55 protein-coding genes are annotated in these 49,507 nt (G+C 33.1%); all 55 read right to left on the reverse strand.

Annotated features, from left to right (window positions below; genetic code table 11):
- Positions 1-143: 143 nt before the first annotated feature.
- Positions 144-2,231 carry a PBP1A family penicillin-binding protein gene (locus KJ849_06550; protein ID MBU2600216.1) on the reverse strand — a complete coding sequence of 696 codons (2,088 nt, stop codon included), beginning with the start codon at positions 2,229-2,231 and terminating at the stop codon, positions 144-146.
- A 202-nt stretch (positions 2,232-2,433) separates the two neighbouring features.
- The gene (locus tag KJ849_06555; protein ID MBU2600217.1) at positions 2,434-3,873 is read right to left on the reverse strand and encodes a polysaccharide biosynthesis protein; all 1,440 of its coding nucleotides are present in this window, start codon (positions 3,871-3,873) and stop codon (positions 2,434-2,436) included.
- A gap of 38 nt (positions 3,874-3,911) precedes the next feature.
- A complete protein-coding gene (locus KJ849_06560; GenBank protein ID MBU2600218.1) occupies positions 3,912-4,502 on the reverse strand; it encodes an N-acetyltransferase in 591 nt (196 codons plus the stop codon).
- A gap of 84 nt (positions 4,503-4,586) precedes the next feature.
- Positions 4,587-6,413 carry a glutamine--fructose-6-phosphate transaminase (isomerizing) gene (glmS, locus tag KJ849_06565; GenBank protein ID MBU2600219.1) on the reverse strand — a complete coding sequence of 609 codons (1,827 nt, stop codon included), beginning with the start codon at positions 6,411-6,413 and terminating at the stop codon, positions 4,587-4,589.
- A 2-nt stretch (positions 6,414-6,415) separates the two neighbouring features.
- A complete protein-coding gene (locus tag KJ849_06570; GenBank protein ID MBU2600220.1) occupies positions 6,416-7,135 on the reverse strand; it encodes a pyridoxine 5'-phosphate synthase in 720 nt (239 codons plus the stop codon).
- On the reverse strand, positions 7,132-8,178 hold the full coding sequence (locus tag KJ849_06575; GenBank protein ID MBU2600221.1) for a hypothetical protein: 1,047 nt from the start codon (positions 8,176-8,178) through the stop codon (positions 7,132-7,134). Before KJ849_06575 ends, KJ849_06570 begins: the two co-directional genes overlap by 4 nt.
- A 54-nt stretch (positions 8,179-8,232) precedes the next feature.
- Positions 8,233-9,228: a glycosyltransferase gene (locus KJ849_06580; GenBank protein MBU2600222.1), complete on the reverse strand. Its 996-nt coding sequence runs from the start codon at positions 9,226-9,228 to the stop codon at positions 8,233-8,235.
- Positions 9,229-9,234: 6 nt separating this feature from the next.
- Complete coding sequence (gene glmM / locus KJ849_06585; GenBank protein MBU2600223.1) at positions 9,235-10,590, reverse strand: phosphoglucosamine mutase; 1,356 nt, start codon at positions 10,588-10,590, stop codon at positions 9,235-9,237.
- The gene (locus KJ849_06590; GenBank protein MBU2600224.1) at positions 10,590-11,012 is read right to left on the reverse strand and encodes a hypothetical protein; all 423 of its coding nucleotides are present in this window, start codon (positions 11,010-11,012) and stop codon (positions 10,590-10,592) included. Before KJ849_06590 ends, glmM begins: the two co-directional genes overlap by 1 nt.
- Before the next feature lie 103 nt (positions 11,013-11,115).
- On the reverse strand, positions 11,116-11,898 hold the full coding sequence (gene cdaA / locus KJ849_06595) for a diadenylate cyclase CdaA (protein MBU2600225.1): 783 nt from the start codon (positions 11,896-11,898) through the stop codon (positions 11,116-11,118).
- A gap of 2 nt (positions 11,899-11,900) precedes the next feature.
- Positions 11,901-13,073 carry a dihydropteroate synthase gene (folP, locus tag KJ849_06600; GenBank protein ID MBU2600226.1) on the reverse strand — a complete coding sequence of 391 codons (1,173 nt, stop codon included), beginning with the start codon at positions 13,071-13,073 and terminating at the stop codon, positions 11,901-11,903.
- A 57-nt stretch (positions 13,074-13,130) separates the two neighbouring features.
- Complete coding sequence (gene folE, locus KJ849_06605; protein MBU2600227.1) at positions 13,131-13,712, reverse strand: GTP cyclohydrolase I FolE; 582 nt, start codon at positions 13,710-13,712, stop codon at positions 13,131-13,133.
- 4 nt (positions 13,713-13,716) lie between these two features.
- A complete protein-coding gene (locus KJ849_06610; protein MBU2600228.1) occupies positions 13,717-15,135 on the reverse strand; it encodes a phosphoglucomutase/phosphomannomutase family protein in 1,419 nt (472 codons plus the stop codon).
- Between the two features lie 415 nt (positions 15,136-15,550).
- Positions 15,551-18,022 (reverse strand): mannose-1-phosphate guanyltransferase, encoded by a 2,472-nt coding sequence (locus tag KJ849_06615; protein MBU2600229.1) that lies wholly within the window; start codon positions 18,020-18,022, stop codon positions 15,551-15,553.
- Positions 18,023-18,142: 120 nt separating this feature from the next.
- Positions 18,143-19,006: a ribosomal RNA small subunit methyltransferase A gene (gene rsmA, locus KJ849_06620; protein MBU2600230.1), complete on the reverse strand. Its 864-nt coding sequence runs from the start codon at positions 19,004-19,006 to the stop codon at positions 18,143-18,145.
- Positions 19,007-19,085: 79 nt separating this feature from the next.
- Entirely contained in the window at positions 19,086-20,060 is a 975-nt protein-coding gene (pdxA, locus tag KJ849_06625) for a 4-hydroxythreonine-4-phosphate dehydrogenase PdxA (protein MBU2600231.1), read from the reverse strand.
- A 1-nt stretch (position 20,061) separates the two neighbouring features.
- Positions 20,062-20,946, reverse strand: coding sequence for a peptidylprolyl isomerase (locus KJ849_06630; protein ID MBU2600232.1), 885 nt, complete (start codon positions 20,944-20,946; stop codon positions 20,062-20,064).
- A gap of 49 nt (positions 20,947-20,995) precedes the next feature.
- Positions 20,996-23,263, reverse strand: coding sequence for an outer membrane protein assembly factor BamA (gene bamA, locus KJ849_06635; protein ID MBU2600233.1), 2,268 nt, complete (start codon positions 23,261-23,263; stop codon positions 20,996-20,998).
- 37 nt (positions 23,264-23,300) lie between these two features.
- Positions 23,301-28,286 carry a translocation/assembly module TamB domain-containing protein gene (locus KJ849_06640; GenBank protein ID MBU2600234.1) on the reverse strand — a complete coding sequence of 1,662 codons (4,986 nt, stop codon included), beginning with the start codon at positions 28,284-28,286 and terminating at the stop codon, positions 23,301-23,303.
- A gap of 406 nt (positions 28,287-28,692) precedes the next feature.
- Positions 28,693-29,001 (reverse strand): PGPGW domain-containing protein, encoded by a 309-nt coding sequence (locus KJ849_06645; GenBank protein MBU2600235.1) that lies wholly within the window; start codon positions 28,999-29,001, stop codon positions 28,693-28,695.
- A gap of 292 nt (positions 29,002-29,293) precedes the next feature.
- The gene (locus KJ849_06650; protein ID MBU2600236.1) at positions 29,294-31,816 is read right to left on the reverse strand and encodes a T9SS type A sorting domain-containing protein; all 2,523 of its coding nucleotides are present in this window, start codon (positions 31,814-31,816) and stop codon (positions 29,294-29,296) included.
- Positions 31,817-32,106: 290 nt separating this feature from the next.
- Complete coding sequence (locus tag KJ849_06655; protein MBU2600237.1) at positions 32,107-32,484, reverse strand: phosphomannose isomerase type II C-terminal cupin domain; 378 nt, start codon at positions 32,482-32,484, stop codon at positions 32,107-32,109.
- 126 nt (positions 32,485-32,610) lie between these two features.
- A complete protein-coding gene (gene truA / locus KJ849_06660) occupies positions 32,611-33,360 on the reverse strand; it encodes a tRNA pseudouridine(38-40) synthase TruA (protein MBU2600238.1) in 750 nt (249 codons plus the stop codon).
- Between the two features lie 152 nt (positions 33,361-33,512).
- Complete coding sequence (gene rplQ, locus KJ849_06665) at positions 33,513-33,869, reverse strand: 50S ribosomal protein L17 (GenBank protein ID MBU2600239.1); 357 nt, start codon at positions 33,867-33,869, stop codon at positions 33,513-33,515.
- Positions 33,870-33,907: 38 nt separating this feature from the next.
- Entirely contained in the window at positions 33,908-34,882 is a 975-nt protein-coding gene (locus tag KJ849_06670; protein MBU2600240.1) for a DNA-directed RNA polymerase subunit alpha, read from the reverse strand.
- A gap of 22 nt (positions 34,883-34,904) precedes the next feature.
- Positions 34,905-35,534 carry a 30S ribosomal protein S4 gene (rpsD, locus tag KJ849_06675; protein MBU2600241.1) on the reverse strand — a complete coding sequence of 210 codons (630 nt, stop codon included), beginning with the start codon at positions 35,532-35,534 and terminating at the stop codon, positions 34,905-34,907.
- 11 nt (positions 35,535-35,545) lie between these two features.
- The gene (rpsK, locus tag KJ849_06680) at positions 35,546-35,935 is read right to left on the reverse strand and encodes a 30S ribosomal protein S11 (GenBank protein MBU2600242.1); all 390 of its coding nucleotides are present in this window, start codon (positions 35,933-35,935) and stop codon (positions 35,546-35,548) included.
- A gap of 11 nt (positions 35,936-35,946) precedes the next feature.
- Positions 35,947-36,324, reverse strand: coding sequence for a 30S ribosomal protein S13 (gene rpsM / locus KJ849_06685; protein ID MBU2600243.1), 378 nt, complete (start codon positions 36,322-36,324; stop codon positions 35,947-35,949).
- A 9-nt stretch (positions 36,325-36,333) separates the two neighbouring features.
- Entirely contained in the window at positions 36,334-36,447 is a 114-nt protein-coding gene (gene rpmJ, locus KJ849_06690; protein ID MBU2600244.1) for a 50S ribosomal protein L36, read from the reverse strand.
- 67 nt (positions 36,448-36,514) lie between these two features.
- Positions 36,515-36,730: a translation initiation factor IF-1 gene (gene infA / locus KJ849_06695; GenBank protein ID MBU2600245.1), complete on the reverse strand. Its 216-nt coding sequence runs from the start codon at positions 36,728-36,730 to the stop codon at positions 36,515-36,517.
- Between the two features lie 65 nt (positions 36,731-36,795).
- A complete protein-coding gene (gene map, locus KJ849_06700; GenBank protein ID MBU2600246.1) occupies positions 36,796-37,536 on the reverse strand; it encodes a type I methionyl aminopeptidase in 741 nt (246 codons plus the stop codon).
- A 15-nt stretch (positions 37,537-37,551) separates the two neighbouring features.
- The gene (locus KJ849_06705; protein MBU2600247.1) at positions 37,552-38,202 is read right to left on the reverse strand and encodes an adenylate kinase; all 651 of its coding nucleotides are present in this window, start codon (positions 38,200-38,202) and stop codon (positions 37,552-37,554) included.
- Entirely contained in the window at positions 38,202-39,515 is a 1,314-nt protein-coding gene (gene secY, locus KJ849_06710; GenBank protein MBU2600248.1) for a preprotein translocase subunit SecY, read from the reverse strand. The genes KJ849_06705 and secY overlap by 1 nt, the downstream gene beginning before the upstream one ends.
- Entirely contained in the window at positions 39,508-39,957 is a 450-nt protein-coding gene (gene rplO, locus KJ849_06715) for a 50S ribosomal protein L15 (GenBank protein ID MBU2600249.1), read from the reverse strand. Before rplO ends, secY begins: the two co-directional genes overlap by 8 nt.
- Positions 39,954-40,139 (reverse strand): 50S ribosomal protein L30, encoded by a 186-nt coding sequence (gene rpmD / locus KJ849_06720; protein ID MBU2600250.1) that lies wholly within the window; start codon positions 40,137-40,139, stop codon positions 39,954-39,956. Before rpmD ends, rplO begins: the two co-directional genes overlap by 4 nt.
- A complete protein-coding gene (rpsE, locus tag KJ849_06725; protein ID MBU2600251.1) occupies positions 40,139-40,624 on the reverse strand; it encodes a 30S ribosomal protein S5 in 486 nt (161 codons plus the stop codon). The genes rpmD and rpsE overlap by 1 nt, the downstream gene beginning before the upstream one ends.
- Positions 40,625-40,649: 25 nt before the next feature.
- On the reverse strand, positions 40,650-41,003 hold the full coding sequence (gene rplR / locus KJ849_06730; protein MBU2600252.1) for a 50S ribosomal protein L18: 354 nt from the start codon (positions 41,001-41,003) through the stop codon (positions 40,650-40,652).
- A gap of 2 nt (positions 41,004-41,005) precedes the next feature.
- Positions 41,006-41,548, reverse strand: a complete 543-nt coding sequence (rplF, locus tag KJ849_06735; protein ID MBU2600253.1) for a 50S ribosomal protein L6 — start codon at positions 41,546-41,548, stop codon at positions 41,006-41,008.
- 194 nt (positions 41,549-41,742) lie between these two features.
- Entirely contained in the window at positions 41,743-42,141 is a 399-nt protein-coding gene (gene rpsH / locus KJ849_06740) for a 30S ribosomal protein S8 (GenBank protein ID MBU2600254.1), read from the reverse strand.
- Positions 42,142-42,187: 46 nt separating this feature from the next.
- The gene (locus KJ849_06745) at positions 42,188-42,373 is read right to left on the reverse strand and encodes a type Z 30S ribosomal protein S14 (GenBank protein MBU2600255.1); all 186 of its coding nucleotides are present in this window, start codon (positions 42,371-42,373) and stop codon (positions 42,188-42,190) included.
- Positions 42,374-42,410: 37 nt separating this feature from the next.
- Positions 42,411-42,950: a 50S ribosomal protein L5 gene (gene rplE, locus KJ849_06750; protein MBU2600256.1), complete on the reverse strand. Its 540-nt coding sequence runs from the start codon at positions 42,948-42,950 to the stop codon at positions 42,411-42,413.
- Positions 42,951-42,959: 9 nt separating this feature from the next.
- On the reverse strand, positions 42,960-43,289 hold the full coding sequence (gene rplX / locus KJ849_06755) for a 50S ribosomal protein L24 (GenBank protein ID MBU2600257.1): 330 nt from the start codon (positions 43,287-43,289) through the stop codon (positions 42,960-42,962).
- 195 nt (positions 43,290-43,484) lie between these two features.
- Entirely contained in the window at positions 43,485-43,853 is a 369-nt protein-coding gene (gene rplN, locus KJ849_06760) for a 50S ribosomal protein L14 (GenBank protein ID MBU2600258.1), read from the reverse strand.
- 36 nt (positions 43,854-43,889) lie between these two features.
- Positions 43,890-44,138, reverse strand: coding sequence for a 30S ribosomal protein S17 (gene rpsQ / locus KJ849_06765; GenBank protein MBU2600259.1), 249 nt, complete (start codon positions 44,136-44,138; stop codon positions 43,890-43,892).
- Positions 44,139-44,149: 11 nt separating this feature from the next.
- Entirely contained in the window at positions 44,150-44,341 is a 192-nt protein-coding gene (gene rpmC / locus KJ849_06770) for a 50S ribosomal protein L29 (protein ID MBU2600260.1), read from the reverse strand.
- Positions 44,338-44,757, reverse strand: a complete 420-nt coding sequence (gene rplP, locus KJ849_06775) for a 50S ribosomal protein L16 (protein MBU2600261.1) — start codon at positions 44,755-44,757, stop codon at positions 44,338-44,340. The genes rpmC and rplP overlap by 4 nt, the downstream gene beginning before the upstream one ends.
- Positions 44,757-45,575 (reverse strand): 30S ribosomal protein S3, encoded by an 819-nt coding sequence (gene rpsC / locus KJ849_06780; GenBank protein MBU2600262.1) that lies wholly within the window; start codon positions 45,573-45,575, stop codon positions 44,757-44,759. Before rpsC ends, rplP begins: the two co-directional genes overlap by 1 nt.
- Before the next feature lie 181 nt (positions 45,576-45,756).
- Complete coding sequence (rplV, locus tag KJ849_06785; protein MBU2600263.1) at positions 45,757-46,089, reverse strand: 50S ribosomal protein L22; 333 nt, start codon at positions 46,087-46,089, stop codon at positions 45,757-45,759.
- A gap of 15 nt (positions 46,090-46,104) precedes the next feature.
- Entirely contained in the window at positions 46,105-46,386 is a 282-nt protein-coding gene (gene rpsS, locus KJ849_06790) for a 30S ribosomal protein S19 (GenBank protein MBU2600264.1), read from the reverse strand.
- A 10-nt stretch (positions 46,387-46,396) separates the two neighbouring features.
- On the reverse strand, positions 46,397-47,221 hold the full coding sequence (rplB, locus tag KJ849_06795) for a 50S ribosomal protein L2 (GenBank protein MBU2600265.1): 825 nt from the start codon (positions 47,219-47,221) through the stop codon (positions 46,397-46,399).
- A 206-nt stretch (positions 47,222-47,427) separates the two neighbouring features.
- Complete coding sequence (gene rplW / locus KJ849_06800; GenBank protein ID MBU2600266.1) at positions 47,428-47,691, reverse strand: 50S ribosomal protein L23; 264 nt, start codon at positions 47,689-47,691, stop codon at positions 47,428-47,430.
- A 17-nt stretch (positions 47,692-47,708) separates the two neighbouring features.
- The gene (gene rplD, locus KJ849_06805; protein ID MBU2600267.1) at positions 47,709-48,386 is read right to left on the reverse strand and encodes a 50S ribosomal protein L4; all 678 of its coding nucleotides are present in this window, start codon (positions 48,384-48,386) and stop codon (positions 47,709-47,711) included.
- A gap of 38 nt (positions 48,387-48,424) precedes the next feature.
- Positions 48,425-49,054, reverse strand: a complete 630-nt coding sequence (gene rplC / locus KJ849_06810; protein MBU2600268.1) for a 50S ribosomal protein L3 — start codon at positions 49,052-49,054, stop codon at positions 48,425-48,427.
- Positions 49,055-49,074: 20 nt separating this feature from the next.
- Entirely contained in the window at positions 49,075-49,380 is a 306-nt protein-coding gene (gene rpsJ / locus KJ849_06815; GenBank protein ID MBU2600269.1) for a 30S ribosomal protein S10, read from the reverse strand.
- 12 nt (positions 49,381-49,392) lie between these two features.
- Positions 49,393-49,507, reverse strand: a 115-nt coding sequence (locus tag KJ849_06820; protein ID MBU2600270.1) for a hypothetical protein, incomplete at its 5' end; no start/stop codon positions are given.

The following is a 49,507-nucleotide window of genomic DNA, read 5'->3' on the forward strand; positions in this document are numbered from 1 at the left end:
CTAATATCCTTCAATTTTATTCTTAATCATCTCATTAATTTTATCTTTAATCATTGCTTAATATTTCCTGAAGTCCAGTCATCGGTAGGATTGAAGTCTAATATCCTTCAATTTTATTCTTAATCATCTCATTAATTTTATTTTTAATCATTGCTTAATATTTCCTGAAGTCCTTCTTCTTTTTCTTTAAGAACTTCTTCTTTTTCTTGATGTTCTTTATCGCAATATTCTGTGGGAACTGTTCCTATGGCAAAAGCTTCTTTAATTTTACGAGGACAAGTTTCCTTGGTCAATTTTCCAGTAGTAGCATCGATGGTAGCAAAACAGATATTATTAGGCACTGAAAAATCTTTCACTGGAGTATCTTTCAAGGCTTTATTTATAAAATCAGCAAATATAGGGCCGGCTATGGCTCCTCCACTCCGCCCACTTCCTAAAGAAATCCTTCCTTTGTCGTAACCTACCCACACTCCAGCTACTAAATCTGGAGTAAATCCAATAAACCAAGCATCAGCATAATCATTAGTTGTTCCTGTCTTCCCAGCTACTGGCCTATTAACACTGTTTCCTACTGAGTAAGCAGCAGTTCCGCTCCTGACCACCTCTTTTAGCATATTGGTCATTATATAAGCAGTCTCTTCTGAAATTACTCTAATCTGAGAAGAAATGTTCTCCTCTAATAAATTACCCTCCTGATCCTCAATATAACGGATAGAAAAAGGTTCTACCTTAATTCCTTGATTAGCAAAAACTCCAAAAGCTACCACCATCTCTATAGGAGTAACCTCAGAGGTTCCTAAAGCTAAAGACATATTGGCTGTAAGATGACTTTTTACGCCCACCCTTTTAGCATAAGCAATTACTTTGGAAACACCAACCTTTTCTAATAATTTCACTGAAGCTACATTAATAGAATGAGCTAAGGCAGTTCTAAGGGTAACTTGTCCATAATACACCCCTTTATAATTTTTCGGAGCCCATTCTTTGTCCCCATATTTATAAACCACCGGAGCATCGTAGATCGTATCTGAAGCTCTAAAATCTGTATCAATAGCCGCTGTATAGACAATAGGTTTAAAGACAGAACCAGCTTGTCTTTTCGCTTGAATAGTTCTATTTAGTTGATTATCTTTAGTAAATCCACTTCCACCTACCATAGCTAAAATATACCCATTTTTTGGATTTGTGGCCAAGAAACATCCTTCGATCCTTTGTCCTCTTACTTGAGCCTTCCATTCTTCATCACTAATTTCAGTAGTAATTTCTGCTCCACTTTCTTGGTTGATTTCCACTTCAGGTTTAAGCTTAGTCCGAGAAAGACCATTAATCCAGGCTAATTTACTAATTAAAGCTTCCGCAGCTGCCCTTTGTATATTTAAATCTAAAGTTGTATAAATTTTAAGACCTTCTTTGTAGATAATATGTCTTTCGTACTTCTTTTCTAACTGTTGGCGGATATATTCGGTAAAATAAGGAGCTTTATTAATAATGGCCTTACTTCTAATCACATCTTCTTTAGATTCTCTTTCCCGTAGCTCTATATTTAAAGTCTTTATAGCTTCTTTAGCTTCATCTTCAGTAATGAACTCTAACTCCAACATTCGGGAAAGAACAAAAGCTTGACGTTTCTTTCCAAGCGAGGGGTTTTTAATAGGAGAATAAGTATTTGGAGCTTTAGGAAGACCAGCTAACAGCGCACTTTCAGCTAAATTTAAATCTTTAGCCTGCTTTCCAAAATACCATAGAGCAGCTGACTCTATTCCATAAGCTCCATGACCAAAGTAAATCTTATTAAGATACCGCTCTAAAATTTCATTCTTGGTATATCTTCTCTCGATATGGAAAGCTAAAAAGATTTCTTGAATCTTCCGAGAAAAAGTACGTTCTGGTGTTAAGAATAAAGCTTTAGCTAATTGTTGGGTAATAGAACTTCCACCTTCTTTAATATGTCCAGCCATTAAATTTTTGTAAAAAGCTCTCATCAATCCCTTTAAATTTACACCCTTATGTTTATAAAAGTCTGCATCTTCAGTGGCAATAACAGCATTGATTAAATGATTAGGAAGAGCCGATAAACTTATAATCTCTCTTCTTTCCTCGCAAAATTCAGCAATAATTTCATTATTAAGGTCATAGACTTTAGTTGGCAACTCCCAATGCTTTGATCCTTTATATTTCTCTAATGGCTCAAGAGTGGGTAAGCTTCGAGAAAGACTAATAATTGTTCCCACACCAATGCTTACCCCTAATAAGAAGAAGAAAGAAGCTGCTATTAAGTTAATCTTCCAGAAATTACTATAATTCCAAGTTATATTTCTTTTTGTATTTTTTTTAATCTTTTTAAACCTTTTTTTAAAAGTATCTTCAATGTAATTCTTGATTTTATCGCACCTATTAATGAAAATTTGACCTAGAGTAAATTAAGTTCCATCATTAGAATTGCTGATTATTTGAAGGGCTATAATTAGGCAGAATCTCTTTGAAGATCTTGATAATATCTTCCTTCTGAGAAGTTTTTTCTAAGGCAGCTAAACTTTGCTTTAATTCTTCTATCTTTATCTTATCTGGAGAAGCTATCATGATCTTTTCATACTTTGTCACCTTGAGATTTTCCTTCTCAGTTAACAATTCTTCAAAAAGCTTTTCTCCTGGACGAAGGCCAATAAACTTAATTTCGATATCTTCTTGAGGAATTAAACCAGAAAGAGTAATTAATTCCTTAGCTAGATCCGTAATCTTTATCTGTTCCCCCATATCTAAAGCAAAGACTTCTCCTCCCTTTCCAAGAAAAGTAGCTTGAATAATTAAAGAAACAGCTTCTGGGATGGTCATGAAATAACGTTTTACTTCAGGGTGAGTAATGGTTACCGGACCTCCCTGTAAAATTTGCTTTTTAAAAAGAGGAACCACGCTTCCATCGCTACCAAGAACATTTCCAAATCTTACCACGATAAATTTTGTCTCACTCTTTACAAAGAGCTGCCTTAATAGTTCAGCTACTCTTTTAGTGGCTCCCATAATACTGGTAGGATTAACGGCTTTATCTGTCGAGATTAAAATAAATTTCTCGGCTTTATATTTATGAGCAACTTCCATTAAATTCTTAGTAACCAAGATGTTATTCTTTACGGCTTCTTCTGGATATCTTTCCATTAGTGGTACATGCTTATAAGCTGCAGCATGGAATATAAGATGAGGAAGAAATTTTTGAAAGATTTTTTCTATTTTTTGATATTCTCTAATATTAACAATTATGGTTTCTAAATTTAAATGAGGATTATCTTTTAAAAGGTCTATCTCTTTAAAGTAGAGATTATTTTCATTGTTATCTAAAATAATGAGTCTTTCTATATTAAATCTGGCTATCTGCTTACATAGTTCACCTCCAATAGAACCAGCTCCTCCGGTAACTAAAATTCTCTTATTTTCTAAAAAAGGCAATATTTCATTAAAATTAATCTTAACTGTTTCACGACCTAACAAATCCGCCGGTAAAACTTCTCGAATTTGATTAATATAAACATCACCGGTAATAATCTCGTAGATTCCAGGAACAATCTTAAAATCAACTTTAGTCTTTTTACATTTTTCAATAATCTTTCTAATGGTCTTTCCCTTAGCGGAAGGAATAGCCATTAAGATTTCTTCAACCTTTTCTTCTAAGCAGATCTTATGAATATCATCACTTGTGCCTAAAACTACTTTACCATAAACTATCTTACCTAACTTTTTAAGATCATCATCAACCAAGCCTACTATTTCTTGGTTTATTTCAGGATGGTTAAGTATTTCAGCTACGACCATCTCTCCCGCTACACCAGCACCTACCACTAAGACTCTCTTTTTCCTTTTTTCTCCCTGCTTATTCGTCAATAAACTAACACCTTTCTTGCTTTATCTTTTTGTCTTTTTTACATCTCATTAAGATATGGTGGCCATGAATAAGGTCTTTCCTGATATCCCGAGATACATTTAAGCTTTCTGACATCATTAATTACTTTAGCTGGATTGCCTACCACCACCGCATAATCAGGAACATCTTTCGTTACTACCGAGCCTGCACCCACTAATGAATTTCTGCCAATAACTACTCCCGGCAAAATAGTAGAATTAGCTCCAATCCGAGCCAAGTCTAAGACCTTAGCTCCTCCTTTGCACTTTAAATAAGTAGGACAAAACATTGGATGGAGATCGTCAGTAAAGACTACATTAGGCCCTACAAAGACATAATCACCAATCTCTACATCTTCCATGAAGCACCCACTATGAATGCGAACATTATTTCCTATCTTATTCTTAAACTCTAAAACGGCATTAGTCCCAATACTTACATTATTTCCAATAATATTATCCTCTCTGATCATGGCCCCATGGCCAGTTTGAAGACCCTCGCCCATAGTACTACCTGCATAGATAGTAGTAAAAGCCCTAATGATAGAATTTGCCCTAATAATTGTCTCTAACTCCCCATCCTTTCTTCCTCGGGGGGGAACTCCAATCATAGAAGGATTTTGAATAATTACCTGATCACCTAAGGTTACATTTTTAAATATCTTGGTCTCCAAAATAATTTCCTCCTTTTTATTTTATTCTACAGTAACACTTTTAGCTAAATTTCGAGGTTGATCTACATCACAACCTCTTTTATCAGCAATATAATAAGCTAATGCCTGTAAAGGAATAATATTTAAGACTGGAATAAGTAATTCACTAGTTTTAGGAATATGCGTCACATGATTAGCTAAGTTTGCAATCTTTTGATCATCACTATTAGCTAAGGCAATCACAATGCCATCCCTGGCCCTTACTTCTTCAATATTACTTATGGTCTTATGATAGACTTTACTTTGAGTAGCTATTACCACAACTGGCATATTTTCGTCAATTAAAGCAATAGGTCCATGCTTCATCTCTCCCGCTGGATAACCTTCCGCATGAATATAAGATATCTCTTTAAGTTTTAAGGCTCCTTCAAGAGCAATAGGATAATTTATCCCCCGTCCCAAAAAGAGAAAATCACTACACTTAAAATATAGTTTTGTATAATTCTTGATCTCTTCCATACTCTTTAAAACATCAACTACATGTTGAGGAAGTCTTCTTAATTCTAAGATTAGCTCCTTAATTTCTTGAGAAGATAACATCTTTCTTCTTCTTCCTAAATAAATAGCTAACATATACAAAACTACTATTTGGGTAGTAAAAGCCTTGGTTGAAGCTACTCCAATCTCTGGACCAGCGTGAGTATAAATCACTCCGTCTGATTCTCGGGTAATAGTACTCCCTAAGACATTACAGATAGAAATAACCTTAGCTTTCTTTTTTTTAGCTTCTCGTAAAGCCGCAATAGAATCTGCTGTCTCCCCTGATTGACTAATGGTAATAAATAAAACTTTATCATTAATGATTGGATTCCGATATCTAAATTCTGAACCAATATCCACTTCTGTAGGAATATTAGCTAATTCCTCTATCATGAATTTTCCTATTAAAGCAGCGTGGTATGAAGTGCCACAAGCTACGATAAAGATCCTGTCTATCTTATTGATATCTTCTTCACTTAAATTTATCTCTTCTAAAAAGACATCATCTTCTTTTAACTTCCCTCTCATGGTATCTTCAATAGCCATGGGTTGTTCGTGGATTTCTTTTAACATAAAATGCTTATAACCACCCTTTTCAGCTAAAACAGGATTCCATTCCACCCGGTGAGAAGTCTTTAGTTTTACCTTTCCCTCTAAATCCATTACCTTAACTTCTTTAGCTTTGATAATGGCTACTTCTTCTTCGTCCAAGAAAATAACCTCTCGGGTATGATTTAAGATAGCTGGAATGTCTGAGGCAATAAAATGTTCCTCTTGGCCTAAGCCAATAATAAGCGGACTTCCTAAACGAGCGGCAATAATGGTATCAGGGCATTGATTATAAATTACTCCTACCGCATAAGCACCTTTTAAAGCTTTTAGGCTTAATAAGACAGCTTTCTCAAAACAACTTATCTTGAGGTATTCTTCAATTAAATGAGCAATAATCTCTGTATCTGTTTCTGAAGTTAAGATATGACCTTTATTCTTTAATTCTTCTCTTAATTCTATATAATTTTCTATAATTCCATTATGAGCAACCACCACTTGATTATAACAGTCAGAATGAGGATGTGCATTTTCATTGCTTGGCCGACCATGGGTAGCCCATCTCGTATGGCCAATACCTATATTACCAGATAGAAGTGATTCTTTAAGAGCTTCCTCCAATCGAAATAACTTTCCTACTGTTTTTACAGTCTTTATCTCTCCTTGATTGAGAACAGATATACCAGCCGAATCATAACCTCGATATTCTAAACGTCTTAAGCCTTCAATCAAGACTTCTTTTGCTTCTCTTTTACCTACATAACCAATAATACCACACATAGCTATATCTTCCTTTGAGTTAAAAAAACCATCTCTTTCACAGCTTGAACCATTCCCACTAATGAAGCTCTGCTTATAATACTATGGCCAATGTTTAACTCTTTAATAAATGGTATTTGGGCAATAGGTCTAACATTTTGATAATTTAAACCATGGCCAGCATTAATCTTTAACTTTAATTTATTAGCTAATTGAACCACCGTTTCAACTCGCTTTAACTCTCTTTCTAGATCTTCTTCCAAGATAGCCTGACTATAAACACCAGTATGAATCTCTATCCCCGCAGCCCCAGTCTTCTTGGCCTTTTTAACCTGCTCTTCTTCTGGATCAATAAAGAGATAAACGATAATCTTCTTTTCTTGAAGGGTTGAAACCACATGGCTTATCTGATCAAAATTCTCTATCACATCTAAACCTCCTTCAGTCGTTAACTCTTCCCTCTTCTCTGGCACTAAAGTAACTTGATCGGGCTTAATAGAAAGAGCCACCTTTGTTATTTCATCAGTCGCAGCCATTTCTAAATTTAGTTTAGTCTTGATTATCTCTCTTAAAAGCCTGACATCTCGATCCTTAATATGGCGCCGATCTTCTCTTAAGTGCACGGTAATCCCAAAACACCCTCCTATTTCAGCTAATACGGCTGCATAAATAGGATCAGGTTCTTTTCCTCCTCTGGCTTCTCTAATAGTCGCAATATGGTCAATATTTACTCCTAATCTCATCTAATCTTCCTTTCTTTGATCATCTTAGAAACTTCTTTAGTTAACCAAAGTACTTTCTCAGCTAAGTCTTCTTCTAAACTCCCTACCCCGCAACTTGGGGTAACTATAAAGTGATCCTTAGTTTCATTATTTAAGATCCCCATTTGAAATAACTTAGCGATACTCTTCTCTAATTTAGTAGTTAAACTTTCTGGATCTTCTTTAATTGCCTCTGAAGAAGAAGGAATAATTCCATAAGCTAAGTAACCTCCTTGATCTAAAAAACTAACTAAATCTTCTTTAAATAAACTAAAGTTCTCTAAGTAGTTATAAGCATCAAAGCTGATGAGATCTACTTTTGACTTACAGAGAATAGACCAATCAGTGTTACCGCAACAATGTACTCCTACTATCCCATCTACTTCTTTAATTAAGTCAATAATTTCATTTAAATTCTTTATCACCTCTTCTTTATTAATACTGGTATAAGCTGAACCTATGGCCGTAAAATAAGGCTCATCAATAAAGATAAGAGGAATGTAACCTTCTTCTTTAATCTTTTTTGCTTGCCAGTATCCTTTCATCCCCAATCCTTTGACAATAGCTGCAAAGATCTCTTGATGGTAATAAATTGCTTTTTTATTTTGATCAGTAACAGTTAAACCAAAACTTACCGGACCTGTAATTTGAGTCTTGACATATCTACTTAAACTTTTACTATTTCTTAACTTATCTAAGACGGTATGAAATCCTATAGAGTATTTTGAAGTAAGAGCAAAATAATCTGCATCTTTCTCTAAAAAAGCTTGGTAAAATCTTTCTAACTCTTGATAATAATCTTTACTTAGATCAAAATAAATTCTTTCTTTATCCAGATCCAAGACCAAACAAGGTAATTTTTCGCTGTACTGAACATACATATTTTCATAAAAACTAAACTTAGGTAGTTGATAACACACTGGGATCTCTTTAAAATTTTCTAAAATAACTTTGCTGGCTTTTCCTATATCTTGATAAGGTAAACTCCCAATAGCTGTAGGTAACATCCTTAAATCATCTTTCACTCTTTTTTTCCTTCTTTAATTACTTTCTTTAATAACTTCTTTAATTAATAAATCTTAATGTCCCGTATACTTATTTATCTTTTTAGATTTATTAAAACCTCTCACCCTTTCAGATTGACCTTCGATATAACCTAACATCTTACCTAAATCACCAGTAACTAAGATTAAAGGTATAGCTAAATATGCTTTTAGTTTAGATAAGAGACATCTTTCTTTTAGATAACCTAAGAAATGTATTCTTCGATAAGGTCGAGCTAAATATAAAAAAGCAAAAAAGCTTAACAATCCCCAAAGATAAGGATGCTTAAATCCTAAGAAGAGAAGTAAAATTCCACTTAGATAAGTAGAATATCTAATCAGATAACGTAGAGGCCATAAATTAGCTTGACCATCACCATAACCATAAAGTCGATACTTCCTAAAAAATTTATATAAAGTTGGTTCCATTTGGTAAGAAACCAGAGCTTCTTTAGCAAAATAAAATTTATATCCTCGGTACTTTAGCTTTAAATCAAAGATTAAGTCTTCTCCTGCGTAATATAGTTCCGGGTATCCTCCTACTAATTCCCAAACCTTTTTTTTAAAAGCTATTGACCGACTAGAAGGATTAAATTTCGCCGGATCTATTTCATAAATAGGATGGTAGATAACCGCCGCCAAGCATTCTTCAAAAAAGCTTTTGATCTCTGGAATATAATATCCACCAGATACATCCCACCTTTCATAATCTTTGATAAAAGGCTCGACTAACTTTCGAAGCCAATCTTTATTTATAAAGTTACAGACATCAACCACAGCAATAATATCTCCCCTGGCCTCCTTAATGGCTATATTTCTTCCCTTAGAAATACCAGTATTTTCTTCTGCGATTAATTTTATCTTTGGATCTTTTTCCATAAATTCTTTAATAATTGAAATAGTGCCATCAGAAGAACCTCCATCTACTAGGACAATCTCTTGGGGTTGAAGACTCTGATTAAGTAAATTTTCTAAGAAAGACCTGATGGAATCTTTTTCATTCTTTAAAGTAGAAATTACCGAAATATTCATAACTTCTTACACTCCAATATATTTCTCAATAACTGCTGAGATGTTTTTAGCTATTTCGGTAATCTCTTCTTGGCTGTCTCCTTCTACCATTACCCTAGCTAAAGGTTCTGTTCCAGAATATCTTACTAAGATCCTCCCTTTATCAGCTATCCTTTTCTCACTCTCCTTGATTATTCTTTCCACCTCGGCTATTTTACTAAATTCAATCCTTTCTCTTACTTTAACATTCACTAATATTTGAGGAAATCGAGTCATAAGAGTAGTAAGTTGTGAAAGTGGTTTACTCTTTTCTAACATTATCTCTATTAATTTTAAAGCTGAAATAATTCCATCTCCCGCAGAGCTAATATCTCGAAAGATAATGTGCCCTGACTGTTCCCCACCAATAAGAGCTTCTTTCTCTATCATCTCTTTTAAGACATAACGATCTCCTACTTTTGTTCTAATAAAATCAATATTTAATTCTTTTAAAGCTTTTTCTAAGCCAAAATTACTCATCTGGGTAATAATTAATAGATTATTTCTAAGCTTATCCTTTTCTTTTAAATAAGCAGCTACCATTAACATCATAAAGTCACCATCCACCACCTTTCCTTTTTCATCAACCGCAATTAAGCGATCACCATCACCATCAAAAGAAAGACCAATATCAGCTTTATGTTTTAAAACTTCTTTACTTACTATTTCAGGATATTGTGAACCACAATTTAAATTAATGTTAGTCCCATTTGGTGAATTATTAATAGGAAAGACTTCACCGCCTAATTCTTTAAAGAGTAAAGGAGCAACTTCACTTGTCGCTCCATGAGCACAATCAATTACTATCTTTAGCTTATTTAAATCTTTTAATTTAGTAATAGATTTTAAGAACTTAAGATAAAGACCAGCAGCATCTTTCATCTCTCCAGCATAACCAATTTCTTTTCCGGTAACTTCTTTTTTCACCTTATCGCTTCTTATTTTATTTTCTATCTCTTCTTCTATCTCTTCTTCTAATTCATCTAAAAGTTTAAGACCATCCTGGCCAATAATTTTAATACCATTATCAGCCATAGGATTATGAGAAGCAGAAATTACCATTCCAGCTCGATAACCTAAACTCTTGGTAAGATAAGCAATCGCTGGAGTAGGCAAAACTCCAACTTTTATACAATTAATACCCCTTGAAGTAAGTCCAGCTACTAAAGCACTTTCTATCATCTGTCCTGAAATTCTAGTATCTCTACCAATAAGTACTCTTGATCTTTCCTTATCTTTAAAGACAATAGCACAAGCTTGGGCTATCTTCAAGACTGTCTCTGGATCCATAGGATAAACATTAGCTACTCCTCTTATGCCATCTGTTCCAAATAACTTATTCATCAGCTTTTATTTCCTTCTTCTCTTTCTTTAATAACTTTTTCTTTTAAAGTAACCTTAATATATTCTGGATAAATCTTCTTGATAAAAATATCTGGGGGTCTTACTATCTCATAAGGAAATAACCGGTAAGTATAGCTACCCGAAGTCTTCTTAGAAAGACTTAAGGATATCCTAAAGTCTGAAGCCTGACAAGACAGGATATTTTCTCTCTCCCCTTGGACAGTAATCAATATTTTATCTTCAGAAGTATGACTAATGGACAAATTATTAGAGATGCCCACATAATTTATAGGAATTTTAAAATTTCTAACTACTCCTTCCTCAGTGCTTACATATATCCAGAGCAATATACCCACGATTATAGAAAAACATTTTAAACCAATATTCTTAAAAAATAACTCTTTTATTTTAAAAACCTTCATTGATCTTACTCATTTAAAATCCCTGATTTGAACTCTTCTTCTTGAAAAGGAGAAGTATATATAAAAACATCTCTAATAAAGTTTCTTCTTTAATATTTTTCATTTAAGACCCTGATTTGAACTCTTCTTCTTGAAAAGGAGAAGTATACAAAGAAAGCATCTCTAATAAAGTTTCTTCTTTAATATTTTTCATTAATTTACCCCCCATCGTTAAAGAGATATAGCCTGTTTCTTCAGAAACAATAATAATTAAAGCATCACTCTCTTCGCTTAATCCTATAGCGGCTCGATGTCTAGTCCCTAAAGTACTAGGTAGATCTGGATTCTGACTTAAGGGAAGTAAGCAACAAGCCGAAGCAATCTGTCCCCCTCTGATAATAATAGCTCCATCATGAAGGGCAGTTCCTGGATGAAAGATAGTCAAGATAAGCTCTACCGAAACTCGACTATCTAATCTTACGCCAGATTCAATATAATTTTTTAAACCCATATTTTTCTCAAAGACAATTAAAGCTCCTATTTTCTCCTTAGCTAAAATTGTAACTGCTCTTACTACTTCTTGAATAAACTCTTCTTCACTCTTAAAGAAGCTTTTTATCCACAATTTCCTTTGTCCCATCTGGGCCAAAGCTTTCCTAACCTCTGGTTGAAAAATAATTACAAAACTTACTAAGCTTATGGTCCAAAAATTTCTCATGATCCAGTAAATAGTATTAATATGGTATTGAGAAGAAATATAAAACAAGACAATTAGGACTAAGAATCCTTTCAAGGTTTGCATGGCCCTTGTTCCTTTAACTAAAACAAATAGCCGATAAACCACAAAGCTAACTATAGAAATATCAACAATATCTATAATACTAATAGAACTTATTAGTTTATACATAATTAAGGTCTAAACTCTAATCCTAATTTTATGGCCTCTACTACTTTTATTACTCTTTTTGTTTCTTTGACATCATGCACCCGAAATAGAGAAGCTCCCTGATAAGTAGAAACAGCTACGGAAGCCATCGTCCCTTCTCTTCTTTCTTCTATCTTTTCTCCTGTTGGAAGACCTAAGACATTAGCCAGAAATGATTTACGAGAAGTTCCTATTGAAATTGGTCTTCCTAAAATCTTAAATTCTTTTAATCTTTTAATAATCTCTAAATTATGAGCTACTGTCTTACCAAATCCAATACCAGGATCTATAATAATCTTGTCTTCTGGAACTCCAAACTTGACCGCTTTATTGATACTTTCTCTTAAATAAGTAATGATCTCTAAGATTAGGTCTTCATATTGAGGATTATATTGCATATTTTCTGGAGTCCCTTTAATATGCATTACAATCACCGGTACCTGGTTTTTAGCCACCACTTCTCCCATCTGGGGATCAAAGTTAAGACCACTAATATCATTGACCATACTTGCTCCTGCAGCAATAGCCTCTTCAGCTACCTTGGCTCTATAAGTATCTATAGAGATAGGAACTTTTATTCGAGAAGAAAGCTCCTCAATGACAGGAATCACCCGACTTAATTCCTCTTGGAAATTTATTTCCTTAGAGCCAGGGCGAGTCGATCTTCCTCCAATATCAATAATATCAACTCCTTCTTCTACCATTTTTAAAGCATGATCGACTGCTTTTTCTTTTTTTAAGAATTTACCTCCATCTGAAAAAGAATCTGGAGTAACATTTAAGATACCCATCAGATAAGTTCTTTTATTTAAAAAGAGGGTATAATCTCTCCAACTTAAGGTAAAATTTTCTTTTTGATAATTATTAATTGTTTTCTTTAATGTTTGAGCTATTTGAGGAAGTTTAAAATATTGGCCTTCTAATTTAGAAACAAGCTTTTGGTATATCTTTAAGTTTCCTAAAAGCAAAATTTGGTAGTCCTGAGGAAAAAAGTTAAAAATCTTTCTCGGTAAGGCAACGTCTCCTCCCAAGGAAAGCATCTCTTGCTTTAAAATTAAAGCCTCTCTAAGTCCTACTTGAGGTAATTTAAGAACCAGGGATAAAGACTTAGGAGCCATAAGAGAAATTCCTTGATTATCTACCCCTATCTTCTCCATCTCTCTTTGAATATCAAGAATATTATCTAATTCTAAAACTTGAACTTCCATTAGTTCTTACTTGTTTTTAATAATAGCCAAGGCCTCAGCTCTAGTAGCTTCATTTTTAAAAGCTCCTCTCACTGCAGATGTTACCGTAATAGAACCTGGCTTTCTTACTCCTCTCATGGTCATGCAAAGATGTTCTGCTTCTACCATAACTAATACCCCATGTGGTCTTAATACTTTCATCAATAAATCGGCTATCTCGGTAGTAAATCGTTCTTGAAGCTGTAGTCTCTTAGCCGATATTTCTACTACTCTAACTAATTTACTTAGCCCGGTAATTCTCCCTTCTTTAGGTAAATAAGCGACATGTGTTTTTCCATGAAAAGGTAAGAAATGATGTTCACAGATAGAATAAAATGATATATCTTTTACTAAGATCATCTCTTCGTGAGTATCAGGTAAATAAATCTCTAATTCCTTGGCCAAATTTTTATTAATGCCACTAAAAATCTCCTCGTAAGCATCAGCTACTCTCTCGGGAGTCTTGACTAATCCTTTACGATTAGGGTCATCTCCTATCGCTTCAATAATCATGGTTATTGCTTTCTTAATCTTTTCTTTATCCACTTCTTTATCCACTTCTTTATCCACAAATTTATCCCTTTATAAAATCATCACTTACTTTTATTAACCGTTGTAACTTTTCCAAATTATCTGTCTCTAGATAACATCTTACTACTGGCTCGGTTCCTGAAGGCCGAATCATTATCCAGCTACCTTCTTCTAAGATAAACTTAAAACCATCACCCCCAACTTCTTTTACTTTAAGACCAGCAAAATTTAAAGGTGGATTATTCTTTAATCTTCTTAAAACTTTTTCTTTCTCTTCTTCGCTGAGATGATAATTTAACCTTTTATTGATAAAAGTTCCTACTTCTTGGTATAGTTCATTTAATATTTCAGTCAGAGATTTTTTGTTTAAAGCTACCATTTCTGCTACTAATAAACAAGCTAAGATGCCATCTTTCTCTGGAACATGATCTTTTATAGTCAAACCCCCACTCTCTTCTGCTCCAATGACGATCTCTTCTCTCTCCATTACTTCTGCTACATATTTAAAGCCAACTGGCGTCTCAATTATCTTTCTTCCCTGCTTTTTAGCAATCGCATCTACCATATGAGTAGTAGCTACACTTCTTACGGCTACTCCTTGCCATCCTCGAGTCTTTAAAAGATAGTTATAAAGCAAGGAGATTATATAATTAGCACCTATATATCTTCCTCCTTGATCAACGATACCAAAACGATCTGCATCTCCATCTGTAGCTAAACCTAAATGAGCACCACTATCTTTTACTTTCTGGATTAAGGTAGTCACATTTTCTTCTGCTGGTTCTGGGGACAAGCCTCCAAAATAAGGATCTCGAAAATTATGGAGCACTTCTACTTGGCAACCGGCTTTTTTTAATAGATAATCTAAATAACCTTGGCCTGTTCCCCACATATTATCTACAATCAGCTTTAAGTTAGCTTTAGTTATCATCTCTAAATCTACAATTTCTTTTATCCTCTCTAAGTAAGAATTTCGAGGATCTATCATCTCAATAAGTTTTCTTTCTTTTCCTTCTTTTAAAGAAGATAATTGCTTGACTTGGGTTAAATTTAAGATCTTCGCCTTTTCAGTAATCCAATTAGTAGTAGAAGGTAATGCTGGGCCACCATTAGAAGATGAAAATTTAATCCCTTGATATTCAGGAGGATTATGACTAGCGGTAAAGTTAATTCCTCCACTTAACTTTTTTCTTATTACTTCAAAAGAAATAACGGGAGTAGGCACATCCCTACTTGAAAGAAAAACAGGAATATCATTACCAGCTAAGACTAAAGCCGCTACCTCAGCAAATTTCTCCGCCATGAATCGAGTATCATAACCTACTATTATTCCTTTTTGATCTTCTTTCTTTTCTTTCAAGTAATTACTAATAGCTTGAGTAACAATCTTTACCTTGTCAAAAGTAAAATCCTCAGCCATTACTGCTCGCCAACCAGAAGTTCCAAAAGTTATCTCTCCCATAAGTTATTCTCCTATCTATTCTCTTATACTCTCTTATACCAAGCTTTTATACCAAATTACAATTAAAGGGTCATTGCGAGCAAATCAAATCAATCACCTTCTCCGTTGAAATTACTTCGTTGCTTCGCTCCTTGCCATGACAAATAAGTTTATTTTTGAAGGCAACTTAGGATTAAATCATTGCCTTGATCTTTTTACATGTTTATTCGGCTATGACATAAATTAAATATTATTCTTTGAAGGCAACTTAGGATTAAATTATTGCCTTGATCTTTTTACATGTTTATTCGGCTATGACATAAATTAAATATTATTCTTTGAAGGCAACTTAGGATTAAATCATTGCCTTGATCTTTTTACATGTTTATTCGGCTATGACATAAATTAAATATTATTCTTTGAAGGCAACTTAGGATTAAATCATGGCCTTGATCTTATCGATATATTTATAAACTAAGTTCTTAGCGTTCTCCACGGAATTTGATTCTGCATAAATATGAAAAATTTGGCTATCTGAGTCAGGAATTAAGAGAACCCAATCTTCCTGATGGTAGACCTTAATTCCATCAATAAGCTCTACTTTTTCATTCTTAGTAAGTTCAATTAATTCTCGCATTATCCTTCCTTTTGCCTCCCAAGGACAAGGTATCTTCTCGTGAGCAATAAAGAAAGGCGGGATAGAGTCTACTAATTCACTCAACTTGATATTTCTTTTAGCCATAAGCTCTAAAATCTTTATGGCGGTGAACATAGCATCAAAAGCTGGTTGAAATTGAGGAAAGATAAAGCCGCCGGCGCCATTTCCCACCATCATAATATCTTTTTCTTCCATCATTGCCCTTGGGGCAGTTTTGGTCCTTTTTACTTTTTGGACTAACTTTTCTACTACCCGGGTTATATTTACTGGTACAGCGATATTAACTTCGGGACAAGTTTGAGCTAAAAGATAAGAAACCAAGACTAAAGCAAAACTATCAGGTAAAATTCTCCCTTTATTATCCACAATAAAAATACGTTCTGCTTCAAAATCAAACATAAAGCCCAAGTCAGCCTTAAGAGTAATAACAATATTTGATAATTGCTGTAAAAAGACATTAACATCAACTTTGCCTGTTTTTTCTATATCCACATAGGAGTTTATAGTTAAAACTTCACAATTAAGATTACTAACTACAGAAGGAAAGACCACTGAAGCTCCTCCATATCCATAATCTATAACGATCTTAAATCCTCTCTGAGAAATTAAATCATCATTAATCTTGCTCAAGAGCCCTTCCTTGTAATATTCTACCATGCGATATGGAAAAGTAAGTTCTCCTGTTTCTTTAATTTCCGCTCTCCTGAAGTCTTCCCTGAAAAAGAGCTGTTCGATGGCCTTTTCTTTCTTTGAAGATAAATCTAATCCATTAGCATCAAAGAAACTAATTTCTAAATATTCTAGATGATGAGGAGCTCTCTTGACGTGAACACCTCCTTGTTCTTCAGAAGCTCCAATTTGATAACGAGCTACCGGTAAGGGAATAGCTCCTACATCATGAACATTTACGCCGGTAGAAAGAACACCGGACATGAAAGCTCGATTAATCATTCGAGAAGCTTTGTGTTGATCTCTACTCGTAATTATGGTACTGCCTTTAGCAAAAGTAGCCCCATAAGCCGCTCCTAATTTAGAAGCAAATTCCGGGGTAAGTTCTACATTGGCTAATCCTACTACTCCATACTTTCCAAATAAAGATTTGGACCAACGTTCTCCCCAAACCAAGCTACTCATTAAAGTAGCTCCATCTTCAACTATTTTATGGGGCCAGATCTTTACTCCCTCTTTCAAGGAAGCCCCTTTTCCAACTTTACATCCATCACTGACTAAAGCTTTTTCCTCTAAATAAGCATTATCTAATATTTGGGAATTTTTACTGACTATATTTCCCCGAAGTTCTCCATGACGACCAATCTTGACATTATCCCAGATAATACTATTAGTAATACTGGTATTATCTTCTACCACGCAGTTATTTCCTAAGATTACATTCCTTAGCTTTACTTTTTCCCCAATCTTGCATCTTTTGCCAATAATTACTCCTTCTGTATATTCAACGGTCTTAGAAATTTCACATTCTTCATCTATCCAAACTTCTTTTCCAATATAATTTTGTCTTTTCCCTGAAATATTAATATTAATCTTACCTTTAAATATATCAAAACGAGCTTGTTGATATTCTTCTAAATTCCCAATATCTTTCCAATACCCCTGAACTACACACCCATACAACTCTTCCTTTTTACTTAAAAGGAGGGGAAATAAATCTTTACTAAAATCAAACTCTTTATCCTTAGGAATATACTTTAAGACCTCTGGATGTAAAATATATATTCCTGTATTGATGGTATCACTAAAGACTTCACCCCAACTTGGCTTTTCTAAAAATCTTAAAATTTTTCCTCTCTCATCTGTAATTACAATTCCATAAGCAAGAGGATCAGTTACTCGCGTCAAAACAATAGTCGCTAAAGATTTTCTCTCTTGATGAAAAGAAATAATCGTTTCTAAATTAAAATCTGTTAAAACATCTCCACTAATAATGATAAAAGGTTCTTCCTTTAAATATTCTTCAGAGTTTTTAACACTTCCTGCTGTTCCAAAATCTTGGATAGCTGAAACATAGGACATATTTACCCCAAAATTACGGCCATCTTTAAAATAGTCTTGAATAATTTCAGGTTGGTAATAAAGAATAGAAACAATATCAGTAATTCCATAATTCTTAAGAAGTCTAATAATATGTTCCATTACCGGAACATTAACGATAGGCACCATAGGTTTAGGAATATTACAAGTCAGAGGACGTAATCGCGTTCCAAAGCCTCCAGCCATAATTACTCCTTTCATAAATCTTCCCTCCCTTTTAAAATTATTACCATAATTTTATAATTTAAATCTTATTTTCCTTCTCATTGCCTAAGAGATTAGGCAAAATACCAATTCAAAAAACATCTCTTCCTTAGATAACTAACTTGAAGAAGTAGATAAACTAGACAAAGCATTACTTAAATTAGCTATCTCTTCAAGGCTTAACTTTTCTGGCCTTAATTTAGGATTAATATTTAATCCACTTAATAATCTGACTATAAAGTCATGATCGTAATTATTTAAAACCTTAAATTGCTTTAAATTATTTATCACCATTTTCCGCCGTTGGCCAAATAATCCCTTGACTGAATTATAAAAGAATGTTTCATTATTAACAAATACCCTGGGTTTATCTAACATTTCTAAATTAATTATCACCGAATCCACTTTAGGACTTGGAAAAAAACAACTATTTTTAACCAACATCCCTTTTTTGACTAAGGCATGGTATTGAATCATAATAGACAAAATTCCATAATCCTTGCTACCTGGCTTAGCGACTATTCTTTCGCCCACCTCTTTCTGAACCATAATCGTTAAACAAGAAATAAATTCTTTATCTTGAAGTAACTTAAAGATGATCGGAGTAGTAATATAATAAGGTAAATTAGCTACTACTTTTATTCTTTGACCCTTAGGAATAATTAATCTTAAGTCTAATTTGAGAATATCTCCTTCGATAATCTCAATATTTTTAAAACCTTCTAACTGTTTTTTTATTATCTTTACTATCTCTTTATCTATTTCTATCGTTACTACCTTAAAGACTCTTTGGGCTAATAACTTAGTTAAAAAGCCAAACCCCGCCCCTATCTCTAACACCCAATCATCTTCATTTAACTTAGCTGCTTGGATAATATTATTATAAACTAAGGAATTAACTAAGAAATTTTGACCTAATCTCTTCTTTGGATTAATCTGTTTCTCTCTTAGTAATCTTTTAACCTCCACTAAGATCGACATCTATCTTTTAACCATAAAAAAAACAAGTTTAATTGCCTCAATCATGCTTTTAGGGTTAGCGATGCCTTTACCAACAAGATCATATTTTATTAACCATAAAGGAAGCAAGTTTAATTGCCTCAATCATGCTTTTAGGGTTAGCGATGCCTTTACCAACAATATCAAAAGCAGTCCCATGATCGGGAGAAGTTCTAATAATAGGAAGACCTACGGTCACATTTACGGCTTCTTCAAAGGCTAAAAGTTTTAAAGGAATAAGACCTTGATCATGATACATCGCCACTACCACATCAAATTCTCCTTTAGTAGTCTTGTAAAATATTGTATCAGGAGAAAAAGGTCCCCAAACTTCTATTCCTTCTTGCCAAGCTTTGTTGATCGCTGGAATAATAAAACTTTTTTCTTCATCTCCTAAAAACCCCCCTTCTCCAGCATGAGGATTTAAAGAAGCTACAGCAATTCTTGGTCTCTTTATCTTAAAGCACCTGGAAAGACTTTCATTGACTAACTTAATGGTCACCAATATCTTTTCTATGCTTATATCTTCAATAGCTTTCCTTAAAGAAGAATGAATAGTGACTAAAGCTACTTTTAACCTTTTGCTTACCAACATCATGGTGTAGGAAGAAGTTTCAGTAAGAGCTGCTAAGAAACCAGTCTGACCTGAAAAATTAAACCCAGCTAAATTCACGGCTTCTTTATTAAGAGGTGCAGTCACAATGGCGACTACTTTCTTACTTAAAGTTAATTCTACCGCTTTTTTAATAAACTCAAGAGCTACCCTGCCACAATTTTTATTTATTTCTCCTAATTTAAAATCTTCTCTCTTGATATTATCTAAATCTAAGAAATTTATAGGATATTTTTTAAAATCTAAATCTTCTTGATCTTGGATAAACAAGCAATCTTGGTAATCTTGGGGTAGCGCGACCTTACTACCAATAATTAAGAAATTATTCCTCTTAATTAAGGAGTTATTCTTTAGAGCTTTTAAAACCACTTCTGGCCCAATACCAGATATATCACCTAAAGTAATCGCTATGACTTGCTTCATCTTAAAGAATTACCTCTATAGCAGCTTTTTCTCTAAGTTTTTCCATGTAATCTCTAAGTTCTTTTTGATATTCTTCATTATAAAATTCTCTCTCTATCTGAAGTTTAATCTCTTCTAATTCTTTAGGGGCTATCTCTTTCTTCTCTATATTCTTAATCAGGTGAAATCCAAATTTAGTTTCCACCACTCCACTAATCTCTCCTTCCTTTAGAGAAAAAGCCACCTCTTCAAATTCTTTTACCATTTGACCTTGAATAAAAAAGCCTAAATCTCCTCCTTCCTTTCCACTAGGACACAGAGAATACTCTTGGGCTAATCTTTCAAATTCTCCTCCTTTTTTAATCTTATCTAAAATTTCCAAAGCTAATCCTTTTTCTTTAACTAAGATGTGTTTTGCTTTAATCTTAAACTTATAATTTACCAACTCAGCTAAAACTTTATTATTATCTACCTTTGCTTTTGACCTTACTTCTTCATCTAATATCTTTATCTTTAAAAGTTGATCTTTGTATCTTTCGTAAAGTTGAAATTCTGTTAAGTTTTCATTGGCTAAGGCTTGCTGAAAAGCACTTTGATCTTTAAAGTTAGCTTTAAGCTCATTAATCATCTGATTTATCTCAGCATCCTCTACCAAGATCTTCTGCCTTTTTGCTTCCTGTAAGATCAGTTTTTCATTAATCATCTCATTTAAGAGATCTCTCTTAATTTGATCAGAGACAACTACGTTATTTGTCTTGGTATAATTATTAATAACTTCTTCTAATTCTAAAAGAGTAATTACTTCATTGTTTACTCTGGCCACTACTCTTTCTATTACCTCGGCTTTAACTGGATAAGAAGTTATTAAGATTATTAAAGCCAAATAAATCTTTCCATAGACATTCATAAGTTGCTCCTTTTGGTAAATTTGTTATTTGTTAGCTAACAATTATTAATTAAAAAGGAGTACCAATACTAAAATAAAATTCTGGTTCCTTTTTTTCTTTATCATTCATCGGATAGCCATAATCTAATCTTATTGGCCCCATAGGCGTGTCAATTCTAAAAGAAAAACCTCTTCCCAACTTTAAATTGTTTAAATTAAAGTTTCCATACTTATCCCAAATATTTCCCATGTCTAAAAAAAGAGCAAAATAAAGTGGTTCGACGATAGGAAATCTATACTCAAAATTAGCATAAAAGACAGAACTTCCTCCATGTTCTTTCTTATTTTCATCTATTAAGGAGATATCATTTTCTTTATACCCTCTAATGGTCTCAGCACCTCCTAAATAAAATCTAAAATCATCCCTAACCTTGTCATCTCCGGTAATGCTCTTTATTACACCAAATCGAGTCCGCATGGCTAATACAAATTTCCAGAAAGCTGGAAGATATAATCTTCCTTCAATAACAGACTTATAATAATCAACATCTCCACCCAAAGAAGCCCCAGCCATTTCATTTAAATAAGAAATTCTATATCCTTTGGTAGTATGATAGATCTTATCACGAGTATCTCGAATAAGATCCACAGAAATACTACTGGTCGCTTCTTCTTTTCCCTCTTTTTCTATAATATCAAGAGGAGCTAAATTTTTATTCACCTCTTTAAAGAGGACTTTCTCATACTTATAGTCTAAATATATCTTGTTAAAACTTTTCCATTCTCTGCCCACGCTAATACTTTCACCCTTTTGTAGGGTAGTATACTCATTTATCTTTTGTTCCGTCTTAAAGAGATTAAACCCCAAAGAAGTAGGGGTATCTTTAAACCAAGGATTGACAAAGCCAACCCTATAGTCCATTCTCTTCTTGCCAAATTCTGATTTAACATTAAGTTTCCAAGCATTTCCAAATAAATTAGTCTGAGCTACTTCTAAACTTCCTCCTAATCCATATTGACTACTCCAGGTAGTCCCTAAGCTGATGGTTCCTGTTTTTCTTTCTTTTACTTTTATATTTAAGATCTTTTTATTTTTTTGGTCACCAGGTATTACTTCCATATTCACTTGTTCAAAAAAACCTAATTGATATAGTTTCTTCTGCGTTAAGTTTATTTTTTGGCCATCAAATATCTCGCCAGGCTTTAATAAGACTTCTCTTAAGATTACTTTATCCTTAGTAATCTCATTCCCAGAAACAGAGACCTTTTCTAGGAAACATTTTTCTCCTTCTCTGATTTCTATCTCAAAGCTTATCTTTTTTTGTTCTTTATCAATAAAGGGCTTAGGAATAATTTGCACCGAGATATATCCTTTCTGAGAGTACATCTCCATGATTTTACCTTGATCACCTCTAAAGTCTTTTAAGCTATACTTTTTACCTTGGCCAGTCTTTACTTCTTTTAAAAATTCCTTTTCCGTAAAAAGAGTGCTACCCACAAACTTTAGGCCATCGATTAGATAAATATCACCTTCATTAATATGAATATTGACTACTAATCCTTTCTTTTTATCATCAAAATAAACCTTATCTAATTCCACTTGGCATAAAAAATAACCTTTGTTATTATAAAAATACAGGATTTGATTTAAGTCTTCTTCTATTTTTTCCTTGGTAAAATAATCCCTTTTTCCAGTAGAGATAATCCATTTAAGTCGCCAGGAAGAAAAAGACTCATTGCCAACAAAGTTAATCTCTTTAATCTTAACCTTTTTCCCTTCTTCTATCTTTAAGTCAATATCAACTAACTGCGAATCTACTTCCTTATTTTTTAAGTCAATATTAACTAATTGTGAATCTACTTCTTTACTTTGAGAGCTTATCTTTACATAGTAAAATCCTTCACTTCGATAAAGATTCTCTAATCTTCCTATTAATTCCTTAAGTTTATTTTCATCATATAAATCACCTTCTATTAAAGTAAAATTCTCTTTTAACTTCTCCTGGGTAATCTCTTTATTGCCTAAAAATTTAATCTCTTTGATGGTAGGTTTTTCCACTACTATAAAGTTAATCTTTATTCCTTCTTTTTCTTCAAGAAGATCAACTTTAACTTCATCAAAGATGTTTAAGTTAAAGATCTCTTTTATGTCTTTAGTCAATAATTTTTTAGAAAGGGGGTCTCCTACTGTAGTCTTTACTACAGCTAAGATGGCTTCTTGGCTCAAGATCTTATTTCCCTTAACACCTATCTCGGTAACTTTTAACTCTTCAGCTTTTAAAAGAGCAGCTAAGCTTAAAAGTAACATTATCAAGATAGTTAAAATAGACTTCTTCATCATTATCTCCTGAATATAATCTTAATCTCTTTAACGGTTAAAAGCTAATCTCTTTTTTTATACTTATTTCGTGTTCTTCCTTTTCTCCATTTGATTTAGGTAAATATTCATATTTTATACTCTCTTCTGGCCTTAGATGATATTCTAACCCAAATTCTTGAAGAAATTTACTCTCTTCTTTTTTCCTGCCCATCGCTCCCCGATAATTAAGATAGAGGTCATCGGTAATATACTTACCAAGGTTAAACATGGTCTCAGGAGACTTATCGGCTGACTTTTTAAGATCTTTTTCCTCTTCTTTTAATAAATATCTCTCCACATAAGGCAAACTAATATCTACATCTACTTTCAATAACTTAGATAAATTACTCTCTAATGGTTTAATAAGGCTATCATTCAGCCCTATTCCTGTTAACCTAATTAGTCCTAAAAAGAGCAGAGCATCAATCTTCTCTTTTCCTACCTTTTTGTAATCTCTACCTAATCGCAACATTCCCACTATTTCATCTTTTGTCTTAGGAGGATAAATTCCAGGGGCACAAAGAAGAGGTTCACTCTCAAAAAGCTTTCCTTGATAACTTAATAAGATTAAGATATCGTCGATCTTGGTTTGAGCTTCTCCTGAAAGATAAGGACTGTTTTCGCCTTCTCTAAACTCTAATTCTGCCTTATTAATAGAAAACCGCGTCCCTAAGTATTCAATGTAACCACTTGAAGATTTAAGATCTCCTGTTACTTCAAACCTTCCTGGAAAACCTAAAAATCTTATCCAGGAGCTATCTATAACTTTACATTTTACATAGTTATTATAATATCTTACGTTATTTTTTGCAAGCAATTTAAGGTCAAACTTAACCTGATTAAAGAAATATTCTTTCTTTCTACTTAGTTTTTTACGATAAGTAAAATTTGTATCTAAGAACTCTACTATGCCCTTACAAACAAGCGTCTCGTAATCTCCTTCTAAATGTAGATTAGCCAAAAGCTTGGCCTCTATCTCTAAAGGAATAGAAAGCTCTAAGGGCTTGGTAGTAGTTAAACAAAGATTAATCTTTTTCTCTGGGATAACTATCTCTCCATAAGAATTAACGATACCCTTGTTTAAAGAAAAACTTAAATCTCTAATCTTTAGATAATAGTCATCTAAATCTACTTTTGCCTCTACCTTAGTTAATTTCTCAAAGTATTTTAGTGAAGTCGTTACCTCTCCTTGGGTTAAAACTAATCTTCCCAAAAGACGATAATTATTAAATAAGCCTTCTATTGTTATCTTAGCTTCTAATTTTCCACTGACTGAATTAATATTTTTTAGATACTCAGGTACCATTTTTAATAAAGGTTCAAATGCTTCTAAATCAATGTTCAATCTTTCTTCTTTAGGAAAAACTACTCCTTGGGCTCTTAAGAATAATTGATTACCTTTAACATAGTCTAACTTATTAATAGTGATCCTATCTGGAAAAGAAAAGATCATCTCACCTAAAATGCTTCTTTCTTCTTGGTAAGGTGAAAGATAAAGAGTATCATCTTGGTATAAAAATTGGCTATAAATTTCTTTTACTTTTACTCTCTTGTTAAAGACCAGATTAGTGGCTTTAACTAAACCTTCGTACTTATCATCTCCTTGATCGGGCTTACTCTTAGTGAAAAGTTCTACTTTTCCAGCTAAAGATAAACCTAAAAACTTAAAGTTAGTTAAATTAACTTTTATCTGAAATCTACCTTCTGGATATAAGGAAATAACACTCTCATTAAGATTTAAAAATCCAGATTTTTGATCTAAAAAAAGTTGCTCTATCTTAATCTCTCTATTGAAATAACAAAACTTAACTTCAGCTTCTTTGGCTTTAACCTTCAAAAATGCTAATTCATTGACCTTTAAACAAGCTATTAATTTAGGATTAATTAATTTCTCTTTGATAAGTATCTGGCCACTTACGGTTCCTTCTACATTCTTTAAAGGAGTAAAAATATCCAAGATGTCTTTAGCTACCTCTTGGTTAAAAAATAAAGAAGCATCTACTTCTAAATCTTTCTTAAAATCGATAGTTCCTTCTAAAAAAATACTTTTTGAAGAACTTGAAGATTTAAACCTTAGCATTTTATCTTCAGCCAAGGTAACCTCTCCTTCAAAATCTCTCGGTATCCTCTTATTAATCTTCAATGAATTAGTTTGAAAATTAAGACTTACTTCAGGCTGTCTGATCTTACCCTTAATATAACCGCTAAGATTTAAACTTCCACTATTCCTGGCTAAGATATAAGAAGGAAGGGTAGAGATAGGGAGTTCTTTTATTTGAAAATAAAGATCTAGGTCTTGTTTTTGACTCTTTATTTTTCCAATTAAACTTAAGTGGCCCACCTTGTTTAAATTTGAAACAAATTTAGTAATCTCTATCTGGCCATATTTGTCTTTTTCTATCTCGGCAACTATGTTTTGAAAACCCAACCTACCTTCTTTAAGTCCAAGGTCAGCATCTCCTGAGATGATCATCAGACTATCTCTTTGGTTGATATGTAAAGTAGAAGTTAAATGTCCGTAATAAGTAGAAACTAAATTAGTCTTAAGAATTAACTGAGCTTCTGTTGCTTTAAAATCTTTTAATTTAATCTTACCAGTTAAATCAATCTTTTCTCTTTCTTCTGTTAATCTGCTTATCTGTAAGCTTTGATTAAAATAAGAAAAGTCTAAGTTAAAATCTCCAAGTTTATCTTTATTTACCGAGGTATTTTTAAGCTTTAGGTTTTTGGCAGTGATTAAAAGAGGCTCTTTCGGCTTTTTACAAAGTTTCATTTCGCCAAAAAGAAAAGCCTGGAGAGGTTGATATCTTTTTAATTCTTTAAAAGAATTGGTGATTAAAGAAAAGTCTAAATTATTTAAACTTATTTGAGAATTTAAAAAATTCTCATCTTGATTAAATTGAATCTTATTCTTTATCAACAACCCAATCCTACTGGAGGTGGGAATGGTTTCTAAAGTACTTCCTTGATAATAAAGACAATAATTAAAATCTCCTAAGTCATTATTGTTACAAACTAATCTCTTTACTTTAAGCTCTCCCAAAAAAATATCTTCTTTCTCCCTTTGACTGTAAAGAGTTATCTCAGAGTTTATCAGCTGATTAAGAATATTAAAATTATTTAAAGAAAGATCTCCGTCTATCTTAAAAAGGTCTCCTTTTTCATTTTTCTTAAGAGCACTCTTTAATCTTAGATAACCCTCTTCTTGCTGAATAAGTAGTTCTCCCGATAACTCTTTTCCTTTGCCATTTAAGGCTATATTTACATAATTAAAAAGATCTTTGTTCTTACTTTTATTCGCTACCTTAAGAAGACTTCGGTAATTAATCTCTTTTGGGTTTCCAGAAAGAGCCACGTTTCCAGTGAGATCTGAAGAAGTAAAGAGATCTAAATGAGGTATCTCGAAAATTTCTAATAAATTTAGGAGAGGCATCTTTTCGAATTGAAGATTTGCTTTAAAGTTAAGTTCTTTTTGTAAATTTATCTCCCCCTCCCCAGTAAAAGAAACATCTTTTCCCCAGGATAAATCAAAGAGGTTAACTTTATTCCCTTGATACTTAAATTTAGCCATAAGAGAAGGAAGAGCTCTACTTTTCTCTTTCTTGGCTATTAATTTTTTACAAACCACCTCTCCTTGCCGAAAATCTTCCTTTTTATCATAATTGGCTATTAAATTTTTACAAACCACTTCTCCTTGCCAGAAATCTTCCTTTTTATCATAATTGGCTATTAATTTTTTACAAACCACCTCTCCTTGCCGAAAATCTTCCTTTTTATCATAATTGGCTATTAATTTTTTACAAACCACCTCTCCTTGCCGAAAATCTTCCTTTTTATCATAATTGGCTATTAAATTTTTACAAACCACTTCTCCTTGCCAGAAATCTTCCTTTTTATCATAAGTAGTTTCTATATTTAAATCTCCCTCTAGATCGCTTATTTTTCTAAAGAAAAAAGAGTTCTCTTTTAAATTTATCCACTTATTTAAATTCATCTTAGGAGAAACTAAACTTACCTTAATAAAAGCAAGACTGCTTTCTATAAAACCATAAAAAGAAATATTTTGATATAAAGCCTTTTTTAAGTTAAGAGATATTTGAGCAGGAAAAAATTGGTGATTTCCTTGATCTAAGTCCTTTTTAAAATTACCTTCTAAGGAGATATCTTTAATAAGATTTTTTAAAAGATAAAATTTTACCTTGCCTTTCTCTAATCTCCATCTTCCTTGATAAGTTAACTGGTACCTTTTTTTCTTAATTTCATTTAAAGAACCTATAATTTCACCTTTAACCTGCCCCTCTTTTATTTCTTCTACATATCTTTTTAATAAATATCTAAATTTTTCAAGTTCTAGATCTTCAAAAGATAATTTAAAATTTGCTAAAAGAGGAGAATATTTATCAATAGTTCCAAAAAGATGAAAGGTTCCTTTTTTTCTCTCTTTTAAGATACCCTTTATGGAAAAAGGAGAAGGAAATATCTTAGGATTAATCAAAAAATTAACTTGTTTAAAAAAAAGATTTAAATCACAGGAAAAATCTACGAGGTGAATAACTCCATCTTTTATCTCTATTTTAGGACATTCCACCAAATTAGCTCTTTTCAATTTAAATAATTTTTCCCAGTTCCATTTATTGTTTTTACCTTTTATTAGAGAAAGAGAAGGAGAATATAATTTTATCTTAGAAACTAATAAATTCTTGTTCTTTTTTATCAAAAAATCCCAGAGGCTATACTTTAAGACAACCTTTTTTATTTTAATAAGATCATTGGAACCATTATTAATGATTATTTTGTTCAAGATCATGGTATTATTAAAAAAGATATCTATCTTTCCTACTTCTACCTTAGAACTTAATTTATCTTCCACCTTCTTAATAAAAGCCTCTTTAACTACAAGCTCTATTTTTTCTTTTTGGGTAATAAATCCTAAATAACTAAGAATGACAAGTAAAGTAGCTATACTCAAGATTAAGGGCCAAGCAATCCTTTTCTTCTTCATGATCTTATTTAATTCCTCATAAGTTTAATTATAGCATTTATTAATGAAAATTTGACATAGGGCGAGCAAGTTTATCTTTTATTACTCGGTATTATTTCCTAAGTCTAATTTTTGTTAATAACTACTAGACTCACCAATTTTTAGATTAAGGTAACCTTCAAGCTACATTAAGACCAAGCTCCATTCAAAACAATGCCTCAGGCTACCTGGGGGGAGAAAATAAGGACCTTTTTAAGTAGAAATTATTACCAGAAAAGGAGGCCAAAGGCTCCAAAAGCAGAGAATTATTAAGCTAAGTTGTGGAAATATAATATTTTAAATATCTGCCGGGAATTACTATGATTTCGTTCCCAATAAGATGCTTCCATTCAACATCTTATTTGGTAAGCACTTATTAACGCTGACCTTATTTGTTTGGGGAAGATGGTCCAGAGTCATGGGTGTTTGACCCTTTCTGATCCTTAGGCAAAACAAGCTGACAATGCTTTTGCAACCAAGCCACAAATCCCCGGGTATAGGTTTTGGATTCATTCTTCAACCATTTCAGCAAAAGACGAGCCCAAACAACTTCTAAAGCTAAAATACTTAACCCGATGATGATAACCGCCAGCCCCGGACCTGGGAGAAAAAGCATGACTAGACCCAACAAAAATATCGTGAAACCAATAATAATTATGAAGAGTCGTCGCAGAAACTTATACGTTACTTGAATCATGTTTGCTCCCTTAGGTCTTAATTCGTATATTCTCTATCTTATTTTATTAATCTTTTCTGAAGGAGTTACCAAAAAGAGTAACTTGTTATTTTAATACCCTTAGAAAGGGGTTACCAAAAAGAGTAACTTGTTATTTTAATACCCTTAGAAAGGATATCTCATTTTTTTACAAGTTCCCTCTTCTTAAAAGAAAAATTACCAGAAAAAATAACCAAATGTCAAGAAAAATTACGGAGGTGGAAAATAAAAAGGCGGTAGATGACTAGTTAAAAAGGTTAGGTCATCTTCTTTCTTAATTAATAATAGCTATTTTACCTTTAAAAACCACCCTCCCTTTATCAAAAACAAGGTAGAGATATACTCCGCTTCCTACTACTTGACTGTATTTATTGGTAATATCCCAAGAGGGGGTATCTTCTTTATCTTCAATAGTTTTAATTAATTCTCCAGCGATATTGTAAATTTCAATCTTAGTAAAATTTACTATCCGGCCAAAGGTAATTTTATGTTCCGCAGTCTTGGTCAAATTCAAAGGATTGGGATAAAGAGAAATGCTCTTTATAGAGATATTATCTGAAACTTCTTCTATGATCCCGTAAATTCCAAGTTTGTTAATTTGTGTCTTAATCTTTCTTGCTAATTTATCTATAGTTTGAGAGTAAGATAACTTTTCCCATCTTTGTTCTTCTTTATTTAAGTAATAAATCTTTAAGTTATCTTCATTGGTTTTTAGTTGGCCTATTACTTCTTCATCATAAGGAAGAGTAATATAAGTAACTCCCTCAGTTTGATTAACTTGAATCTTACTACTCAGAGTTAAAAGATTCCCATGCATTCCTACCGCTTTAAATTCATGGATACTTTTCTCCAAAATTTCAGAAAGGTGTAAATTTGAATTAAGAGTTAACTTATAATTGGCTACCTTGATAGAATGATCTTCAGGGTTATTGACCACGAAGACATAGGCATCTTCTTCTAAAGCATTGGCATTAATTTCAATGGTTGCTCCACTGGTGCTTTTTGTCATTCCTCCTATCTTAGCCTGGGTGTAAATAATTATTCTTCCTTGACTACAATCATAAAAAGGCATATTTATCCCATCGTCAATCTTCCCCCAGATGTAACAGTATCTCTGCCAGGGATACCAACTAGGAATAAGGGATAAATCTAGTAAATAAGCATCCTTTTCTAAGTTATCTTGATCTTGATCATCTTCTTTTATTCCAGAAATAATTTTTCCCCAGGTAATATCTTTTAAACTTGCTAAATTATTGAACCAGTCTCTATCTTTATCCCAATAAAGGGTAATAGTGGCATTATCGTCCATATCTAAATCTTCCCAAGTAATGAGATAGTCATAGCCAGCTTTGGTCTCTCCTAAAGGAGGTTTTATCATCTCTATACATGGAGGAAGATTGTTATTAAGAATAAAGATATCATAAGATTCATCTTCTCCTTTTAAAGGTGGTAATCCGTTATCTCTAGCAATAACTTTTATCTTAGCTTTATCACTACTATAACCAGAAGTATCCCAGAGATATGTTGTTTCTTGTAAATTAGAAGCCACGGTAATAGGGTAAGAAACTCCTCCGTCCAGAGACAGTAAGATATTAAAATGATGGAGGTCGGAGAGATTTTCATCAGTAACTTTCCAGTTAATGGTAAAATTACCTTTAATTGTCTCTTTACCATTAGGACTAATTACAGTCACCAGAGGAGCTTTGTTTAATGGAGCTCCTACTATCTTTCTTATTCTATTATTAGCTTGATCTGAAAAGTAAAAATTTCCTTGACTATCCATCGTTAAACTATAAGGATAATTTAACGATGCTTCTAAAGCAGGGTTATTTTCTCCAGAAAAACCAGCTTTCCCATTTCCAGCAAAAGTAGTAATTATCCCATCTTGATTAATTTTTCTAAGGCGATGATTAAAAGAGTCACAGATGTATAAATTGCCTATGGTATCCATAAAGATTTCAGTAGGTTTCCTTAAAGAAGTAGAGATGGCCAGGAGATTATCTCCAGAGTAACCTTCTTGATTATTTCCAGCAATAGTAGTAATAATTCCTTTAGTATCAACCTTTCTAATTCTGCTATTGCAAGTATGGGTAATATAAATATCCCCAAAACTATTAACTAATACTCCATGAGGATAACGAAGCTTAGAAGATAAAGCATCTTTATTATCTCCATCGTAGCCTTCTTCTCCGTTACCTGCTACGGTGACAATAATTCCATCTTGGTTAACCTTTCTAAGACGATGATTAAAAGAATCACAGATGTATAAATTATCTTCTTTGTCTATAAAAATACCATAAGGAAGATATAGAGAAGCCTTTGTGGCTAAGTCTCCATCTCCAGAAAAACCAACTATCCCATTTCCAGCAATGGTTGTAATGATTCCATTTTTATCAATCTTTCTGATCCTATGGTTCTTAGAATCTGAAAAATAGATGTTTTCTTTTTGATCTAAACAAATACTTACCGGTTCACTTAGAGAAGCCTTTGTGGCTAAGTCTCCATCTCCAGAAAAACCAACTATCCCATTTCCAGCAATGGTTGTAATGATTCCATTTTTATCAATCTTTCTGATCCTATGGTTTAAAGTATCAGCTAAATATAAATTATCTTCTTTATCTATGGTAATACCCGAAGGGCTCCTCAAAGAAGCAGAAATGGCTGGTCCTCCATCACCATAAAAATTAGACATCCCATCCCCGGCAATAGTATAAATATCTCCAACTTCAGCCTGAGAAAGAAAAGGAAAAAGTATTGAGCAAATTAATAAAGGTAATAATAATCTTTTTATGCTCATATCTGCCTAAAAACAAAAAAAACCAAACTATATCAAGCTACTTTCATCAGCTCTCTTATCGTTTGGCTTAAATAAGATATGAGGTATTATTAAGATACCTTTATGTCTTGCCTAACTACACCCCTCCCTTGGAGCTACTATTAAAAATAATAAAACAGTAATTAAGTATCAAAACTTAGTAAAATATAGCTAATTAGTTAATTTTTGTCAACAAAATTTTCGGTTTAATACTATAATAACTAATAATAATTTTGTCTCAATTAAGAAAGATATTTTTGACAGCTGAACGTTTACGATATGGCTTTACCACCTAATTCGCGGCCATAATCATCTTCTAGTCGCTCTATATCATCTTCTCCAAAATATTCGCCTCTTTGAATTTCAATAAAAGCCATATTTGAAATACCTATATTTTCAATTCTATGAACAGCTTCTTGAGGAATATCTATAGATTCTCCTGCTTTAAGATAAATCTTTTTATCATTTAAAATAACGACTGCTTCTCCATAGATTATATACCAGTGCTCACTACGATACCGATGCCGTTGCATACTTAACCGCTTTTTTGGATAAACTACAATTCTCTTAACTTTATGCTCAAGCTCATTGCTTAAGACTACAAAATATCCCCAAGGACGATGATCTTTTGTTTTAGTTCTACTCAAGATTAAAAACCTCTTTTTTTACTATCATTTGTAATCAATGCCTGGTTTCTTTTGAATAATGCCTCAGTTACGGGTGAAAATTGGTAGTCACCTTTAGAAACTGATGACTGAAAACTAACACCTGAACGATTACTTATTAGCTAAGTATCCAACTTTTAAAAGATATAACCCACAAGGAGAAGCAAATATCACCTTATTAACCTTTTTTTCTCTGCCTTCTAATATGTCTCTTATCTCCTTTATCGACAAACGTCCTTTTCCTGCTTCTATTAAAACTCCCACTATTCCTCTTGCCATATGGGGTAAAAAAGCATTAGCTGTAATTATAAACTTAATAATATTTTTCTCTTTAATAATCCTTACCTCTTTAACTTCTCTTTGAGGATTCTTAATTTCCTTCAAATTTGTAGAAAAAGGAGAAAAATCATGCTGACCTAAAAAATACTTAGAAGTTAATCTCATTCTTCTTAAATTTAACTTATCCTTTACCCACCACATATAATTTCGACAAAATGGAGAATAAGTTTCTTGATTTAAGACTAAATATTGATAAGTTCGAAATACAGCCGAAAAACGAGCATGGTATTTTTCATTTACTTCTTCTCCTTTTAAAATAACGATATCCTTAGGTAAAAGACTATTTAAAGCTTTCTCTATTATTTCTACCTTTAAATTAGTCTTTGTTTTAAAATTTACCACCTGCCCTAAGCTATGAACTCCCTTATCTGTTCTCCCCGCAGAAAGAAGTTTTACTTTCTCATTACAAATTTGGGAAAGTTTTTCTTCAATCATGCCTCCTATGGTCCTAAGATGAGATTGCTTCTGCCACCCAAAATAATTAGTTCCATCATAGGCTACTACTAATTTAATATTCTTCATTATGGTTAGTCAACAGTTAGTTATCTAAATCTTCACACTATCTTCAATTTTCTTCACACTATCTTCAATTAAGCTCAAAATTCCAACATAAATACAAAAAGCGCCTTTTGCTTGGGCGCTTTAAATAAATATCTTAAAACTAAGGTAGACCTTTAAGCTAAAAGCTTTACTATTACCATTGAAGCCCTATCTCCCATCCGATAGTGAGATTTAATTATCTGAAGATAACCTCCTGGGCGATCTTTTAAGTAAGGCGCAATGTTACTAAATAAGTTTCTTACCACTTCATCTTCCTTGATAAATTTATAAACTTGTCGGCGGTGATGAAGGTTCTCTTCTTTAGCTAAAGTAATGAGACGATCTACTAAAGTAATCAAAAACTTAGACTTAGCTAAAGTAGTAGTAATAGTCTTATACTTTAATAAACTACTAGCCATATTACTCAACATAGCTCTCCTATGACTAACAGATTTCCCTAACTTTTTTTTATTTTTTCTTAAGTGTTTCATAATTCTTGCTATCTCCTATTCAGGGGAAAGTCTCTTATTTAAGGAACCTCTTTCATTCCTAAGGTTAAGCCATGCAGAGCTAACTTTTCCTTAATCTCATTAAGAGATTTCTTCCCAAAATTACGCGTTTTTAACATATCTTGTTCTGTCTTTTTAGCTAACTCACCTAAGGTAGTAATACTATCCCCTCGTAAACAATTAGCAGCCCGAACAGAAAGTTCTAATTCTTCTATACTAATAGCGGTGGTTATTGCTTTTAATTTGTCTTCTTCTTCAGTCTCTTCTTCTATTCTTTCCTCCATTACTTCTTCTTCATCTATAAATAAAGCCAGGAGATCTCTTAAATTTTTTGCCGTTTGCGTCAAAGCATTTTTAGGGGATAAGCAACCATTGGTATGAATTTCTAACATCAATTTCTCGAAATCTGTCCAATGTTCTACTCTCACTTCTTCCACAGAAAAACTTATCTTGTTTACCGGGGTAAAGATAGAGTCAATTGGAATAACTCCCAACGGTTGACCTGGAGTCTTATTTCTTTCTGCAGATACATAACCATACCCCTCATCTACTTCTAACTCCATACTTAAATCTGCATCTTCGTTTAAATCGGCAATATGCAAATCTTTACTAATGACTTCTACTTTATCGTTACAAATAATATCGCAACCTTTTATTTCTCCAGCCCCTTTCTTTTTTATATAAATCTTTTGAGGGCCAGAATCATTTAACTTAACAACAAGTTTCTTAAGATTTAAGATAATCTCACTCATATCTTCTACTACTCCAGGAATAGTAGTAAATTCATGCAAAACTCCCTCTATTCTTATGGAAGTTACGGCTGCTCCTTTTATAGAAGAAAGAAACATTCTTCTTAAGCTATTACCTATGGTAATAGCCATTCCTTTGGCAAAAGGACTAATGGTAAATTTACCATAATAATTAGTTAAGGTTTTTTCATCCCATTCTATTTTTCTTGATTTATTAATTAATTTTTTAAGCTCATCGCCCCTCATTTTTTTACCTCTAATTTAATAATTATCTGGAGCATAATTCTACTACTAATTGCTCTTTTATAGGTATAATTACATCTTCTCTAGTGGGAATTTTTAAAATTTTGGCTAAGATTTTTTGGGTATCTAAAAGTAACCAGGAAGGAATATCCTTCTGACCTTTAGATTTTAGAGAAGTTTCTACTAACTCTTTTATATTTTTATCCTCCTTTAATCTTATTTCATCGCCACTTTTTACTAAAAAGGAAGGAACATCTACCCTTCTCCCATTCACTAACAAGAATCCATGTTTTACTAATTGACGAGCTTGTCTATGGGAAACCACCCAATTTAACCGACAGATGACATTATCTAATCTTCTCTCTAAAAGGGTCAACAAGTTATCGCCTACAATCCCTCTCTGTTTTTTAGCTTTTACAAAATAATTTTTAAACTGTTTTTCTAAAATACCATAAATCCTCTTTAATTTTTGTTTTTCTCTCAGCTGCACAGCATAATTTGACAGTTTCTTTTTTGCCCCTTTAGGCTTAGCTCCCATCTCGCTCTTTTTTCGAACTAGGGCACATTTGCTCGTATCACACCGCTCCCCTTTTAAAAATAACTTTACTCCTTCCCTTCTGCATAATTTACAAACCGGTCCTATGTACCTTGCCATTTTACACTCCTTTAAACTCTTCTCTTTTTAGGAGATCGACACCCATTGTGAGGTATAGGGGTTACATCCTTAATAGACTTTATTTCTAATCCTGCCGCTTGAAGCGACCTAATTGCTGGCTCTCTTCCTGCACCAGGACCAGTAACCAAGACAGAAACCTTTTGCATGCCATATTCCATAACTTTCTTAGCTGCATTTTCTGCTACTATCTGAGCAGCAAATGGTGTACTTTTCCGAGAACCTTTAAATTTTGCACATCCGGCGCTAGACCAAGCTAAGACATTTCCATCAATATCAGTAATAGTTACGATAGTATTATTAAAAGTAGACTGAATATGGGCAACTCCTATGGTTACTCTCTTCTTTTCTTTTTTCTTTACCGATTTCCCCTTTTTGACCACCATTTTTCTCCTTAAACTTTACTCTTCTTTTTAATTCCTACTGCCCGTTTAGAACCTTTATGTGTCCGAGCATTTGTTTTTGTTCGTTGTCCTCTTACGGGAAGATTTCGTCGATGCCTTGTTCCTCGATACGACCCTATCTCTACTAACCTCTTTATATTCATAAAGACTTCTTTTTTAAGATCCCCTTCTACTTTATATTCTTTTTCAATTACTTGACGAAGTCTATTAACTTCATCTTCCGTAAGATCAATTACTCGAGTATTAGGGTTAATATTAGTCGTAATTAATATCCTTTTTGACAAGCTATTGCCAATGCCATAAATATAAGTTAAGGCAATTTCAATCCTTTTGTTTCGTGGCAAATCTATACCTACTATTCTAGCCAAAACTTCCTCCTAACCTTGTCTTTGTTTGTGTTTAGGAATAACACAGATTATTCTTATTTTCCCTTTTCTTTTAATAACCTTACACTTATTACAAATCTTTTTAACTGAGGCTCTTACTTTCATTTATTCTTTTCCTTGAATTTAATCATTTTTTTATCTTACTCTCTTTTACTCTCTTTTTCAAGCTATTTTATTTCCGGTATGTAATTCTACCCCTGCTTAAATCATACGGTGAAAGTTCCACTGTTACTTTATCTCCAACTAAAATTCTTATGTAATTCATCCGCATTTTACCAGAAATATGGGCTAAGACTTTATGACCATTTTCCAACTCTACCTTAAACATAACATTCGGCAATGCTTCTATAACCACCCCTTCAACTTGAATACCTTCTTCTTTGGCCATATCTTTTCCTTTTTTTTATGATTTATTAAAATCATTTTCTTTTTAAAAAACTTCTCTTTAATTAGTTAAGTGAGTACTTCCGGATCTCCATTTCGAACATAGATGGTATGTTCAAAATGAGCGGAAAAACTTCGATCTTTAGTTACTACTGTCCATTTATCATCCAAAACTTCTACTTCATAACCACCCAAATTAATCATTGGTTCTAAGCATAACACCATTCCGTTTTTCAAACGAGGACCTTTTCCTTTTTCTCCAAAATTTGGAACTTGAGGTTCCTCATGCATATTTCTTCCAATTCCATGTCCTACAAAATCCCTTACTACTGAATATCCTACCCTTTCAGCCATACTTTGAATCTTATAGGAAATATCTGCTAATCTATTACCGGCCACTGCTAATTTTACTCCTTCGTTCAAAGCTTCTTTAGCTACTTTTATTAAATTAGCTGCCTCTTTTGACACCTTTCCCACAGGTAAAGTTATAGCCGCGTCAGCATAGTAGCTATTTAATAAAACACCAACATCAATACTTATAATATCTCCTTCTCTTAAGGCTACGTTATTTGGCACCCCATGAACTACTTCATAATTTCTTGAAGTACATATGCTTGCTGGAAAACCCCGATAATTTAAAAAAGCAGGAATAGCTTTTTTAGAAACTATATGATGATAAGCTATTTTATCTAATTCTTTAGTAGTTACTCCCGGAATTACCGTTTTTTCCAATCTCCTTAAAACTTCTTTTAAAATTTTTCCTGCTTCTCTTATATAACCTACTTCTTGTTCTGACTTTAAATTAATCACCTAATTAATCTTTCTTCATAATCTTTCTTCAAGAAAAGCTATAATCTCATTAAAGATTACTTCTATATCCTTTTCTCCATCTATCTCCTTTAATAAGTTTAGTCTTTGATAAAAAACAATGAGAGGAGAAGTTAACCTTTCGTAAACTAAAAGCCTATTTTTTATTACTTCTTCTGTATCGTCATTCCTTTGATATAATTCTCCTTGACAGACATTACATACATTTTCTTTGGTAGGTTTTAAGTATTCTAAGTGATACAGAGCACCACAACTTTTACACCCTCTTCTTCCGCCTAACCTTTTTATTACTACCCCATTTTCTACCTTAAAATTAATGACCGCGGTTAACTTTACTTCTAACTCTTCTAAAAAATGATTTAATTCAATAGCTTGGTTAATAGTTCTTGGAAATCCGTCTAAAATATACCCGTTCTTACCTTCTTGACTAATTAAATAATCTTTAATAATTCCTAAGATAATCTCATCTGGCACTAATTGGCCTTTTTCCATAAAGGATCTGGCCTCTATCCCTTTTTTAGTTTCATTAGCTATTGCCTTTCTTAGGATATCTCCTGTAGAAATTTGAGGAATCTTATATTTCAAAGCTACTCTTTTTGCTTGAGTGCCTTTACCTGCACCTGGAGGACCTAAAAAGATTAATCTCATTATCTTCTACCTCTTAGTTTACCTTTCTTCATAAACCCTTCATAATTTCTCATCAATAAATGAGACTCAATCTGCTTGATGGTATCTAAATTTACTCCTACGACAATCAATAAAGCAGTTCCTCCAAAATAAAAAGGTACCTTTACCCAATTAATCAATAAATCTGGAAGTAAAGCAATTAAGGCTAAAAATATAGCTCCTACTAAAGTAATCCTTGATAAGATATTATCAATATAATTAGCGGTAGGTTTACCAGGACGAATACCAGGGACAAAGCCTCCATGTTTACGCATATTCTCTGCTACATCATTAGGATTAAAGATCACAGCTGTATAAAAATAAGTAAAGAAAATTATCGAGGCTACATAGATCAGGCTATATAAAAACCCACCTTGTCCTAAGTAACTTAATATATTATTAATGATAGCATTATCTCTACCCAGAAAAGTAGCCAAAGTAGAAGGAAAAGCTAAAATAGAAGAAGCAAATATTACTGGAATAACACCAGCTTGATTAACCAACAAAGGAATATGGGTACTTTGTCCTCCATAAACCTTTCTTCCTACAATTCTTTTGGCATATTGAACCGTAACCCTTCTTTGCCCTAAAAGCATAATAATTACCGCCGCTGTAACTAAGGCTATTAAGATTAAAACAAATAAGATGGCCAATATCTTTATTTCTCCTGTATATAACAACTTTATGGTATTAGCAATATCTCCAGGTACATTGGCCACAATGCCGGCAAAGATCAACAAGGAAATTCCGTTACCAATTCCCCTTTCTGTAATTTGCTCTCCCAGCCACATTAGAAATACTGTCCCGGTAGTTAAAGTGATCATGGTTGTTAAATGGAAAAAAATTCCCGGTTGATAGACAATAGAAGACCCATCAGAAGCTTGAATGCTTTGCATCCAAAAACTTAAACCTGCAGATTGAATTAAACTAAGAAGAACAGTACTACATCTGGTATACTGAGTAATCTTTTTTCTACCCACCTCTCCTTCTTTAGATAACTTCTCTAAATAAGGAATTACGACGGTCAATAATTGAATAATAATAGAAGCGCTAATATAAGGCATAATGCCTAAAGCCAGGATAGAAAAATTCTCAAAAGCACCTCCTGAAAATAAGTTCAAGAAACCTAAAATAGTTCCTTGCATTCTTTTAAAATATTCTGAAAGAGCAACCGCATCTATGCCTGGAGTAGGAATAAAAGCCCCTACTCTAAACACAATAATTAAGACTAAAGTAAAAACAATCCTCTTCTTTAAATCAGAAATTTTGAAGGAGTTAGCTAAAGCCTTAAGCATTTATCTCTACCTTGCCCCCTGCCTTTTCTATCTTTTCTCTGGCTTTTTTACTTATTTTGTCAACCACGATAGTTACAGGAAAATTAATCTCTCCTTCAGATAACAGTTTCACCGGAAACTTCTTTCCTTTAATTACTTTATTGGCTAAGAGCAATTCCTTGTCTATTTTAGTATTAGCTTTAAACTTATTTAAGTGAATAATATTAACCAAACTATATTTTTCCTTAAAAATATTAGTAAACCCCTTTTTAGGAGTTCTCCTCATTAGAGGCATTTGCCCCCCTTCAAATCCCTGGTAAGGCTGAGACTTACCCCCACTGCGAGCTCTTTGTCCTTTATTTCCCCGAGTAGAAGTTCCTCCGTGTCCTGAACCAGTACCTCTTCCTACTCTTTTCCTTTTTTTTGTAGAACCTATAGCCGGATACAATTGAGCTAAATTCATTCTTTTACTTCCTCTACCTTTACTAAATAACTTACTTTCCTAATCATTCCTCTAATGACTGGATTATCTTCCTTTATTACTTGACAATGAGGATACTTAAGACCTAAAGCCAAGATAGTTCTCTTATGTTTATTAATCTTTCCAGCTAAACCTCTTTCTAATGTAACCTTTATCTTCTTCATCAAACCCCTTTTTGAAGCCTTACTCTTTCTAAAATCTTTTTTATCTCTTTTATCCCTTCCATAGCCGCATAAACATTATTAATAGCGTTAGAACTACATAGAGATTTAGCTAAAACATCCTTTACGCCGGCTGCTTCAAAAATAGCTCTTATTGGTCCTCCGGCTACAATTCCCGTACCAGATCTTGCTGGTTTAAGCAAAACTTTTGAAGCTCCAAACTTCCCTATTATTTGGCAAGGAATAGTATTACCACTGGTAGGAATTTCCACCATCTGTTTTTTAGCCAATCCTACAGCTTTAGCAATAGCTAAGGAAACTTCTTTAGCTTTACCAAAACCTATCCCTACTTCTTTCATTCCATTACCTACGGCTACCAAAGCACTAAAGCTAAACCTTCGTCCTCCTTTTACTACCTTGGCATTTCTTCTGATACTGACAACTTTTTCAATTAAATTTGCTTCTCTAGTCTCTACATTTTTATCCATTTTTATACCTACATTAATACCTACATTAAAATTTTAATCCAATTTCTCTAGCGCTTTCGGCTAAAGACTTTATTCTCCCATGATATAGATAGCCACCTCGGTCAAAGACTACCTCTTTAATATTTTTCTCCAAAGCTCTTTTAGCAATTAAACTACCCACCAATTTAGCAGTTTCCATCTTACCTTGACCTCTTATATCTTTCTCTAAACTATTAGCATAAGTTAAGGTCTTTCCTTCTCTATCGTTAACTAATTGAGCATATATATTCTTAGAACTTCTAAAGACAGATAGCCTTGGTCTTTCTTCAGTCCCTACTATTTTTTGTCGAATCCTTTTATGTCTTTTGTCTCTATCTATCTTCTTTTTATTAGTCAGCATAACTATTTTTTTACTCCTGTTTTAGTAGGTTTTTTCCTAACTGTCTCATCTTCGTACATAATTCCTTTTCCTTTGTAAACATTGGGCTTTTTAAATGCCCTAATCCTAGCTGCTATTTCACCTACTAATTCCTTGTCTATTCCAGAAACTTTAATTTGAGTAGGAGTAAGAACTTCAATCGTAACCCCAGGAGGAGAAGGATAGCTAATAGAATGAGAATAACCTAACTGTAGATTTAATACCTGTCCTTGTAAGGCGGCTTTATACCCAACTCCATGAATAAGGAGAAGCTTAGAAAACCCATCACTTACCCCAATAACCATATTATTAATTAAAGCCCTATAAAGACCATGAAGAGATTTACCAAATTTATCTTTATTATTGGTCGAAACTATAACCTTATTATCTTTCACGACCATTGAAATTAGTGGATGGATCTCTCGTGACAAAGTCCCCTTAGGACCAGTAATTTCAATCATCTGGTTATTTACACTAGCTAAAACTTTTTCTGTTAATAAAATAGGTTTTTTTCCAATTCGAGACATCTTAAATACCTTAATTTAAATTTAATATAGACTCAAGCAAAATTGGTTTGTAAAAATTAAGTCCTTAGTATTTAGAATTCAGTAGTCAGAATATTCTGTCCTTCTGTATTCTAAAATTGCCAACCTGATTTATTTGGATATAATTTTAATAATCTTAGTTGATTATAAAATTTTGTTCTTTATTGGACCATAACTTAATAAACATAACATAACATTTCGCCGCCAATACCTAATTGTTGGCATTCCTTATTGGTCAATATTCCTTTAGAAGTAGAAAGAACAGCTATTCCTAAGCCATTTAAAACATTTGGAATTTTATCTTTGCCTAAATACACTCTTCGACCTGGCTTACTTACTCTAACTAACTTAGCAAAATATTTTTCTTTGGAAGGTCCATATCTTAGGTAAATCCTAATCATCCCTTGTTTATTATCCTCAATAAGCTTAAAGCTTTTAATAAATCCTTCTCTCTTTAAGGCCTCGACAATACTTAATTTAATCTTAGAAGCAGGTGCATCGACTTTATCATGATAAACATTTTGAGCATTACGAATTCTTGTTAGTAAATCAGCAATTGAATCATTTATAACCATTTTTTAATCCTTACCAATCCTTACTAATTTTTTTTTACCAGCTACTTTACCAACTAGCTTTTATAATTCCCGGTATCTTTCCTTCTAAGGCTAACTTTCTAAAACAAATCCTACACATATCAAATTTTTGATAATATCCTCTTGGTCGTCCACAAATTGAACACCGATTATACTTTTGAACCTTAAACTTAGGTACTTTTTTTGCTTTTATGAGCATAGATTTTTTTGCCATTTTTCACCAAACTATTTTTAAGATAAAATTTATTTACTTAGCTCCTGGTAAAAGGTAATCCAAAAAGACTCAAAAGATCAAGTGTTTTCTTATCATCATTAGTAGTGGTAACGATAGAAATATTCATTCCTCTTACTTTCTCTATCTGATCATAATTTATTTCTGGAAAAATAATTTGTTCCTTAATTCCCATAGTATAATTTCCCTGTCCATCAAAAGAAGAATTAACTCCTTTAAAATCCCTTATTCTTGGTAAAGCTACATTAATCAGACGATCTAACACTTCGTACATCTTATCTCCCCTTAAGGTAACTCTACACCCCACAGGCATACCTTCTTTAACTTTAAAAGCAGCTATTGATTTTTTAGCATAAGTTTTAGTAGGACACTGTCCGGTAATGAGAGCTAATTCTTTCATCGCTGAATCTAAAGCTTTTATATTAGTATTAGCTTCGCCAACACCCATATTAATGACTATCTTTTCTAATTTAGGTACCGTATTTCTATTTTTACAATTAAATTTTCTCATCATTTCTGGAATTATCTCTTTAAAATACTTTTCCTTTAAACGAACCATAATAAACACCTACTTTTCAATTACTTCCTGACACTTTTTACATATTCTTACTTTTTTCCCGTTTCCCAAAAACTTTTTTCCTATCCTGGTAAGTTTACTACAATTAGGACAAATTACCATCACATTAGAAATATGGATGGGGGCATCAATTTCAATAATACCACCTTGTGGATTCTTACCAGTAGGGCGAGAATGTTTCTTTTTTTGATTAACTCCTTCTATAATTACCTTACCCTTAGCTCTTAAAATCCTTAAAACCTTACCTTGTTTCCCTTTGTCTTTTCCGGTAATTACAGCTACCTGATCATTTTTTTTGACATTTAAACTAAATCCAAGCATAACCTTTTAAATCTCTTTCTTTATCGGAATAAAAATTAAAAATACTTTTAATAACCTCTTAGTATAAATAATTCTTTATAGCACCTATTAATGAAAATTTAACTTAGAGCAAATCAACTCTAATGAGTTTATCTTTCATTGCTCGGTATTACTTCCTATGTCTAATTTTCGTTAACAACTACTCCCATTTTTAGATTATACTACCTCAGGAGCCAAAGTAACAATTTTTAAAAATTGCTTTTCTCGTAATTCTCTGGCTACCGGCCCAAAAACTCTTGTTCCTCTGGGTTCTTTCTGGTCATCAATAATCACTCCGGCGTTATCATCAAATCTTATATAAGAACCATCTTTTCGTTTAGTTTCTTTGGTTGTTCTAACCACTACTGCCTTAACGACATCTCCTTTTTTTATAGGGGCATTAGGAGTAGCCTCTTTTACTGAAGCTACAATAATATCTCCCACTCTAGCATAACGAGCTTTACTTCCTTTTAAAACCTTAATACACATAATCTTTTTAGCGCCTGAGTTATCTGCTACTTCTAAATATGTCTGCTGTTGAATCATTTAATCCTCAATTATATAAGAATACTATCTTACTCTTTAACTTACAATCTCCACTACTCTCCACCGTTTAGTTTTAGAAAGAGGACGAGTCTCCATAATCTTTACTCGATCACCAATCTTGCATTTATTTTCTTCATCATGAGCATAAAACTTAGAACTCTTACGAACATATTTCTTATAGAGAGGATCCTTTACCAATCTCTTTATTTTAACTACTACAGTCTTATCCATCTTATCGCTAATTACCTCTCCAGTTTTAACTTTTTTCTGACCTCTTTCTTTCATCTTTCTTTCCTTTACTTAATACTATTTTCTCTCAATTTTGTATTTACAGCAGCAATCATTCTTTTCACCAAGCGCATCCTTAATGGATTATCTAATTTTTTTGAACTAGACTGCACTCTTAGATTTAAAAATTCTTCTTTTAAGTCGACCTTTTTTTGCTTTAATTCTTCTAAAGAAAGCTCTCTTAATTCTTTAAACTTCACACTAGCCCTCTTTCTCGAGAAACAAATTTTGTCTTAATAGGTAACTTATAAGAAGTTAACCTCATTGCTTCTTTAGCCACTTCTTTAGAAACTCCCGACAATTCAAAAAGCATGCGACCAGGCCTTACTACCGCTACCCAAAACTCAGGAGACCCCTTTCCTTTTCCCATACGAGTTTCAGCTGGTTTTTTAGTTACTGGCTTATCTGGAAATACTCTAATCCAAATCTTCCCTCCTCTTTTAATATGACGAGTCATAGCAATTCGCGCTGCTTCTATCTGACGAGCAGTAATCCAAGCTGGTTCCAAAGCTTGTAAGCCATATTCTCCAAAATTAATGGCACAACCAGAAAGACTTTTTCCTTTCATTCTACCTCTGTGAAGTTTTCGATACTTCACTCTTTTAGGCATTAACATTATACTTTCACTTCCTCTTCTTGACTTTCTTCTTCCTCAATCTCTTCAATAGTCTCTTTAATTATTTCTTCCTGCTTATCTTCCTTATCTTCTAAGTCTTCCACCTTTTCTTTGTTTGTTTCTTTTTCCACTAACTTTTGTAACTTACTTTCTTCTTGGCTTTCTAATTCCTCTAACTTTACCTTCTTTTCTTTTAAAATAATTTCACCTTTAAATATCCAAACCTTAACACCTACTTGTCCATAAGTGGTAGTAGCCTCACTAAACCCATAATCAATATCAGCTCTTATGGTATGGAGAGGCAACCTCCCTTCTCGATACCATTCAGTCCGGGCAATGGCTGCACCCCCTAATCTACCTGAACACATCACCTTTATTCCTAAAGCACCTGCTTTTAAGGCAGCCGTTATTGCTCTCTTCATAGCTCTCTTATAAGATACTCTTTTCACAAGTTGTTGAGCAATAACTTGTGAAACTACCATCGCCTCTAACTCCGCCTTCTTAATCTCAACTACATCTAAAGTTATTTCTTTACTACTTAGGCTTTCTAACTCCTTTTTTAATTTCTCTATCTCACTCCCACTTCGCCCAATAACAACTCCCGGACGAGCAGTATGAATAACTACCCTTAACTTTTGCCCACTTCTTTCTAAAATAACCTTAGAAATATTAGCAGTTTTAAGTCTTTCTTCTACCTTCCTTCTAATCCTTAAATCTTCCTGCAAAGCTTCCGTATAACCTTTTTTAAGGCACCATTTTGATTGCCAGTCATAAATATAACCTACTCGAAATCCATAAGGATGAACCTTTTGCCCCATAATTAATCTTCCTTTTCTTAATCTTCTAAAACTACCGTAACTACCATAACATGATCAATTATTTTAAGAAGACCTTCTTCCCACTTTAACTTCCTTTTTTTAATCTTCTAAAACTACCGTAACTACCATAACATGATCAATTATTTTAAGAAGACCTTCTTCCCACTTTAACTTCCTTTTTTTAATCTTCTAAAACTACCGTAATATGGCTTGTTCTTTTTAAGATTCTATTAGCTCTACCCATAGCTCGAGGTTGAATCCTCTTAATCATTGGTCCCCCATCAGCATAGCACAATTTTATCCGCATATTATTTACATCTACTTCCTTTCTTTTATTAGCAGCATTAAAAGAAGCAGACTTTAATACTTTAGCCAATAAGTAAGCGGCCTTCTTAGGAGTATATTTTAAGATATTAGTTGCCTCTCTTACTTTTTTGCCTTTGATTAAATCAATAACCTGCCTTACCTTTCTAGGAGATATTCTTATATATTTACCTATGGCTTTGGCTTCCACGTTTTTATACCTTCCTCACTTTAGAGTAGTCTTTTTTTCAGATTTTTTATGTCCCCGAAAAGTCCGAGTATGAGAAAACTCTCCTAATTTATGACCCACCATATTCTCCGTAATAAAGACGGGAATAAACTTTTTGCCATTATGAACTGCAAACGTATAACTTATCATCTCTGGAAAGATGGTGGATCTTCGAGACCAAGTCTTTATTACCTTCTTCTCTCCTGCCTTAGACATATCTTCAACCTTCTTTAATAATTTCACATCTGCATAAGGTCCTTTTTTCAGCGATCTACCCATAATCTCCTCTTTACTTCTTTCGTCGTTTAATAATCATCTTCTCGGTAGTCTTATTATTCCTAGTCTTATATCCTTTGGTAGGCTTTCCCCATGGCGTACAAGGATGCCTTCCTCCTGAACTCTTCCCTTCACCTCCACCCAAAGGATGATCTACGGGATTCATAGCTACACCTCTTACCGTAGGACGAATTCCTAAATGACGAGACCTACCAGCTTTTCCTATAGATATATTTTCATGATCTAAATTACCTACCTGCCCTATGGTAGCCATACAATTCAAATGCACCATTCTTACTTCTCCCGAAGGAAGTTTAATATACCCGTAATTTCCTTCTTTAGCCATTACTTGGGCTACGCTACCTGCGCTTTTAGCTAATTGCCCCCCTTTTTTTTCTCTTAATTCTATATTATGAATATTTGTACCAGTAGGAATACTTTTTAAAGGAAGAGCATTTCCTGCTTTTATTTCTACTTTTTCTCCTGCCACCACCACATCTCCTTTAATTAATCCTTCTGGGGCTAAGATATACCTCTTCTCTCCATCTAAGTAATTTAAAAGAGCAATATTAGCTGAACGATTAGGATCGTATTCAATTGAAACCACTTTAGCCGGGATATCAAATTTATCTCGTTTGAAATCAATAACTCGATAAAGTCTTTTGTGTCTCCCCCCTTTATGCCAAATAGTAATTCGTCCTTTATTGTTTCTTCCGGCAGAGTATTTTACTACTTTTAACAAAGACCTTTCAGGTTTAGTCTTATCTAATCCTTTATTATCTACAGCCGACATTCCTCTTCGCCCAGGAGTAACTGGTTTATAATACTTTATACCCATCTTCTATCTTTACACTCCTAATTATACTTTACACTCTTGAAAATCAGTCGGTATTATTTCCTATGTCCGGTTTTCATTAATAATTACTATATCTTCATAGTAACCGTGCTAAAGACTTATTAAATTGCAAATTTAGTATTTTAAATTTAAAACTTACAATTTGTAATGATAAATTTACAATGAATAATCCCTTTTTTATATCTTTTTCATGCCCCTAAATTTATAACTTCACCTTCTTTTAAGGTAACTATTGCTTTTTTCCAATCTGAAGTCTTTCCTGCTTTATGTCTAATTCTTTTAAATTTTCCATATTGAATTAAGGTATTTACTTTTAATACTTTTACCTTAAAATAGTCCTCTATTGCTTTTTTAATCTCTATCTTATTAGCTTTGATACTTACTTCAAAAACATACTTGTTTTCTTTTAATAAATCAGTAGCTTTCTCTGTAATAATAGGTTTGATAATTATTTTTTCTGTTTCAGATTTCACTCTGGATACCCCTGAATTTTATCTAACGCCTTCTTAGTAAATAACATTTCTGGAAATAATAAAATTTCGTAGGCATTAAGATCGTTAACTTTGATTACTTTTATTCCTTTAATATTTCGAAAAGGAACCACTACCCTTTCTTCTCCTTCTCCCACTACAATTAAAACTTTTTTTAGTCTTAAATTTAAATTAGAAAGAATATTTGCGGCTTCTTTAGTTTTAAAACTTTCAAAGCTAAATTCATTAATAACTTTTATTTTCTGGTTTAAAATCTTATCTGATAAGGACATATATAAAGCTTTTTTCTTAACCTTGGCAGGTAACTTTCCGTAATAATCCTTAGGGAGGGGTCCAAAAACAGTCCCTCCTCCTCTCCAAAGAGGACTACGAATACTACCCACTCGAGCTCTACCAGTTCCTTTTTGTTTCCACAACTTCCTTCCGCTTCCAGAAACTAACCCTCTTGTCTTACTTGAAGCCGTACCAAGGCGTCTGTTATTTAAATAGCCTTTTATTACCTCATGTAAAACAGGTATAACCACTTTATGATTAAAGACTTCCTCGATTAAACTCACCTTTTCTGTTACTTCACCTTTATTATTCAAAACTTCAACAGAAAACCCTACTCTCTTCTCTTGAATTTCACTTTTATTATTTAAGACTTCAACTTCCAAAATCTTCTCCTTAGAAAACTTAACCTTATCTTAAAATCTCAAATTTCTTTATATCTCTTTATCTCCACTAATCCATTGGCATTTCCTGGAACTGCTCCTCTTACCAAGACTAAATTTTTCTCCAAGTTAACCTTTATTACTTTAAGTTTAGTTACGGTAAACCTTTTTCCTCCTTTTCTTCCAGGAAGCTTAGTACCTTTAAAGACTCTAGAAGGATCAGAACTACCTTGTCCAATAGAACCTGGAGCTCGATGAAACATAGAACCATGAGAAGCCTTTCCTCCTTTGAATCCCCAACGTTTAACTACTCCCGTAAAACCTTTTCCTTTGGTCGTTCCAGTTATATTAACTATTTCTCCTTCTTTAAAAAGATCTACCTTTACTTCTTGACCTACTTCATAATTACTTAAATCTGCCATCCTAAATTCACGTAAGTGTCTAAGTAAACCTACCTTAGCTTTCTTCAGATGACCTATTTTAGGCTTATTAAGTAATTTTTCTTTGGTCTCTTCATATCCTAATTGGACAGCATTATATCCATCATCATCCATAGTCTTCTTTTGAACCACATAGCAAGGTCCTACTTTTATTACCGTGACAGGAACCATCTCACCTTGCTCGATAAATATATGTGTCATCCCTATCTTTCTTCCTAACAAACCAATCATCTTCTCATCCTTAACCTTTTTTAAATCTTTATCTCTGCTTCAATCCCTGAAGATAATTCTAATTTCATAAGAGCATTTATAGTATCCATAGTAGGTTCAAGAATATCTATCAATCTTTTATGCACCCTCATCTCAAACTGCTCTCTAGATTTCTTATCTACATGCGGAGATCTAAGTACCGTATATCGGCTTATTTCAGTTGGCAAAGGGATAGCCCCTACTACTTTACTGCCACTTCGCTTTACTGTCTTAATAATATCCTTTATTGATTGATCTAATAACCGAGAATCATACGAACTTAACTTTATTCTAATTTTTTGAGACATCTTCTCCTCTAACTACTCTATTATCTCTGTAATCACTCCTGCCCCTATTGTTCTTCCACCTTCACGAATGGCAAAGCGAAGCTCTTTTTCCATAGCAATAGGAGTAATTAATTCAGCGGTCATATTA

The sequence above is a fragment of the bacterium genome, from assembly GCA_018830565.1.
Taxonomy (GTDB): domain Bacteria; phylum UBA9089; class JAHJRX01; order JAHJRX01; family JAHJRX01; genus JAHJRX01.

Excerpts from the sequence above, each read along its gene's own strand:
- KJ849_06560 (MBU2600218.1), bottom strand. The coding sequence starts at position 4,502 with ATGATTGGAGTTCCCCCCCGAGGAAGAAAGGATGGGGAGTTAGAGACA.
- glmS (MBU2600219.1), bottom strand. The coding sequence starts at position 6,413 with ATGTGTGGTATTATTGGTTATGTAGGTAAAAGAGAAGCAAAAGAAGTC.
- KJ849_06570 (MBU2600220.1), bottom strand. The coding sequence starts at position 7,135 with ATGAGATTAGGAGTAAATATTGACCATATTGCGACTATTAGAGAAGCC.
- KJ849_06580 (MBU2600222.1), bottom strand. The coding sequence starts at position 9,228 with ATGAATATTTCGGTAATTTCTACTTTAAAGAATGAAAAAGATTCCATC.
- glmM (MBU2600223.1), bottom strand. The coding sequence starts at position 10,590 with ATGAATAAGTTATTTGGAACAGATGGCATAAGAGGAGTAGCTAATGTT.
- KJ849_06590 (MBU2600224.1), bottom strand. The coding sequence starts at position 11,012 with ATGAAGGTTTTTAAAATAAAAGAGTTATTTTTTAAGAATATTGGTTTA.
- cdaA (MBU2600225.1), bottom strand. The coding sequence starts at position 11,898 with ATGTATAAACTAATAAGTTCTATTAGTATTATAGATATTGTTGATATT.
- folP (MBU2600226.1), bottom strand. The coding sequence starts at position 13,073 with ATGGAGAAGATAGGGGTAGATAATCAAGGAATTTCTCTTATGGCTCCT.
- KJ849_06610 (MBU2600228.1), bottom strand. The coding sequence starts at position 15,135 with ATGGGAGAGATAACTTTTGGAACTTCTGGTTGGCGAGCAGTAATGGCT.
- KJ849_06615 (MBU2600229.1), bottom strand. The coding sequence starts at position 18,022 with ATGAAAGGAGTAATTATGGCTGGAGGCTTTGGAACGCGATTACGTCCT.
- rsmA (MBU2600230.1), bottom strand. The coding sequence starts at position 19,006 with ATGTCGATCTTAGTGGAGGTTAAAAGATTACTAAGAGAGAAACAGATT.
- pdxA (MBU2600231.1), bottom strand. The coding sequence starts at position 20,060 with ATGAAGCAAGTCATAGCGATTACTTTAGGTGATATATCTGGTATTGGG.
- KJ849_06630 (MBU2600232.1), bottom strand. The coding sequence starts at position 20,946 with ATGAATGTCTATGGAAAGATTTATTTGGCTTTAATAATCTTAATAACT.
- bamA (MBU2600233.1), bottom strand. The coding sequence starts at position 23,263 with ATGAAGAAGTCTATTTTAACTATCTTGATAATGTTACTTTTAAGCTTA.
- KJ849_06640 (MBU2600234.1), bottom strand. The coding sequence starts at position 28,286 with ATGAAGAAGAAAAGGATTGCTTGGCCCTTAATCTTGAGTATAGCTACT.
- KJ849_06645 (MBU2600235.1), bottom strand. The coding sequence starts at position 29,001 with ATGATTCAAGTAACGTATAAGTTTCTGCGACGACTCTTCATAATTATT.
- KJ849_06650 (MBU2600236.1), bottom strand. The coding sequence starts at position 31,816 with ATGAGCATAAAAAGATTATTATTACCTTTATTAATTTGCTCAATACTT.
- truA (MBU2600238.1), bottom strand. The coding sequence starts at position 33,360 with ATGAAGAATATTAAATTAGTAGTAGCCTATGATGGAACTAATTATTTT.
- rplQ (MBU2600239.1), bottom strand. The coding sequence starts at position 33,869 with ATGAAACACTTAAGAAAAAATAAAAAAAAGTTAGGGAAATCTGTTAGT.
- KJ849_06670 (MBU2600240.1), bottom strand. The coding sequence starts at position 34,882 with ATGAGGGGCGATGAGCTTAAAAAATTAATTAATAAATCAAGAAAAATA.
- rpsD (MBU2600241.1), bottom strand. The coding sequence starts at position 35,534 with ATGGCAAGGTACATAGGACCGGTTTGTAAATTATGCAGAAGGGAAGGA.
- rpmJ (MBU2600244.1), bottom strand. The coding sequence starts at position 36,447 with ATGAAAGTAAGAGCCTCAGTTAAAAAGATTTGTAATAAGTGTAAGGTT.
- infA (MBU2600245.1), bottom strand. The coding sequence starts at position 36,730 with ATGGCCAAAGAAGAAGGTATTCAAGTTGAAGGGGTGGTTATAGAAGCA.
- KJ849_06705 (MBU2600247.1), bottom strand. The coding sequence starts at position 38,202 with ATGAGATTAATCTTTTTAGGTCCTCCAGGTGCAGGTAAAGGCACTCAA.
- secY (MBU2600248.1), bottom strand. The coding sequence starts at position 39,515 with ATGCTTAAGGCTTTAGCTAACTCCTTCAAAATTTCTGATTTAAAGAAG.
- rplO (MBU2600249.1), bottom strand. The coding sequence starts at position 39,957 with ATGAATTTAGCTCAATTGTATCCGGCTATAGGTTCTACAAAAAAAAGG.
- rpmD (MBU2600250.1), bottom strand. The coding sequence starts at position 40,139 with ATGAAGAAGATAAAGGTTACATTAGAAAGAGGTTTAGCTGGAAAGATT.
- rpsE (MBU2600251.1), bottom strand. The coding sequence starts at position 40,624 with ATGGATAAAAATGTAGAGACTAGAGAAGCAAATTTAATTGAAAAAGTT.
- rplR (MBU2600252.1), bottom strand. The coding sequence starts at position 41,003 with ATGCTGACTAATAAAAAGAAGATAGATAGAGACAAAAGACATAAAAGG.
- rplF (MBU2600253.1), bottom strand. The coding sequence starts at position 41,548 with ATGTCTCGAATTGGAAAAAAACCTATTTTATTAACAGAAAAAGTTTTA.
- rpsH (MBU2600254.1), bottom strand. The coding sequence starts at position 42,141 with ATGGTTATAAATGATTCAATTGCTGATTTACTAACAAGAATTCGTAAT.
- KJ849_06745 (MBU2600255.1), bottom strand. The coding sequence starts at position 42,373 with ATGGCAAAAAAATCTATGCTCATAAAAGCAAAAAAAGTACCTAAGTTT.
- rplE (MBU2600256.1), bottom strand. The coding sequence starts at position 42,950 with ATGGTTCGTTTAAAGGAAAAGTATTTTAAAGAGATAATTCCAGAAATG.
- rplX (MBU2600257.1), bottom strand. The coding sequence starts at position 43,289 with ATGCTTGGATTTAGTTTAAATGTCAAAAAAAATGATCAGGTAGCTGTA.
- rplN (MBU2600258.1), bottom strand. The coding sequence starts at position 43,853 with ATGATTCAACAGCAGACATATTTAGAAGTAGCAGATAACTCAGGCGCT.
- rpsQ (MBU2600259.1), bottom strand. The coding sequence starts at position 44,138 with ATGAAAGAAAGAGGTCAGAAAAAAGTTAAAACTGGAGAGGTAATTAGC.
- rplP (MBU2600261.1), bottom strand. The coding sequence starts at position 44,757 with ATGTTAATGCCTAAAAGAGTGAAGTATCGAAAACTTCACAGAGGTAGA.
- rpsC (MBU2600262.1), bottom strand. The coding sequence starts at position 45,575 with ATGGGGCAAAAGGTTCATCCTTATGGATTTCGAGTAGGTTATATTTAT.
- rpsS (MBU2600264.1), bottom strand. The coding sequence starts at position 46,386 with ATGGGTAGATCGCTGAAAAAAGGACCTTATGCAGATGTGAAATTATTA.
- rplB (MBU2600265.1), bottom strand. The coding sequence starts at position 47,221 with ATGGGTATAAAGTATTATAAACCAGTTACTCCTGGGCGAAGAGGAATG.
- rplC (MBU2600268.1), bottom strand. The coding sequence starts at position 49,054 with ATGATTGGTTTGTTAGGAAGAAAGATAGGGATGACACATATATTTATC.
- rpsJ (MBU2600269.1), bottom strand. The coding sequence starts at position 49,380 with ATGTCTCAAAAAATTAGAATAAAGTTAAGTTCGTATGATTCTCGGTTA.